35 protein-coding genes, 3 tRNA genes and 7 rRNA genes (2 of these 45 only partly in view) are annotated in these 57,671 nt (G+C 52.3%); 17 read left to right on the top strand and 28 right to left on the bottom strand.

Annotation, left to right across the window (positions count from 1 at the left end; all coding sequences use genetic code 11):
* From ACWAU4_RS02380 to ACWAU4_RS02370, 3 genes are all read right to left on the bottom strand, one after another.
* Positions 1–373, bottom strand: the 5' end (the start) of a protein-coding gene (locus ACWAU4_RS02380) for an SDR family oxidoreductase (RefSeq protein ID WP_025009247.1). It extends 431 nt beyond the left edge of the window; only the first 373 of its 804 coding nucleotides appear in the window; it begins with the start codon at positions 371–373; the stop codon falls past the left edge of the window.
* Between the two features lie 26 nt (positions 374–399).
* Positions 400–2,997 carry a putative bifunctional diguanylate cyclase/phosphodiesterase gene (locus ACWAU4_RS02375; protein ID WP_454290442.1) on the bottom strand — a complete coding sequence of 866 codons (2,598 nt, stop codon included), beginning with the start codon at positions 2,995–2,997 and terminating at the stop codon, positions 400–402.
* A gap of 97 nt (positions 2,998–3,094) precedes the next feature.
* The gene (locus tag ACWAU4_RS02370) at positions 3,095–3,322 is read right to left on the bottom strand and encodes a hypothetical protein (RefSeq protein WP_139190632.1); all 228 of its coding nucleotides are present in this window, start codon (positions 3,320–3,322) and stop codon (positions 3,095–3,097) included.
* A 31-nt stretch (positions 3,323–3,353) separates the two neighbouring features.
* Between ACWAU4_RS02370 and ACWAU4_RS02365 the strand changes: the two genes are divergently transcribed.
* The 3 genes from ACWAU4_RS02365 (at position 3,354) to ACWAU4_RS02355 (ending at position 5,613) form a co-directional block, all read left to right on the top strand.
* Positions 3,354–4,055, top strand: coding sequence for a spondin domain-containing protein (locus ACWAU4_RS02365; protein WP_045283203.1), 702 nt, complete (start codon positions 3,354–3,356; stop codon positions 4,053–4,055).
* Between the two features lie 11 nt (positions 4,056–4,066).
* Entirely contained in the window at positions 4,067–4,804 is a 738-nt protein-coding gene (locus tag ACWAU4_RS02360; protein ID WP_045283204.1) for a spondin domain-containing protein, read from the top strand.
* A 92-nt stretch (positions 4,805–4,896) separates the two neighbouring features.
* The gene (locus tag ACWAU4_RS02355; RefSeq protein WP_028779576.1) at positions 4,897–5,613 is read left to right on the top strand and encodes a response regulator transcription factor; all 717 of its coding nucleotides are present in this window, start codon (positions 4,897–4,899) and stop codon (positions 5,611–5,613) included.
* A 49-nt stretch (positions 5,614–5,662) separates the two neighbouring features.
* Here the strand turns inward: ACWAU4_RS02355 and hemE are convergent, their stop codons facing one another.
* The gene (gene hemE / locus ACWAU4_RS02350; protein WP_028779575.1) at positions 5,663–6,727 is read right to left on the bottom strand and encodes a uroporphyrinogen decarboxylase; all 1,065 of its coding nucleotides are present in this window, start codon (positions 6,725–6,727) and stop codon (positions 5,663–5,665) included.
* A 633-nt stretch (positions 6,728–7,360) separates the two neighbouring features.
* Between hemE and ACWAU4_RS02345 the strand changes: the two genes are divergently transcribed.
* Positions 7,361–7,843 carry an Rsd/AlgQ family anti-sigma factor gene (locus tag ACWAU4_RS02345; protein WP_025009241.1) on the top strand — a complete coding sequence of 161 codons (483 nt, stop codon included), beginning with the start codon at positions 7,361–7,363 and terminating at the stop codon, positions 7,841–7,843.
* Positions 7,844–7,959: 116 nt separating this feature from the next.
* On the opposite strand, the gene acnB is transcribed toward ACWAU4_RS02345, so the two are convergent.
* Positions 7,960–10,557 carry a bifunctional aconitate hydratase 2/2-methylisocitrate dehydratase gene (gene acnB / locus ACWAU4_RS02340; RefSeq protein WP_025009240.1) on the bottom strand — a complete coding sequence of 866 codons (2,598 nt, stop codon included), beginning with the start codon at positions 10,555–10,557 and terminating at the stop codon, positions 7,960–7,962.
* A gap of 392 nt (positions 10,558–10,949) precedes the next feature.
* Here acnB and hxpB point away from each other — a divergent pair, with 392 nt between their 5' ends.
* On the top strand, positions 10,950–11,612 hold the full coding sequence (hxpB, locus tag ACWAU4_RS02335; protein ID WP_144216880.1) for a hexitol phosphatase HxpB: 663 nt from the start codon (positions 10,950–10,952) through the stop codon (positions 11,610–11,612).
* Between the two features lie 55 nt (positions 11,613–11,667).
* On the opposite strand, the gene ACWAU4_RS02330 is transcribed toward hxpB, so the two are convergent.
* The 9 genes from ACWAU4_RS02330 to ampD all read right to left on the bottom strand — a co-directional run bounded on the left by ACWAU4_RS02330 (position 11,668) and on the right by ampD (position 29,617).
* Entirely contained in the window at positions 11,668–13,722 is a 2,055-nt protein-coding gene (locus ACWAU4_RS02330; RefSeq protein ID WP_101060241.1) for a M13 family metallopeptidase, read from the bottom strand.
* 151 nt (positions 13,723–13,873) lie between these two features.
* Positions 13,874–16,090, bottom strand: a complete 2,217-nt coding sequence (locus ACWAU4_RS02325; RefSeq protein WP_062793714.1) for a patatin-like phospholipase family protein — start codon at positions 16,088–16,090, stop codon at positions 13,874–13,876.
* Positions 16,091–16,178: 88 nt separating this feature from the next.
* A complete protein-coding gene (locus ACWAU4_RS02320) occupies positions 16,179–20,621 on the bottom strand; it encodes an EAL domain-containing protein (RefSeq protein ID WP_454290441.1) in 4,443 nt (1,480 codons plus the stop codon).
* A gap of 171 nt (positions 20,622–20,792) precedes the next feature.
* A complete protein-coding gene (lpdA, locus tag ACWAU4_RS02315; protein WP_025009237.1) occupies positions 20,793–22,223 on the bottom strand; it encodes a dihydrolipoyl dehydrogenase in 1,431 nt (476 codons plus the stop codon).
* Between the two features lie 157 nt (positions 22,224–22,380).
* Complete coding sequence (aceF, locus tag ACWAU4_RS02310; RefSeq protein WP_454290440.1) at positions 22,381–24,354, bottom strand: dihydrolipoyllysine-residue acetyltransferase; 1,974 nt, start codon at positions 24,352–24,354, stop codon at positions 22,381–22,383.
* A gap of 13 nt (positions 24,355–24,367) precedes the next feature.
* The gene (gene aceE / locus ACWAU4_RS02305; RefSeq protein WP_044733568.1) at positions 24,368–27,034 is read right to left on the bottom strand and encodes a pyruvate dehydrogenase (acetyl-transferring), homodimeric type; all 2,667 of its coding nucleotides are present in this window, start codon (positions 27,032–27,034) and stop codon (positions 24,368–24,370) included.
* Positions 27,035–27,106: 72 nt separating this feature from the next.
* Positions 27,107–27,859, bottom strand: a complete 753-nt coding sequence (gene pdhR, locus ACWAU4_RS02300; protein ID WP_025886793.1) for a pyruvate dehydrogenase complex transcriptional repressor PdhR — start codon at positions 27,857–27,859, stop codon at positions 27,107–27,109.
* Positions 27,860–28,133: 274 nt separating this feature from the next.
* A complete protein-coding gene (gene ampE / locus ACWAU4_RS02295; RefSeq protein WP_208128661.1) occupies positions 28,134–28,985 on the bottom strand; it encodes a beta-lactamase regulator AmpE in 852 nt (283 codons plus the stop codon).
* A 53-nt stretch (positions 28,986–29,038) separates the two neighbouring features.
* Complete coding sequence (gene ampD, locus ACWAU4_RS02290; RefSeq protein WP_454290439.1) at positions 29,039–29,617, bottom strand: 1,6-anhydro-N-acetylmuramyl-L-alanine amidase AmpD; 579 nt, start codon at positions 29,615–29,617, stop codon at positions 29,039–29,041.
* A 158-nt stretch (positions 29,618–29,775) separates the two neighbouring features.
* On the opposite strand from ampD, the gene nadC reads away from it, so the two are divergent.
* From nadC to mutT, 9 genes are all read left to right on the top strand, one after another.
* Positions 29,776–30,636 (top strand): carboxylating nicotinate-nucleotide diphosphorylase, encoded by an 861-nt coding sequence (gene nadC / locus ACWAU4_RS02285; protein WP_025012052.1) that lies wholly within the window; start codon positions 29,776–29,778, stop codon positions 30,634–30,636.
* An 868-nt stretch (positions 30,637–31,504) separates the two neighbouring features.
* Positions 31,505–31,951 carry a pilin gene (locus tag ACWAU4_RS02280; protein ID WP_190534345.1) on the top strand — a complete coding sequence of 149 codons (447 nt, stop codon included), beginning with the start codon at positions 31,505–31,507 and terminating at the stop codon, positions 31,949–31,951.
* A 69-nt stretch (positions 31,952–32,020) separates the two neighbouring features.
* Positions 32,021–33,727 (top strand): type IV-A pilus assembly ATPase PilB, encoded by a 1,707-nt coding sequence (pilB, locus tag ACWAU4_RS02275; RefSeq protein ID WP_190534342.1) that lies wholly within the window; start codon positions 32,021–32,023, stop codon positions 33,725–33,727.
* Positions 33,728–33,887: 160 nt separating this feature from the next.
* On the top strand, positions 33,888–35,156 hold the full coding sequence (locus ACWAU4_RS02270) for a type II secretion system F family protein (protein ID WP_190534339.1): 1,269 nt from the start codon (positions 33,888–33,890) through the stop codon (positions 35,154–35,156).
* Between the two features lie 69 nt (positions 35,157–35,225).
* Positions 35,226–36,140 (top strand): prepilin peptidase, encoded by a 915-nt coding sequence (locus ACWAU4_RS02265; protein ID WP_190534336.1) that lies wholly within the window; start codon positions 35,226–35,228, stop codon positions 36,138–36,140.
* Positions 36,141–36,752, top strand: coding sequence for a dephospho-CoA kinase (coaE, locus tag ACWAU4_RS02260; protein WP_025012056.1), 612 nt, complete (start codon positions 36,141–36,143; stop codon positions 36,750–36,752).
* On the top strand, positions 36,749–37,489 hold the full coding sequence (gene zapD, locus ACWAU4_RS02255; protein ID WP_028779562.1) for a cell division protein ZapD: 741 nt from the start codon (positions 36,749–36,751) through the stop codon (positions 37,487–37,489). Before coaE ends, zapD begins: the two co-directional genes overlap by 4 nt.
* A 44-nt stretch (positions 37,490–37,533) precedes the next feature.
* Positions 37,534–37,746 (top strand): DNA gyrase inhibitor YacG, encoded by a 213-nt coding sequence (yacG, locus tag ACWAU4_RS02250; protein ID WP_025886789.1) that lies wholly within the window; start codon positions 37,534–37,536, stop codon positions 37,744–37,746.
* Complete coding sequence (gene mutT / locus ACWAU4_RS02245; RefSeq protein WP_025012058.1) at positions 37,746–38,144, top strand: 8-oxo-dGTP diphosphatase MutT; 399 nt, start codon at positions 37,746–37,748, stop codon at positions 38,142–38,144. Before yacG ends, mutT begins: the two co-directional genes overlap by 1 nt.
* A gap of 371 nt (positions 38,145–38,515) precedes the next feature.
* On the opposite strand, the gene rrf (ACWAU4_RS02240) is transcribed toward mutT, so the two are convergent.
* From rrf (ACWAU4_RS02240) to ACWAU4_RS02230, 3 genes are all read right to left on the bottom strand, one after another.
* Positions 38,516–38,631 (bottom strand): 5S ribosomal RNA (rrf, locus tag ACWAU4_RS02240).
* Positions 38,632–38,732: 101 nt separating this feature from the next.
* Positions 38,733–41,625, bottom strand: a 23S ribosomal RNA gene (locus ACWAU4_RS02235).
* Positions 41,626–41,913: 288 nt separating this feature from the next.
* Positions 41,914–43,458 (bottom strand): 16S ribosomal RNA (locus ACWAU4_RS02230).
* 855 nt (positions 43,459–44,313) lie between these two features.
* On the opposite strand from ACWAU4_RS02230, the gene ACWAU4_RS02225 reads away from it, so the two are divergent.
* Both ACWAU4_RS02225 and ACWAU4_RS02220 read left to right on the top strand, forming a co-directional pair.
* The gene (locus ACWAU4_RS02225) at positions 44,314–44,532 is read left to right on the top strand and encodes a helix-turn-helix domain-containing protein (RefSeq protein ID WP_051472875.1); all 219 of its coding nucleotides are present in this window, start codon (positions 44,314–44,316) and stop codon (positions 44,530–44,532) included.
* Positions 44,533–44,633: 101 nt separating this feature from the next.
* A complete protein-coding gene (locus tag ACWAU4_RS02220; RefSeq protein WP_037437727.1) occupies positions 44,634–45,152 on the top strand; it encodes an IS630 family transposase in 519 nt (172 codons plus the stop codon).
* 159 nt (positions 45,153–45,311) lie between these two features.
* Here ACWAU4_RS02220 and rrf (ACWAU4_RS02215) read toward each other — a convergent pair.
* The 9 genes from rrf (ACWAU4_RS02215) to ACWAU4_RS02175 all read right to left on the bottom strand — a co-directional run bounded on the left by rrf (ACWAU4_RS02215) (position 45,312) and on the right by ACWAU4_RS02175 (position 55,205).
* Positions 45,312–45,427 (bottom strand): 5S ribosomal RNA (rrf, locus tag ACWAU4_RS02215).
* Between the two features lie 40 nt (positions 45,428–45,467).
* Positions 45,468–45,543 (bottom strand) — tRNA-Thr (locus ACWAU4_RS02210).
* A gap of 50 nt (positions 45,544–45,593) precedes the next feature.
* Positions 45,594–45,709 (bottom strand): 5S ribosomal RNA (gene rrf, locus ACWAU4_RS02205).
* A gap of 101 nt (positions 45,710–45,810) precedes the next feature.
* A 23S ribosomal RNA gene (locus ACWAU4_RS02200) occupies positions 45,811–48,703 on the bottom strand.
* Between the two features lie 295 nt (positions 48,704–48,998).
* A tRNA-Ala gene (locus ACWAU4_RS02195) sits at positions 48,999–49,074 on the bottom strand.
* A gap of 233 nt (positions 49,075–49,307) precedes the next feature.
* A tRNA-Ile gene (locus tag ACWAU4_RS02190) sits at positions 49,308–49,384 on the bottom strand.
* Positions 49,385–49,449: 65 nt separating this feature from the next.
* Positions 49,450–50,994: ribosomal RNA gene (locus ACWAU4_RS02185) — 16S ribosomal RNA — on the bottom strand.
* The 16S, 23S and 5S rRNA genes sit together here with 3 tRNA genes alongside, the layout of an rRNA operon.
* 529 nt (positions 50,995–51,523) lie before the next feature.
* Positions 51,524–54,247, bottom strand: coding sequence for a preprotein translocase subunit SecA (secA, locus tag ACWAU4_RS02180; protein ID WP_045283629.1), 2,724 nt, complete (start codon positions 54,245–54,247; stop codon positions 51,524–51,526).
* A 58-nt stretch (positions 54,248–54,305) separates the two neighbouring features.
* The gene (locus ACWAU4_RS02175; protein WP_028781130.1) at positions 54,306–55,205 is read right to left on the bottom strand and encodes a M23 family metallopeptidase; all 900 of its coding nucleotides are present in this window, start codon (positions 55,203–55,205) and stop codon (positions 54,306–54,308) included.
* Between the two features lie 28 nt (positions 55,206–55,233).
* Here ACWAU4_RS02175 and ACWAU4_RS02170 point away from each other — a divergent pair, with 28 nt between their 5' ends.
* The gene (locus ACWAU4_RS02170) at positions 55,234–55,686 is read left to right on the top strand and encodes a DUF721 domain-containing protein (protein WP_454290438.1); all 453 of its coding nucleotides are present in this window, start codon (positions 55,234–55,236) and stop codon (positions 55,684–55,686) included.
* 8 nt (positions 55,687–55,694) lie between these two features.
* Here the strand turns inward: ACWAU4_RS02170 and lpxC are convergent, their stop codons facing one another.
* Together lpxC and ftsZ are read right to left on the bottom strand one after the other, a co-directional pair.
* Positions 55,695–56,615 (bottom strand): UDP-3-O-acyl-N-acetylglucosamine deacetylase, encoded by a 921-nt coding sequence (lpxC, locus tag ACWAU4_RS02165; RefSeq protein WP_025010896.1) that lies wholly within the window; start codon positions 56,613–56,615, stop codon positions 55,695–55,697.
* Positions 56,616–56,793: 178 nt separating this feature from the next.
* Positions 56,794–57,671, bottom strand: the 3' portion of a protein-coding gene (ftsZ, locus tag ACWAU4_RS02160) for a cell division protein FtsZ (RefSeq protein WP_025010895.1). Its footprint extends 295 nt past the window's final position; 878 of the gene's 1,173 nt are visible here — the last part of the coding sequence; the start codon falls outside the window, past its right edge — the gene reads right to left on this strand; it ends in the stop codon at positions 56,794–56,796.

The raw sequence follows: 57,671 nt of genomic DNA, 5'->3' as shown, positions 1-57,671 counted from the left end.
CATGGGTCAGCCAGGCCGGTCCCAAATAATTGACCCGCATCAGCTGTTCAAGAATGTCCAGTTGCTTGAGTTCATCGAAGCGGCTCCACATGGTCATGCCGGCATTGTTGATCAGTATATCCAGCCGGCCGAAGCGTTCGATAACCGTGGCTATCAAGGCTTCACAGTCCTGTTGTCGCCCGACATCACTACAAACCACCAACGGCGCACCGCCAACCGACTCGACCTCCATCGCCAGGGTACGCAACCTGGATTCATTGCGGGCACTGAGTACCAGTTGTCCGCCAAGCGGCGCCAGTGCCAGAGCGAGCGCCCGCCCAATACCTTCCGAGGCGCCGGTAATCACTATGACCTTATCAGCAAGTCCTTCCATCTGCAGTCCATTGTCAGTCGAAGTTATCAGGCTAAGCTCGCATACTCCTCCTGCAAGTGCAATCCCTGCTGCCGGCGCTCATGGCGCTTCTCCCATTGTAAAAACTGCTCCAGAGGTTTGGGACGCCCTATGGCGTACCCCTGGGCATAGTCGACCCCTATCTCCAGCAGCTTATCCATGATCTCCTGGTTTTCGACAAACTCAGCCACTGTCTCTATGCCCATGACCCGGCATACATCGTGAATCGATTTGACTATTGCATAGTCCCTGGCATTGGTCGCCAGATGCCGGACAAAGCAGCCATCTATCTTCACATAATCCACCGGCAGCTCCCGCAGGTAGCCGTATGAGGCAAAGCCACTGCCAAAGTCGTCCAGAGCAAAGGCAAATCCCAAGCGGCGCAATTGGTTGAGCATCTCCATCGCCCGGGTTCGGTTCTGAATAGCACTGGTCTCTGTAATCTCAAAGCAGACACAGGAGCTGGGAATGCCATAGCGCCCCTGCATCTCGGCGATGTAATCCAGCATACCTTCACTGCCCAGGCTGTTTCCCGAAAGGTTGATGGAGATACAGATCTCCGGCCATAGCTGAGGATGCTCGGATAGCCAGAGGAATGCCTTGCGGATCACTTCCCTATCGACTTCCGGCATCAACTTGAAACGCTCCGCCGCCGCAATAAACTGTGCCGGAGGCAGAATACGACCACTGTTGTCGCGGATCCGCAGCAAGATCTCCAGCCTTTGACGGCGACAGCAGCCGTTGAGTCCTTTAATCGGCTGGAAATAGAGCAGCAGCTCTTTATCCTCTATGGCTCTGGCAATACGCACCGCCCACTTGGGGGCATTGCGTTCATTGGCCAGTTCTTTGTTGCGATCATCGAAGAAGTGAATTTGACTACTGCCCTTGCGCTTGGCCGCCAGACAAGCGATATCGGCATCCTTGAGCAGCTCGGCGGGCGCAGAGCAAGGGCCTCTATGGAAGGCCACGCCACAGCTGACCCCGACTCGGTAATGGGCGCCGCCACAGGGCAAGATCTGCAGACAAACCTGCCTCACCACCTGTTTTAAGAACCTGGCAACTTCCAGAGCACTGCGATTACGGATAGCCAAGCCAAATTCATCACCACCGAGCCTGGCCAACATCTCGTCACCCTGCAGACAGGACTCTATGGCTCTGGCAACCATGACCAGTATCTGATCGCCGGCGTCATGGCCGCAGTTGTCATTGATAAGCTTGAACTGCTCCAGATCCAGATAACAGAGTGCCAGGGTCTCGGCGCCTTCGGCGTACCCCGGCAGCCGCTCTTCAAAGGCGCTGCGGTTGTAAAGCCCGGTAATACCATCGACACTGGCCTTCAACCTCAGTTGCTGTTTGAGGGTTTCCTCCTGGGTAATGTCCCGCAGCACAGTCACCACGCCTATCACCTGGCCCTTGTGATTGCAGAGGTTGCTGACCGCCCGCTCCATGATTCTCGGCTGCTGCATCTGCAGCGTGACCTTGCTGTATTCGGGAACCCGGCTGCCGCTGGACATAAAGTTGAGCAGTTCTTCGTCCAGTTGATTATCGCTCTTGAGCAGGGTATCCAGAGTCCGCCCCAAAGCCTGTTGACTGCGCAGCCCGAGCAGGGATTCCGCCTGAGGATTGAGATAGATAACTCTGGCCTTATTGTTGGTGAGGATCACGGCTTCGGCAATGGATTCCAGGGTGATTCGGGAACGCTCTTTCTGCTGAAAAATCCGCAGCAACAGGTTATTGATCCTGTCGGCCAACACCTTGAACTCGGCGCCGCCACTGCCGCTGACATGGGTATAGCGTCTGGCGCTGGGATCTATCTCCTTCAGCTCTGTCATCAAACGGTCGAAAGGTTTCAGCAAGCCGCGTCGCAGCCAGAGATAACCGGCGGCCACCATCAGCATGCCGCCTAGCAACAGCAGCATGACAACCAACAGGCTTTGCCATTCCAGCCGCTCGAAGGCATCTCTTTGTTGTTTAACCTGCAGCGCCAGCACAGGCCCAATAAGGGTGGGCACTTGGATTTGACTGGCCAGCTTAAGATGTTGCCCCGGGCTCACCTGCTGTTGCAGCGGTGCCAGCGCCACGGAATGGATAAGGTCAGCCTGTCCCAGGCTCTGCAGGTGTGCAGGGGTCAGTAAACGAGTGACTATCAGAGCCTCGTCATCATCGAAACGATAGAACCCCAGCTGCAAAGGTTGCTCATTGACTATCACGGCGCCAAAGGCTTCCTTGTCCAGGGTGGAGAAGAGTCCGGCGGGAGGGATTATCTGCCCGGACACCCGGGTCTTGCCGTCTGCCAGCGCCGTCACCTTACCCTGATGCAGATGAAACAAACTGATATTGGAAGACTGCAACCCCTCCAGCCAACCTTTCAGCAGCGACTCGCCCGGCGTTTGAAGAATGGGAACATAGAGGCGCGCCAGTTGTAACAGGCGCCTGGACTCACGGGTAAACTGCTGCTCAATTCCGACATACTCATGCTCCAGCGTTTGCTGCCGGAACTGACCCAGACTGTATTCAAACCAAAAATTCAAACTGTAGGCGACCGCAAGCAGGGCAGGAATACAAAACCCCAGGATAAATACGCCTATTTTTTTGCCAATGTGCATCTTAAACCACGGCTGATTGTTACCGGATACCAAGAATGGCCGGACTCCGGCAGGCAACATACCTCATTTAACGTCCGGTTAAAACTCTTGACTGGCGTCATTGCCCATTTGCCGCCACTTTGCCCGCGACAAACTGCATCAGCTTGCCCTGACTGTTATCCAATTGTGTTGATTTGGCGCAGTAAAAGGCGGTTAGGTATGTGCTTTTGAGCACAATTTGCAAAATTGAAAATCCCAATCGCCGCAGATTAGCCATTCCCCGCCCCGAAAAAGTGAAGCTTTCGTGATAAACCGGCGACCTTGAGGTGAACTCCAGGGTAAACACTGGACTTATCCCCATAAGAAGGAGCAAGCCGATGAAACCCAAGTTACTACTGCCACTACTGTTGAGCACACTGCCACTGAGCCAGTTATCCCAAGCCGCCCAGTTGGAGATAAGTATCAACAACCTGACCCATGGCAACCACTTTACCCCCTTGCTTATCGCCGCCCATGACGGCAACAGTCACCTGTTTCAAGCCGGAGAGCCCGCAAGCTCTGCCCTGCAGAAGATGGCAGAAGGCGGAGATATCAGCGAACTGCAACTGGCAGTCACAGCCAACAACGGCGTGATTGTGGCCAACCCAGCCGCCGGCTTACTGGCCCCTGGCGCCAAGGTTGAAAAGGTAATGCTGGATAGCGGCGCCCTGCCCCATCTGAGTCTGGTGGCCATGCTGCTGCCCACCAATGATGCCTTTGTCGGCTTGGACGGTTGGGAAATACCCAGCACTCCGGGCAGCTATACCCTCTATCTCAATGCCTATGATGCCGGGACAGAAGCCAACGACGAGCAGATAACCGGTGGCGGCGCGCCTGGAGTTCCCGGCATTCCGGCGGCGCCCGATGGTATGGGCGGCCAGAACGGCACCGGCGTGATGGACGACTCGAGCAATGACAGGGTGCATATCCACCCGGGACTACTCGGGGATACAGATCCCAATGGCGGCATCAGCGATGTCGACAGCCGTATCCATCGCTGGCTGAACCCGGTTGCCGCCTTGATCGTTACCGTCAAATAAAGGAGCGGCAGATGAACACTACAAGCCCTAAAGAACCGACTCAGGCCCGAGTCTTTGCCCTGCCCCTGATACTGGCACTGGTAATGCTGACCGCCTGCTCGGACAATGACCATCCCGGCACGCCACCCCAGCCACCGGAACCTGAGCCTGCTACCAGCAAATTCGATATCCGGGTGACCAACCTGACCGCTAACCAACCTCTATCACCTATCGCCCTGTTGACTACCGACAAAGAGCTGCAACTCTGGCAAAACGGCTCGCCGGCAAGCCTGGCACTCGAGCGACTCGCAGAAGGTGGCGACAACAGCGAGTTGGCCAATATCAGCGGAGTCCACACACGGATGAGCGCCGAAGCTCCGCTGGCCCCCGGGATGACCCAGGACTTCAGCCTGAACCTGGACTCAGAAGAGAATATGACCTTGGCCTTGGTCACTATGCTGGTGAATACCAATGACGCTTTCAGTGGCATTCAGCAGGTAGACCTGAGTAACCTGGCAGCCAATGAGAGCTTGCAACTGCTTGCTCCCGCCTATGATGCCGGCACCGAAGCCAACTCAGAAACCAAAGGCAGTATTCCCGGCCCGGCCGATGGTGGTGAAGGCTTTAACAGTGCCAGGGATGATGTCGATAGAGTGCATCTCCATCCTGGGGTTATCTCGGCCGATGACGGCCTGGCCGACTCGGTCTTGGCGCCCTCGCACAGGTTCGATAATCCGGTGCTCAAGATAGTGATCTACCGCAAGTCCTAGTCTTCAGCGCTTTGCTCCCAAGATAAGAGCCTGAAAGAAAACCCCGCGGCGCCGGGTCAACTCCAATACCCAGAGTTGATTCGGAGCCCAAGATGATCCCTTCCAGCACACCGCAGATCCTGCTGCTTGCCCATGATCAGAGCCTGGCCGATATCCAACGCCTCAATCTCGAGACTCTGGGCTGCCAGCTATGGCAAGCGACGAGTTTTCAACAGGCCAGAAGACTGCTGGCGAGTAAACCTCTGGCCCTGTTGATCATGACACGCCAACTGCCTGACGGTGACATGCTCGGCCGTTGTCAGATGCTCAGGCAAGAGTATCCGAATCTGCCGCTATTGCTTCTGGGGGAGTCCAACAACGAGGCCGATGTGGTTCTGGCTCTTGAGGCCGGTGCTGATGACTACCTGCTTCAAAGCTGTGGCACTTTGGAGATACGTGCCCGGATCAGGGCCTGGCTCAGACGGGGCGAATACATCAAGCTGCCGGGCCAGCAACTCGAATTCAACGGCCTCAGCATCAATAGCGCTACCCGTGAGGTCAAGGCCTTTGGCCGGCCACTGCAGTTAACCGCCAGAGAGTTTGATCTCTTGCTGTTTATGGCCAAGCGGCCGAGACAGGTATTCAGCCGGATGCAACTGTTGCAAGGCGTTTGGGGGTCAAACTATGCGGGCTACGAACACACGGTCAACAGCCATATCAACCGCCTGCGCACCAAATTGGCCGCATGTCCCAAGAGTGAGCCCATAGTGACCACTGTATGGGGTGTGGGATACAAGTTTTCACCACCCGAGCAGGCCAGCCATTACTGAAAAAGCAATAAAAAAGCCCGCAGTGCGGGCTTTTTCATTGAACGAATGCTTACTTGTGGTACTGGGCAGACAGCTCGTGTACCGACTTGACGAAGGCTCCGGCGTGCTCAGGATCCACATGCTGGTGGATGCCATGGCCCAGGTTGAATACATGGCCCGTTCCTTGACCATAGCTGGCCAGGATCTGTGCCACTTCCTCACGAATACGCTCAGGAGATGCGTACAGAGTCGACGGGTCCATATTACCCTGCAGGGCCACCTTGTCACCCACACGCTTGCGGGCATCGCCAATATCTATGGTCCAGTCCAGACCCAGAGCATCACAGCCGGTTTCAGCCATGGCTTCAAGCCACAGACCACCGCCTTTGGTAAACAGGGTCACGGGTACCTGACGGCCTTCGGCATGACGGTTCAGACCATCGATTATCTTCTGCATGTAACGCAGTGAGAACTCGCGATAGGCCGCATGAGACAGCGCGCCGCCCCAAGAGTCAAAGATCATCACGGCTTGAGCGCCGTTGGCAATTTGGGCGTTCAGATACAGGGTTACGGAATCGGCCAGCTTGTCCAGCAGCATGTGCAGGGCGGCAGGCTCGGCATACATCATCCGCTTGATCTTTTCGAAGGCCTTGCTGGAACCGCCTTCAACCATATAAGTGGCCAGTGTCCATGGTGAACCGGAGAAACCGATCAATGGCACTTCACCCTTGAGTTCACGGCGAATGGTGCTGACGGCTTTCATCACATAACCGAGCTCATCTTCCGGATCCGGTATAGCCAGCTTCTTGATGGCTTCAATGGTGTCGGTTGGACGCTCAAAGCGAGGTCCTTCACCGGCTTCGAAATACAGGCCCAACCCCATGGCATCAGGCACAGTCAAAATATCGGAAAACAGGATTGCCGCATCCAGTTCAAAACGACGCAGCGGCTGCAGGGTAACTTCACAAGCCAGTTCGGCATTACGGCACAGCGCCATAAAATCACCGGCTTCGGCGCGGGTAGCGCGATATTCTGGCAGATAGCGGCCAGCCTGGCGCATCATCCAAACTGGGGTAACATCAACAGGTTGCTTGAGCAGCGCACGTAAATAACGATCGTTTTTTAATTCTGCCATTGGGCTTATTCCTACTCCGATTGAGATCTGCTGGGGCGGTAGTTTAGCATTTGCGGCTGTATTGTAACCTGTGTCTGAGTATTTATGTGACCACAGGCATGGATAAATACTATTCCAGTGAGAAGTTTGCGTACTGCCAAGCCATCCAGGCCGCTCCACAGGCAAACTGATAGGCACCAAGCCAGGGTGTGAACCAAAAGCAGTAATCAAACAGATAAACGGAATACAGGGGAACTTGATGAAGCTCAAGACTTGCCGACACAATCGGCACGGGATCACATTCTCACAACAAAAGTATAAAGATTGAGGCGTCAGACTAATGTCTTATGACAGAAAAAAGTTGCACAGGTTCCCACCCTTTGGTATAAAAAGTCTGCGCTAGCAAGAACAATCAAGAAGCTCGTCACATCGAGCCTGTTAAAACTTTCCTCGCCCAGCTGTAGTTTCTACCGCTGGGCTTTTTATTTCCCATTCCGCGCCTGGATACACAATTTAACATTTGAGTTGTTTTTGTATACAAAACAACTGGTTTGTCCATGTGTAAAAAAGTCGTCTACACACCGAAAAGAGTTGATCACTGGCTAGCTTGTCACCTAAATTAGGAACAAGTGCGGCGATAAGGATGAGAAGATCATGCTGAAACAACTTGAACAGGCCGAGCAAAAATGGGGCGGAGCCAATGCTCTGGTGGATCAATGGTTGAACAACCGCAGAAAGCTACTGGTTTATTACTGTAAGTTGGCCGGACTGGCTCCATATGAAAACCGTGACAAGTCCCTGCCCTGTGTCGATCAGGTTCGCAGCTTCTGCAATCTGCTGGTGGATTATGTCTCGGAAGGTCATTTCGAAGTCTTCAACAAGGTAGTCGACGCCTGTGACGAACAGGGACAATCGAACAAGGCACTGGCACAGCAGTTGCTGCCGAAGATTGTCGAGACCACAGATCAGGCCCTGGACTTCAGCGACAAGTATTCCGAGCTGGAAAGCGACGATCTGCTCTACCAGCTGGATAAAGATCTCGCCGAACTGGTGCACGCCCTGGAGACCCGCTTCCAGTTGGAAGACAGAATGTTGGAAGTGCTGCACAACAAGAAATTGGCACCGACCATCAACTGATCCCTTAACGAGTCTGCAGCTTATCGCCGTTCCTTGCGCCTTATTGCACTCGCTTGCAGCTCGTTTCAGACACAAAAAAGCCAGCTCTATGAGCTGGCTTTTGTTATTGCGATAACTTAAACCGCTGACTGGAAGATCACTTCACCGGCCTTCTTGGTGTAAGACTCCAGTTGGTCGAAGTTCAGGTATCTGTAGGTATCGGCCGCTGTTGCGTCCAGCTCCTTGGCATATTCCTGATACTCTTCAGGGCTTGGCAAACGTCCCAGCAGCGCTGCAACGGCAGCCAGCTCGGCAGAGGCCAGGTACACATTGGCACCTGTACCCAGACGGTTCGGGAAGTTACGGGTAGAAGTCGAAACGACAGTCGCGCCTTCGGCAACCCGTGCCTGGTTACCCATACACAGAGAACAACCCGGGATCTCGATACGGGCACCGACGCGGCCGAAGATACCGTAGTAACCTTCTTCGGTCAGCTGATCCTTATCCATTTTGGTTGGTGGAGCAATCCACAGACGAGTAGGCAGCGTCTTGGCGAACTTGTCCAGCATCTTACCCGTGGCGCGGAAGTGACCTATGTTGGTCATACAGGAACCGACAAACACTTCATCAATCTGGGTGTTGGCTACCTGAGACAGCAATACGGCGTCATCGGGATCGTTCGGAGCACACAGAATAGGCTCTTTGATCTCATTCAGATCGATCTCAATAACCGCTGAATACTCGGCATCCTTGTCGGCTTCCATCAGTTCAGGGTTCGCCAACCACTCTTCCATGCCCTTGATACGACGTTCTATGGTACGGCGGTCGCCGTAGCCTTCGGCGATCATCCACTTGAGCATGACTATGTTGGAGTTCAGGTACTCGATGATAGGATCTTTATCCAGCTTGATGGTACAACCGGCGGCAGAACGCTCGGCGGACGCATCAGACAGTTCGAATGCCTGCTCAACCTTGAGGTGCTCCAGACCTTCGATTTCGAGAATACGGCCGGAGAAGATGTTCTTCTTGCCCTTCTTCTCAACGGTCAGCAGACCCATTTCGATGGCCTTATGCGGAATCGCATGCACCAGATCACGCAGAGTGATACCAGGCTGCATCTTACCCTTGAAGCGCACCAGCACAGACTCAGGCATATCCAGTGGCATAACACCGGTAGCGGCGGCAAAAGCCACCAGGCCGGAACCAGCTGGGAAAGAGATACCGATTGGGAAACGGGTGTGCGAGTCACCACCTGTACCTACGGTATCAGGCAGCAGCATGCGGTTCAGCCAAGAGTGAATAACACCGTCACCTGGACGCAGGGAAACACCGCCGCGGTTCATGATGAAGTCAGGCAGAGTGTGGTGAGTATTTACGTCAACAGGCTTGGGATAAGCGGCAGTGTGACAGAAAGACTGCATGGTCAAATCAGCACTGAAACCGAGACAGGCCAAGTCTTTTAGCTCGTCACGTGTCATAGGGCCGGTAGTGTCCTGAGAACCGACAGAAGTCATCTTGGGTTCACAGTATTGGCCGGGACGGATACCTTCTACGCCACAGGCCTTACCTACCATCTTCTGCGCCAGGGTGTAACCCTTGCCGGTATCGGCAACGTCACCTGGACGCACGAAGACATCGGAGGCTTCCAGACCCAGAGCTTCACGGGCTTTGTCGGTCAGACCGCGGCCGATGATCAACGGAATACGGCCACCGGCACGCACTTCGTCCAGCAGCACATCAGTCTTGAGTTTGAATTCAGAGATAACTTCGTCGCTGTCGTGACGGGTCACTTTACCGGCATAAGGGTAGATGTCGATAACATCGCCCATCTCCATATTGCCCACATCCAGTTCAATCGGCAGAGCACCGGCATCTTCCATGGTGTTGAAGAAGATAGGGGCTATCTTGCCACCGAGGCAGAAACCACCGGCACGCTTGTTGGGCACGAACGGAATATCATCGCCCATGAACCACAGCACAGAGTTGGTCGCCGACTTACGGGAAGAACCTGTACCGACCACGTCGCCCACATAAACCAGTGGGAAGCCCTTGGTCTTGAGTTCTTCAATCTTCTTGATTGGGCCTACTACGCCTGGCTGATCCGGCTCAATACCGTCGCGGGCGTTTTTCAGCATCGCCAGGGCGTGCAGTGGGATATCGGGACGTGACCAGGCATCAGGAGCCGGAGACAGGTCGTCGGTGTTGGTCTCGCCTGTGACCTTGAATACGGTCAGAGAGATTTTATCGGCCAGCTTGGGACGGCTGAGGAACCACTCGGCATTGGCCCAGGACTCAACCACTTGCTTGGCATAGGCGTTACCCGCTTTCATCTTCTCAACCACATCGTGGAAGGCATCGAACATCAGCAGGGTGTGGGACAGAGCCTTGACCGCCAGCGGGGCCATCTGCTCGTTGTCCAATTGGCGGATCAGGGGTTCGATGTTGTAACCGCCCTGCATGGTACCCAAGAGTTCCAGCGCACGCTCGGCGCTCAGGATTGGGGATTTCACCTCACCCTTGGCAACGGCATCCAGGAAACCGGCCTTAACATAGGCGGCTTCGTCAACACCTGGGGGAATACGATTTTCGAGCAGGTTAAGAATAAATTCTTCTTCGCCTGCAGGTGGGTTTTTCACTAATTCAACAAGCTCAGCCACTTGATGTGCATCCAATGGCTTAGGGACTACGCCCTCAGCAGCACGCTCTTCGACGTGTTTACGATATGCTTCTAGCACGGCAACATTCCTCTTTGTTAGGCGCTCTTACGACTGCACGTCTTCATGAATGAAGCTGACAGCCCCACAGGATCGACCCGTAAATTCCGGCCTGCAGTATACTACAGCTTTGCAAAAGTATGAATGAGATCACACTAAGGCAACTGAGAAATCGTGGCAAAATCCCAAGGTCGGCGACACACTAAGCCCCTCATTAAACAAAGGAAATTAGACAATAGTTTGAAAAAATGATTTTTTCATTTAAATACAAATAATTAGATTGTAGTAATCGAATTAAATTCAAACGCCTTCAGCCAAGCGTCTCCTAATCTCCCCTGCCGGGATAATTTTGCATCCCGGGGCCGCTTTTCGTTATCCTGCGTCCAAATCCGCGCCGTTTTTGAGACTTTTACATGCAAGCACCCGCAATACAGGCCGTTATTTTTGATATGGATGGGATATTGATCGACTCAGAGCCCGTCTGGCAGCAAGCCGAGTATCAGGTTTTGCAGCAGTTGGGGATGACTGTCAGCCGTGAAGCCATACAGCAAACCACCGGCCTGCGAATCGATCAGGTGGTGGACTTCTGGTTACAGCGCTTTCCCGAGGTCAAAGTAGAACCTCAATATATCGCCGATCAAATCATAGCGGCGGTAATCGCCTATATCCGCCGCGATGGCAAGCCCATGCCTGGTGTTGTCGATGCCCTCAGCGCCTGTCGCAGCCGAGGCCTGAAAGTGGGCCTGGCCACCTCTTCCTCCTGGGATATTATCGATGCCGTGCTTGGCAAACTCGCCATCACAGAAGCCTTCGATGCGATACAATCGGCTCAGGATTTTCCACTCGGTAAACCCCACCCTGAGGTTTATCTCTCCTGCGCCGCCAAACTGGCACTGCCACCAAGCCGCTGCCTGGCGGTGGAAGACTCTTTCAACGGCCTGATAGCCGCTCGCGCCGCCAATATGCAGACCTTGATAGTCCCGGCAGCCGAGCAGCGCCAGGATCCCCGCTGGGCTGCGGCGCATCATCAGCGTGATAGCCTGGAAGCCCTGCCGGCACTGCTTGATACCCTGTAAGCCCGAATACAACAGAGCCAGGCATCTGCCTGGCTCTGTTTTCTGATAATCCGCCTTACCAGATCTTCACTCTGTCCTCTTCCGACAGATACATCTTGTCAGTCGGCTTGAGGTCAAAGGCTTTGTAGAAACCTTCCACGTTACGGGGAGTGCCCATGGCGCGGTAGTGGCTGGGTGAATGCGGGTCAGTCAGCAGACGACGTCCCAGCTCCTCGTCACGGTAGTTGCGGCGCCACACCTGTGACCAACCGACGAAGAAACGCTGATCGCCTGTCAGGCCGTCCATTACCGGCGCTTCTTTACCGTTGAGGCTCAGGTGATAAGAGCGCAGGGCAACGGTCAAGCCACCCAGATCGCCTATGTTCTCGCCCAGAGTCAGGTCACCGTTGACGAACTTGCCAGGCAGAGCTTCAAACTGGCTGTACTGGGCAGACAGCTGCGCACCGCGCTTCTGGAACTCTTCGCGGTCTTTGTCTGTCCACCAGTTGCGCAGGTTACCGTCGCCGTCATACTTGGCACCCTGATCATCGAAACCATGGCTGATTTCGTGGCCAATCACCGCGCCTATGCCACCATAGTTCACCGCGTCATCGGCTTCCATGTTGAAGAAAGGCGGCTGCAGAATGGCGGCCGGGAACACGATTTCGTTCATCACAGGGTTGTAGTAGGCGTTCACTGTTTGCGGTGTCATGTGCCACTCGCTGCGATCGATTGGCTTGCCCAGCTTAGCCAGCATGTCCTGGTATTCGAAACGGGCATAACGCTGGTAGTTACCCACCAGATCGTCGGCCTTGATCTCCAGATTGCTGTAGTCTTTCCACTTGTCCGGATAACCTATCTTGTAGGTAAACTTGGACAGTTTTTCCTGAGCCGCTTTCTTGGTCTCAGGTGTCATCCACTCCAACTCATCGATGCTGACTTCAAAGCCCTTGATCAAGTTCTTGATCATCGACTCCATCCGCGCCTTGGCTTCCGGCTGGAAGTGACGGGCAACATATTCTTTACCCACCAACTCACCAATCACTTGGTCGGCACCATCGACGGCCCGCTTCCAGCGTGGTTTTTGCTCCTGAATACCCATCAAGGTTTTGCTGTGGAAATCAAAGTGCAGATCGACAAACTGCTGGCTCAGCAAGCCGGCATAGGAGTCCACCAGATGGAATGCCAGGTAGTCTTGCCAGGCCGAAACAGGGAACTTGCCGAACTCGGCGCCCAGTTTCTCAAAGTAGGAAGGTTGACGCACTATCACGTCCTGGGTCTTACCGGTAAGACCGGCAGCCTTGGCGAAACCGTCAAAGTCAAAGCCGCCCATCAACTGCTGCAGCTCTTTCAGGCTCATCTTGTTGTAGGCCTTGTTGGCGTCACGAGACTCGACCCGACTCCACTGGCTCTGGGCAATAAAGAGTTCAATGTTGGCGACATTGGCTGCGGCAGCATCCGCGTGAGGATAACCGGCGGCGCTCATCAGATTGCGGACATATTCACGCATCGCTTCGCGGTTGGCGACAAACTTGGGATCGTCCTTGAGGTAGTAATCACGATCCGGCAGTGTCAGGCCGCTCTGGTACAGGTAAACCCCGTACTGGCTTGAATTCTTGGCATCGTTGTTAACGTAAAAACCAAAGGGAATGCCGGAGCCATCGGTCAGCAGTTTGCCCATCAGCGCGGCAATATCGGCGTGGCTGGCGGTTTTGGCGATATCTGCCAGTTGCCCCTTGAGCGGCGCAATCCCCAGTTGGTCAGTCAGAGTGCTATCCATATAGGCGGCATAGAAATCGCCTATCTTCTGCTCCACTGAACCTTCGGCCTTATTGGGCTTGGCGGCAGCTTCTTCGATAATCTGTTTCAGGGCTGCCTGGCTTTCTTCGTAAAGAACAGAGAAGGCACCATAGTTGGATTTGTCGGCCGGGATAGGCGTAGTGGCCAACCACTTACCGTTGACGCTGTAGTAGAAATCGTCCTGATGGCGAACCTGATGGTCAAAGTTTTCCAGCTCAATACCGGAGGCCTTTTTCACTTCTACTTGCGACTGCGGCGCTTGCTGGCTGGCACAGGAAGCCAAACCAAGGCTGAGGGCGATGCCCAATGCCAGGGTGCTTATTTTGCTCATTTTCTTCCCCGAATTTGTGATTGTTCAGATAGTTATATTGTTACAAAGATACCAGTTTCAAACCTTAGCACTCCCTGTGACCAGTCTGTAGTGGATTTTTGTAAATATCTATGAACACTACAGAGCGGGTCACAGACGGGCTAAGCCCGCCTTAGAAGTTTTTGCCGATAAACAGGTAGACAGCATTTTCGCCATTATCGCTGAAACCAAAGCCCAGTGCCGCTGGTCCCAGTTGGGTATCTGTGCCCAGGAACAGGCTGCTGGAATAGATGAGATCGTTAAACATCACATGTTCATCCAGCCCCCACACATTACCCGCTTCCAGACTGGCCCCCAAGTATAGAGGGAAGTCCTTCATCCCCAGCGCATCACGGCCGAGATCATACTGATAGATAAAGGCACCAAACACCTTCTGGGCGCCGGCAATAGAGTTCTTGTGGTAGCCGGAAAGATTAAGGAAACCGCCGAGGTCGGAGACATAGAGAGTAAAGTTGCCATCTTTATCCACGGTTGAATAAGAGGCCTTACCGACGAAGGAGTGATTGCCGACACTGACCACCCCTTTCCAGTCTGCTTCAATCTGCAACGAGTGCTCGGGGTCTGTCTTGAAGTCGCCCTCCTCATACTCCTCATTGCGCAGGTAGATATTCAGGGTGAAGCGATTGCCCGAGGTGGGGAAGCTGATGCTGTCCAGAGTGTCGTAGCCAAACTTGAAATAGGCGCCGTAAGTGTTGAACTTGAGATCTTCAAAGAAGGCCTCGTTGGACACCACCCCCGACTCACCTGTCAGCCCCAGCTCAATCCGGCCCTGTTTGACATAGTTGTACCCCAAACCCAGGTCGATTCTGTGGCTCTTGCGATCCAACTCGAAGTAGAGTTTGTTGGCATCAAACAGATCCCAGCTCTTGATCTCGTACTGGTAACGGGCGCGGGCATAAAACTGCTGATCCCGGTCCAGAGGTTGATAAAACTCGGTGCCGAGCAACTTCTCGAAGCCCATCTTCACTTCATTGCGCCACTCACCGCCATTTTCGGTGAGGTCTGTCATGGTCAAAGCAGCATCCAGAGTCACTGCCGAGTCCAGCGAAAAGTCGTCTTCCCAGTTAAAACCAAACTGGAAGTAGTTGGGGCCCCAGGACTTGGCCTTGGTGGTCACGGTTAACACCCGGCCTTCATCTGTGTCCTGAAACTCGGCGCTGACCCGCTCGAACTTGTTCAGCGAGTAAAGCCGGGCAATGCTTTCGTTCAACTGCTGCTTGGTGACTCTGTCACCCACCTCGATATCCAGTATGTCATCCAGCAGCGAATCACTGACTTTGGACTGATTGTTAAGGACTATGCGGGTAACGGGCCTCTCCAGATTATCGAGCCAGTCACGACTGGCGTCGCGCTTTTGCTGCACATAAGCACGGTATTCCTCGGGAGGCACCGCCAGTTGGCTCAACCTGGCCGTATGCTGCACCGCGGCCGTCACCCCGGCTTCCAGCGCCTTGGGCATATCAGCAAAGTCTGTGGTGCTGAGCTTATCTATGGCCGGACGGATCAGGATATCGTCTTTGGTCAATAAGGCCTTTTGCCGCTCTGTACTGGCATTGGTCAGCATGGTGGACAGCTGGTTCAACACCGCTATGGTGCCGTTGAGCTGATCCTTTTTCACCAATGGCGAACCTATATCGACGGCGATAATCACATCCGCGCCCATGGCCTTGACCACATCCACAGGCATATTGTTGGCAATACCACCATCCACCAGCAACTTGCCATCGATTTCAGCCGGTTGCAGCGCTCCAGGCACTGTGGCCGAAGCCTGCATCGCTTCCACCAAGCTGCCACTGCTGATCACCACAGGCAGACTGGTTTCCAAGTCGGTGGCCACTGCCCGGTAGGGAATGGACAATTCGTTGAAACTGTTGAACTCCCGCACCAGATCAGTAGTGTTGCGGTACAGTTGCGACATGGTTTGCCCGAGGAGCACGCCACTCGGCGACTGTACTTCACCGCCGCGGATCCCCAGGTTAAGCGGAATATTGTATTGATCTCTTTGCTGCTTATCACGATAGCTCATGGCCTGACGTGGAATGGTATCCGAATACCCCTTGGACCAATCTTCATTCATCATGATGGTTTCAATTTCAGTGGCACTGTAACCCAGTGCATAGAGGCCGCCGACATAGGCGCCTATGCTGGTACCGGCGACATAGTCGACCGGGATATTGTTGGCCTCGAGCATCTTGAGAACCCCGACATGCGCCGCTCCCTTGGCACCACCGCCACTGAGAACCAGGCCCACTTTGGGACGTTCGGCCGCCACGGCAGCCACACTCAACAGAGTGCCTATCAAAACCAGTAAGCGCAGAGAGGTCTTCATACCTAGCAAGAGTTCCAGAATTAGAGTCGGCATATTCTAACAAAGAATTTACAGTAAAGAGAAAGTTCCAAGTGAGTATAAGCAGCGATTATTGGTGGTGCGTCTCGTAAAACCAGGATGCCAGTTCGGCGGCCGGCACAGGTTTGGCAAAGTAGTAGCCCTGAATGATGTGGCAGCCTCTGTGAGTGACCTGTTGCAACTGCTCCCGGGTTTCCACACCTTCGGCCACGACCTTGAGCCTGAGGTTACGGGCCAACTCGACAATACTGCTGACAATCGCCTGATCGGCACTGTTGCCGGCAATATCTTTGAGGAAGGAGCGATCTATCTTCAGAGTGTTGACTTCAAAGTGGCGCAGATAAGCCAAAGAGGAGTAGCCGGTACCAAAGTCATCGATAGCGACTTCTATGCCGTGGGCTCTCAGCTGTTTCAAATGCTGACGGGCAATGTGCAGCTCTTTCATCAACACCCCTTCGGTGATCTCCAGCGCCAGATATTCGGCCGGCATCCCGGTTTCTTCGAGGATATTGAGCACGCCACTGATAAATTCCGGGTGACGGAAATGCACGGCGCTGACATTCACCGACAACTTGAATGGCTCGGCCGCACTCTGACTCCATCGGGCACCATCCTCACAGGCCTGACGCAGCACCCAACGGTCGATGGCCACAATCAAACCACAGGACTCGGCCACCTTGATGAAAATATCCGGCCGCACAAAACCTTCGCTCGGATGATGCCAGCGCAGCAAGGCCTCCATGCCGATAAACTTTTGCTGCTCCTTGACATCAAACTGGCCCTGATAATAGAGCTCAAACTCGCCCTGCTCTATGGCGTGGCGCAACATGGCCTCCAATTTCAAGTGGTACAGCGCCTCGGCATTACGCTCACTCGAGTAGTATTGGAAGTTGCCGCGCCCCTCTTCCTTGGCATGATACATGGCCTGATCGGCGTTCTTGATCAGCGCCTCCGGCTGCCTGGCATCGTCGGGCCAGATGCTGATCCCTATACTGGTGGAAATAAAAAACTCCCGCCCATAGAGTTCGAACGGCTGAGCTATTTGCGCCAACAGGCGCTCACACAGACGGTTGAGCTTATCTATCTCGGCCTCATTCACCAGGATCACAAACTCATCACCACCGAAACGACACAGCACCTGCTCCTGATCCATCACAGACTGCAGCCTGTTGGCCGCCTCCACCAACAGGGCATCCCCCATACTGTGGCCGTAAGAGTCGTTGACATGCTTGAACCTGTCCAGATCCAGAAACAGCAAGGCCAGTTTCTGCTGTTTGTCATCGGCTCTGTCTATCGCCTGCTGCAAGCGGTTGGCAAACAGCGAGCGATTCGGCAAGCCGGTCAGCACATCATAGTTAGCCAGACGGCGCAGATCGGCTTCGGTGCGTTTCCGCTCTGTGATGTCGGAGAACACCACCACATAGTGCTGCACCCGTTCCTTGAGATCCTGCATAGAGGAGATATTGAGCCACACAGGACAACGCGACCCGGCCACGCCGACAATTTCCAGCTCGCCGGTCCAGGATTCCACCCCTTGCAGCAGAGTGGCGACATTGTCTTTGTGGAAGTTTTCGCTAACCACCAACTCGCCAAAGTGTCGCCCTTGCAGGCTATGTCTATCCTGACCCACTATCGACTCAGCCGCTCTGTTGGCTACCTTGATGACCTCATCGGCATCCAGAATAAACACCCCTTCAGAGGTGTTTTCAAACGCCTGAGCCAGCAACTCGACTTCGTCTTCCAACTGGCGCTTGATGGTAATGTCAGAGTAAATCCCGGCAGCCTTGCTGACCTTGCCGGAAACCGGATCATGACTGACAGGCCTGCCGCGCACCCTGAGCCAGCCCCAACTGCCGTCACGGCGGCGATAGCGGTATTCAGACTCGAATCTGTCGCTCTCACCTTCGACCATCTTGTTCCATTCATCCAGCGCTGTGGCCTGGTCGTCCGGATGCACCGGCAGCTTGTCTATGGCGATAAGAATAAAGTCTTCGTCACTCCCCAGCACGCCACCGCGATTATCCAGATGAAACAGGCCTGTATCGCGACGCCACTCCCAAAGATCCGATTCACTGCCCCTGAGCGACTGCCTCAGCCTGTCGTCGCTCTGGCGCAGTGCCAGGTTCATGGTCATAAAACGCCGCACCTGACGCTGACGCAGCAAGACTATAGTGAACACCATAGCCAATAATGCCACCACCAACAGACCTTTGAACCAACGACTCTGCCACCAGAACAGGTCAACAGTGAAAGGGAAACGGAAGGGTTCCGACTGCCAGATACCGTTATTTTGGCTAAGCACCTCCAGTTGGTAGGCACCGGGGATCAACCCTGAAAGGTTGATCTGTGACTGATTTTCCAGCAGTAAATAGTTCCGCTCATCCTCGCCAGGACGTCGTAAACGGTACTTGAGGCTGATAGGCGCATCGTCCAGATAATCCATACTGGTCAACTGAAAGCTGAGCATTCTGGCACCCGGGGCAATGAGCTGTCCCGGCGTAGGCACCAGACTCAGCTCTGTCTTGTTGTCATAGTAGGCGGCAATGGATTCGAGAATGGCGCCGTGCCTTGGAATACGGTTTACCAAAGAATCGACATCCAGCAACATCACTCCATCCGGAGTGCCCACATAGAGCCCCTGCTGTGGTGCATAGAAATAGGCCCCTTCGTTGAGCTCCTTGCCCAGCAAGCCATCGTCGTCGTTGAATACCTTGATTTCACCGCTGTGTTTGTCCTGACGGATCAGCACATAAGTACAACCAACCATACGATAGTCGCCGGTATCCTGCAGGAAAAATACGGTATTGCAGTCCAGTTGCCACTCTTGCGTCAAACGGCGGATCTTCATGGTCTGCAAGTCCAGCTCTATCAGGCCTCCCTGACGGGTAGCCAGCCAGAAGCGGTCTGGGCTCAATTCCAGCAGTTGGCTCACTGTGGGCATATGCGGCAAGTCATCAAATACTGTCGCCAACGAGCGAAAACCGCCGCCCTGCTCCAGATAACCGAACGACTTGTTGCCACCGACCCACAAACGTTCGCTGCTGTCGCGGTAAACGCTATAAATAATCGGATTACTGCCGCTGTATTCGGCGCCGGGCAAATTCCTCTTATTGATGCTGCCCTGCTCCTTGTCCCACTCATAGAGACCATTGCTGGTTGCAAACCACCAGAGATTGCCCTCATGCAGGGTATTGAGCACTGTCTTATGACTCAGGGACTGCCCGCTGCCGCTCCACTCTCCCAAGGGTTGCCCTTCCAGAGTCTGCTTATTCATCACAAACAAACCATTGGTGGACGAAAGCAGCAGGTGTTCTGAATCCAGATTATCTATCTTGTAGATGCTGTCATTGACCTCCATCCCTCTGGGAACCGCCGTTTTGGTCTGCTGAGTCTTGCGGTTAACGGCAATCACGCCCGAGTCGGTTCCCAGCCACAACATCTCGTCGTCGGCCAATATGGTCCACACCATTTCATCGCTGAGCTTATAGGGTTCAGAGGCGCTGAAACTATCCAGTAAAAATTCGGGGGAGTCGGCCACCACGGCCAACGAGTGTCCTGTACCACCGACCCAGATCAAACCATTGCTGTCCACCTGCAGGGCGTTGATGTATTCGATACCGGCCCTGAGCTTTAACTGCTCTTTGAACTGTTTTAATTTGCGGGTGCGCGGAGACCATTTCAGCAACCCCTGCTTACTGGCAATCCACAGGTTACCCTTGAGATCTTCGGTGATCACACTGGTGAAAAAGGGAATTTCGGCCACGGCCTCTATGCGGTTACTTTCAAGGTTAACCCGATAGAAGCCTTTACTGGCCGCCATCCAAATCTGGTTGTTACTGTCGAGAAACAGGGCATTGAGGCGGCCATAACTGCCCTGCCATGACAAGCGTTGTTTGACGCTGCCATTTTGCGATCTCAGCTCCACACCATAGGCGTTACCCAACAGCAAGTCGCCGTTCTCAAGCTGCAGAATTTGACTCCATAGCAGGTCACTGTCGTAGGGTAGGTCAAACAGTTTCTGCAGCTGTTGCAGGTCATGACTCAAGCGCCAAACCTGGCCTTTTTCGGTTAACAACAGCCAGTCACCGGCCGCCGATTTCAAACTCTTCATTAGGCCGCCACCCTGATACTCGGGGAACAGCTCATCGCTGCCAAACTGACGGAAACGGTTATCGGCTATATGGTAGAGGTAGGCATGAGACAGAGTGCTCACCAACATCTGCTGTTGCCCGAGAGACTTGACCAGGGGCAGATATTCATCGGCCATCCGCGACTCCAGGCCGTCGCGGTCCAAACGGCGGATATTGGCGTTACTGAGGCGATACAACCCCTGCTCGGTGGAGAGCCAGATAAATCCCCGCTCATCCATACTGATGTCGAGAATACTGGTATTGATCAAGCCGTCTCTGGAGGAGAACACTCTTTTAACCAACTCATCGGCATATGCCGGTGCTGCCCCCAAACAAAGGCAGAGCAATAACCCAAGACCTGCTGTTATTAGTTTTCTTATCATCGGCTGATGAATAACCTTGGTGACCAATCTTGAATGTACCAGCTAGGCCGCTGAATTTCATCTTGCAAACAACAATTCATTTACATACCCGAGCCAAAGCACAAAAAAATCGGGCCCAGTCAACTGAGCCCGATTTCAATACTTCCTGGGGACAAACGCCCAATCAGAATATTACTTTTTCTTTTTTGCCTTTGGGTTAGGCAGATCTGTGATTGAACCTTCGTAGATCTCGGCTGCCAGCCCTACAGACTCGTGCAGAGTCGGGTGAGCGTGGATGGTCAGCGCCAGATCTTCGGCATCACAACCCATTTCGATGGCCAGGCCGATTTCACCCAGCAACTCACCGCCGTTGACACCCACAATGGCGCCACCGATCACTCTGTGAGTCTCTTTGTCGAAAATCAGCTTGGTCATACCTTCGCTGGCATCGGAAGCGATAGCACGGCCGCTGGCTGCCCATGGGAAGGTCGCCGTTTCGTAAGCTATGCCCTGCTCTTTGGCTTCTTTCTCAGTCAGACCAACCCAGGCCACTTCAGGATCTGTGTAAGCGATAGATGGGATGACTTTAGGATCGAAGAAGTGCTTCATACCGGCAATCACTTCTGCGGCCACGTGGCCTTCGTGGACACCTTTGTGAGCCAGCATTGGTTGACCCACGATATCGCCCACGGCGAAGATGTTGGCCACATTGGTACGCAGCTGCTTGTCGACATTGATAAAGCCACGCTCATCAATCTTGACCCCAGCCTTGTCGGCATCGATCAGCTTGCCATTGGGAGTACGGCCAATGGCCACCAGCACTGCGTCGTAACGCACTGGCTCGGCAGGCGCAGCCTTACCTTCCATAGACACATAAATACCGTCTTCTTTGGCTTCAACAGCTGTCACCTTGGTTTCCAGCATCAGGTTGAATTTCTTCTTGATCTGCTTGGTAAAGACCTTAACCACGTCTTTATCGGCCGCTGGGATCACCTGGTCGAACATTTCAACCACGTCGATTTCACTGCCCAGAGACGAGTAAACAGTACCCATTTCCAGACCTATGATACCGCCGCCCATGACCAGCATCTTGCCTGGGATCTCTTTCAGTTCCAGTGCATCGGTAGAGTCCCAGATACGTGGATCTTCATGAGGAATGAAAGGCAGCTGAATTGGGCGAGAGCCGGCAGCTATGATGGCATTGTCAAAGTTAACCACTGTGGTTTCACCGTCGGCACCTTTCACTTCGAGGCTGTTGGGGCCAGTGAACTTACCGAAACCGTTAACCACCTTCACTTTACGCATCTTGGACATACCGCCAAGACCATTGGTCAGTTGGCCGATCACTTTCTCTTTAAAGCCACGCAGCTTGTCGAGATCGATCTTTGGCTCGCCGAACACGACACCGTGATCCGATACCGCCTTGGCTTCTTCAATCACTTTGGCTACATGCAACAGGGCTTTGGAGGGAATACAACCCACATTCAGGCATACGCCACCCAGAGTGCTGAAACGCTCAACAATCACTGTCTCCAGGCCTAAATCTGCCGCGCGAAAAGCCGCAGAATAGCCAGCAGGGCCAGCACCTAATACCACTACCTGAGTTTTGATTTCGTTACTCATTTTTTCCTCTGATTTCTTTCATTCCGTTGGGGACTGCCAGCCCAACCTGCGATGCGCCAGCTCGAAAGTGCTTGTCTCGTAAGGTGGGCGCATTTTAACCCGTGTTTGACACTGATCACAATAAACAAAAGGCCGCCCCGAGGGGCAGCCTGTTGTGTTAGAGGATCATTGTACGAATATCGGACAAGATACCTGACAGAGTGACGCTGAAGCGTGCCGCCAGGGCCCCGTCGATCACCCGGTGATCATAAGACAGTGACAGTGGCAACATCAGCCTTGGCTCAAACTCTTTGCCGTTCCACTTGGGCTTGATCTCAGACTTGGACACCCCGAGAATCGCCACATCCGGATAGTTGACGATAGGCGTAAACGCGGTACCGCCGATACCACCCAGGCTGGAGATAGTGAAGCAGCTGCCTTGCATGTCGGCTGCCTTGAGCTTGCCGTCGCGGGCCTTGATCGAAATTTCGGTCAGCTCGCGGCTGAGCTCGATAATGCCTTTCTTGTCCACATCACGCACCACAGGCACTACCAAACCGTTTGGCGTATCGACCGCCACCCCGATGTGGAAGTACTTCTTGCGGATCAGCGATTCACCGTCCGGGCTCAGGCTGGAGTTGAATACCGGGAACTGCTGCAGCGTCTTGGCAACCGCCTTCATCATGAACACCAGCGGAGTGATCTTCACATTCAGCTTCTGCTTGGCAGCCAGTTCGTTCTGCTGTTTACGGAAAGCTTCCATCTCTGTGATATCAGCCTCATCGAACTGAGTCACATGGGGAATGGTCACCCAGTTGCGGTGCAGGTTAGGGCCGGAGATCTTCTGGATCCGAGTCAGTGGTACTTCTTCCACTTCACCGAACTTGCTGAAGTCCACCTTAGGTGCATCGATAACCTGCAGACCACTGCCGCCGCCGACAGAAGTCGCCGCCGTAGCCTTGGGCCGAGACAGTTCATATTTCACATAGGCCTGCACATCCTCTTTGAGGATACGACCCTTGCGACCTGTACCTTTCACCTGAGTCAGGTCAACACCGAACTCACGGGCCAGGCGACGTACCGCCGGAGAAGCGTGTACCGCACCTGTGTTAGGCTGGGCACCGGCACTCGGATGATGCGGCACAGGTGGACGGCTCTGCGCTGCAGGCGCGGCCGCCGGAGCCGGAGCTGCTACCTCTGCCTGAGCAGGGGCTTCTGCCGGTGCAGCAACAGAAGCCACCGCGGCGCCTTGGGTCTCAACCCTGGCAATCACGCTGCCATGAGACACCTTGTCACCCACTTTGACGGTCAGAGAAACCAGCTTGCCACCGAAGGGCGCTGGCACTTCCATGGTCGCCTTGTCGGTTTCCAGCGTGATCAACCCCTGATCGACACTGATCTCATCACCTACCGCCACCAGCACTTCGATAACGTCCACATCGGCAGCATCACCGATATCGGGAACCGCAATCTCTTTCACTTCAACTGTGGCAGGCGCAGCTGCCTGAGCGGCCGCCGGCTGTGCGGCTGCTTGAGCCGCTGGCGCTTGTGGCGCTTCGGCAGAGGCGCCAACTTCCAGCAGCAACACCAAAGAGCCCTGGGAAACCTTGTCGCCAACCTTCACTTTCAGTGACTTGACTGTACCCGCCTGAGGCGAAGGTACATCCATGGTCGCCTTGTCGGTTTCCAGCGTGATCAACCCGGCGTCAGCTTCGATAGCCTCACCTTCGCTCACCAGCACCTCGATAACATCAACATCTGTGGCATCGCCAATATCCGGCACTGTCACTTCGATGACCTGGCTGCCGCTGGCTGCAGGTGCGGCTGGCGCCGCCTGTGCTGGAGCGGGAGCCGCTGCCGGGGCAGGCGCGGCTTCAGCCTTGGGCGCTTCTACAACAGGTGCAGCTTCTGCGCCTTCGGCAGCCATCAAGGCTATCAATGTGCCTTCAGACACGCTGTCGCCAACGGCCACTTTCAGCTCTTTGAGCACACCGGCGAATGGCGCAGGAATATCCATGGTCGCCTTGTCGCTTTCAACGGTAATAATGGAGTCTTCAGCCGCCAGGCTGTCCCCCACATTGGCACAGATCTCAATAACCTGTACCTCGTCCCCGCCAATATCGGGAACCAGTACTTGTTTCATATCAGCCATTCTGCTTCCCCTCTTACGCGTGCTGTGGGTCGATCTTGTCGGCGTCGATGCCGTATTCGGCAATGGTCTTGGCCAGAACATCTACCGGCAGCTCGTTGCGGTCCACCAGCGACTTGAGCGCAGCAACCACGATGAACTTGGCATCCACTTCGAAGTGGTGACGCAGGTTGGCACGGCTGTCAGAGCGGCCGAAACCATCGGTACCCAGCACCTTGTAGTCACAAGGCACATAAGCGCGCAGCTGTTCGCCGTAGATCTTCATGTAATCGGTCGCGACAATGGCAGGCGCATCTTTGGCCAGCACTGTGCTCACATAAGGTACCTTGGCGGTTTCTGTTGGGTGCAGCATGTTCCAGCGCTCAACCGCCTGGCCATCACGCGCCAGTTCGTTGAAGCTGGTAACGCTGAACACATCTGTGCTGATACCAAAGTCTTTCGCCAGCGCCTGTGCCGCCTTGCGCACTTGCTCGAGAATAGTGCCGCAACCCATCAGTTGGACTTTGCCTTTGCCGGAACCGGCAACGCTTTCCAACTTGTAGATACCCTTGACTATGCCCTCTTCCACGCCTTGTGGCATTTCAGGCTGAACATAGTTCTCGTTCATTGTGGTCAGGTAGTAGAAGATATCTTCCTGATCTTCACCATACATGCGGCGAATACCATCCTGAACGATAACGGCAATTTCATAACCATAGGTTGGGTCGTAGCTGATGCAGTTAGGAATGGTGTTGGCCAGAATGTGGCTGTGACCATCCTGGTGCTGCAAGCCTTCGCCGTTCAGCGTAGTCCGGCCGGAAGTACCACCTACCAGGAAGCCACGGGCGCGCATGTCACCGGCGGCCCAGGCCAGATCGCCGATCCGCTGGAAACCGAACATGGAGTAATAGATATAGAAAGGGATCATCGGCGTATCATTGACCGAGTAGCTGGTCGCAGCCGATACCCAAGAGGACATGGCGCCCAGCTCGTTAATTCCTTCCTGCAGTACCTGACCGGACTTGTCCTCACGATAGTAAGCAACCTGATCCGCATCCTGAGGCACATATTTCTGGCCTTCGTGAGCGTAAATACCCACTTGACGGAACAGACCTTCCATACCAAAGGTACGGGCCTCATCCGGGATGATAGGTACTATCTTCTTACCTATGCCCTTGTCTTTCAGCAAGGCGGTCAATACCCGCACAAAGGCCATGGTAGAAGAGATCTCACGGCCGTTGGAGCCTTTGAGAATCGCATCGAAAATCTTCAGTGAAGGCACTTGCAGCTCTTCGCTGAACTTCTGCCGACGGGCAGGCAGATAACCCATCAGGGCCTCACGGCGCTCCTTGAGGTATTTGACCTCTTCGGAATCCGGTCCCGGATGGTAGAAGGGGATCTCTTCCAGCTTGTCATCAGGGATTGGAATGTTGAAGCGGTCACGGAAGTGACGAATGGCTTCAATATCCATCTTCTTGACGTTGTGGGCAATGTTCTTGCCTTCACCAGCATCACCCAGGCCATAGCCCTTGACTGTCTTGGCCAGGATCACGGTTGGGCGACCCTTGGTCTTCTTGGCTTTATCGAGCGCAGCGTAAATTTTCACCGGATCGTGACCACCTCGGTTCAGGCGCCAGATGTCATCGTCTGACATGTTGGCTACCATCTCGGCAGTTTCAGGATACTTACCGAAGAAGTGTTCACGGGTCCAGGCTCCGCCTTTGGCTTTACAATTCTGGTATTCACCGTCAACAGTTTCGTTCATCAATTGCAGCAGCTTGCCGCTGGTGTCACGGGCCAGCAATGGATCCCAGTAACGCCCCCAGATAACCTTAACCACTTCCCAACCGGCGCCGCGGAATTCACCTTCCAGCTCCTGGATGATTTTGCCGTTACCGCGCACAGGGCCGTCGAGACGCTGCAGGTTACAGTTAACGATAAACACCAGGTTATCCAGCTCTTCACGAGCGGCCAGGCCGATGGCACCCAGCGCTTCCGGCTCGTCACACTCGCCGTCGCCCAGGAAGCAATATACGGTTTGCTCGGAGCAATCCTTAATGCCACGGTCAGTCAGGTACTTGAGGAAGCGCGCCTGATAGATGGCCTGGATAGGGCCAAGACCCATGGAAACCGTAGGGAACTGCCAGTAGTCAGGCATCAGCTTGGGATGCGGATAGGAGGACAGGCCTTTGCCATCCACTTCCTGACGGAAGTTGGCCAGCTGTTCTTCGCTCAGGCGACCTTCGAGGAAAGAGCGGGCATAGATGCCAGGGGCAATGTGGCCCTGGAAGTAAACCAGGTCGCCGCCATCTTTCTCGTTGGGAGCACGGAAGAAGTGGTTAAAGCACACATCATAGATAGTGGCACTGGATGAGAAACTGGAAATATGACCACCAAGCTCCAGATCTTTCTTGGAACCACGCAGTACCATGGCCAACGCGTTCCAACGCACAATGGCGCGAATGCGACGTTCCATCTCCTGGTTGCCCGGCATATGGGGTTCTTGCCCGGCAGGAATGGTATTCAGGTAAGCAGTAGTGGCAGTGTAAGGCAGGTGAGTACCGTTACGGCGAGCCTTTTCGATCAGCTTTTCCAACAGGTAATGAGCACGTTCGGGACCTTCCTGCTCCAATACGGCCTGCAGGGATTCTACCCATTCCTGTGTCTCTAACGGATCCAAGTCTTGTAGCATATTTTCAGACATGACACTGTCCTTCTATACATTGTATTAATAGTGATTACGACGTCCTAAGGTGGGCACTGGGCCGCCCCTGGGCTACACGCCGCTCTTCAAACGGCGCAGGCTACGCTGCAACCGGCTATCTTCTTCCCGTACCGACAACATGACTTCCTCGATATAACTCAAGTGGTCATTGGATGCTTCACGCGCGGCTTCGGGATCGCGGCGAACAATTGCGGCCAACAGGGCCCGCCTATGTTCATTTGCCATGGAAGAAGCTTCTTCGCGACGGCTCAGAAGCTCCAGGTTTTGCGCCACATTTTGATGCAGCACAGGAGTTAAACTCAGTACCAGATGCAGCATGGCAACATTGTGTGATGCCTCTGCCACAGCCCGGTAAAAATGCACAATGGCAGCGGCTTGCGCTTCGATACCCTCGGCGTCTTCCACTTCCTGGATCATCCGCTTGATATTCTGCATATCGGCGTCTGTTCCGCGCAGGGCAGCAAAATAGGCCATCATGCCTTCGGTGGCATGACGGAACTCCAGCAAGTCGTATTGACTCTCCGGATCACCCTGCATAAGTTCGACTATGGGATCGGCAAGACTCTGCCATAACTGTTCTTTGACGTAGGTACCACCGCCCTGACGGCGCAGCAGTAATCCTTTGGCTTCCAGCTTTTGAATCGCTTCCCGCAGTGAGGGGCGGGAGACTTCAAATTGCAACGCCAACTCGCGCTCAGGAGGTAACTTCTGACCCGGCTGTAGGCTGCCTTCAAGGATCATCTGTTCCAACTGATTCATGATGACGTCAGAAATCTTTGGCTGACTGATTTTGCTATAAGCCATCTGGCCCTCAGCTCCTATTGTAAATTGGTCTTACCAATTTCTACGAGTGAGCGCACTTTATCAAATCACACTTTTAAAGTCCAGTTAGTGATCTGCATCAAGTCAACTCACGATGTGTGAGCATAGCCTATATTTTTTCTTCTGGGGTCAGACCAATTAACAAGCCTCTACCAGCCTATTCCTTCACCGCTGCTCAACCTAGGAAAGTTGCAACAAACTCACCTTCCCTGCAGCGGTTAACCCATCAAAGCGCCCAAGCCGGTTCAGCGCTTGTTTAACTGACCAGACCAAAGATGGTCAACAGCGACAAAATAGTGATCAGCAAGGTCGAGTTGCGCTTACTTAGAGCCAGCAGCGCCAAGGTAGATTGTACTGAAACCGGCACATCTTCATCTTCCGGCAGGGTTTCGGCGGCCAGGGCCACTTCTGTCACTATTTCTCTCGGCTTAGAGTCCAAGCTCAACGCCAGTTGGCACCAACGGGGAAAAGCATTGCTGAAATGGCCGCACAGCACATAGCCAAAACCTATTATCCGTGCCGGCAACCAGTCGAGCCAATAAAGCAGGGTATGTACCACGGGCCACTCTTTGCCCAGGCGCTGACGCCTTTCATCAAAAAAACGCACGCTGCAATAAAACACGGCGCCTACAGGACCAAATAAGATAAGGAACAACGCCACGGCGCCATAATAACGATAGTTGAGCCAGGCTACGCTCTGCCCCACCCGGCAGCCCAGTTCACGCTCGCTGACCGCATCCAGGCACTCACTGCAATCCAGCTCACCGGCAAAATGAAAACTGGCCTGCACATCACCACGGCAGGCAGCCTGCACATAACGCTTAAACAGGCGTCTTTGATACTGATGGGAAAAACACACTACCGCCAGCGCCACCCACAACAGCAGCGAAGGCAAACCCCAGAACCATCCATTCACTACCCATAGTGCCACTGCCACTGTCACGGCAGGCAATAGCAGCGCCAATATCATACCGCCCACAGTACCCAACTGGCTGTCGGTAAACATCTGCTTTTGATACCAGCGCAACCCGCTGTCCAACTGCCAGCGGGCAGGCAAGAGCTTCAAACGTTCAACAATAATTGCGACCAACAGGGAAAACAGTGCCATCTTTTCTTCTCCTTGCTATCTTGAGGCCTGCGGCCATAACAGAGCTACACCAGTCACAACGCCTGTAAATATCTTTGCCAATCAAATCCCGGGCCAGGGTCTGTCTTGCGCCCCGACGCGATATCGCTATGACCCACTATTCTCTCTTTGGTGATATCCGGGTAAGCCTGCTGCAAACTCTGGGTCAGGGTAATAAGTTTATGATACTGCTCTTCGGTAAAGCCGGAATCATCTGTGCCCTCCAGCTCTATACCAACGGCAAAATCATTGCAGCCGCTGCGACCTTCAAAGTTCGATACCCCGGCGTGCCAGGCGCGCTGATCCACAGAAACAAATTGGCGCAACTCGCCATCACGGCGAATCAGAAAATGTGCCGAAACTTCCAGTCCTTTCAGCCCGGCGAAACTGGCATCAGCCTCAATGTCCAGAGTGCCCAAAAATAGCTGCTCTATATAAGGCAAACCAAAGCGGCCGGCCGGCAGGCTGATATTATGGATCACCAAAAGGCTCACCTCGCCATTGGGCCTGTGATTAAAGTGAGGTGAAGGGCTAGGCTCAGCCTCTTTATACCAGCCTTCAACCCATAGCTTATGCGCCAAATGCTCACTCTCCTGACTCGAATAACCATACATACAGCAGCACCTTGGCTGCAGTCACATTGGCTCAAAATAACTTCGAGCCTAGCCACAGCCAATTGTGCCTCCAACACAATACCAGCAGCGCCCCTTATTATGCTAATCTAGCGGCATAAATTTCCCCAATAATCCCGAGTCAATCAAGGACGCGCATCATGCTCGAAAATGATATCAGGGTCAGTGTCAAAGCCGCACTGGACGAAGACCTTGGCCACCAGAAGGCCTCCGAGGGCGATATCACCGCCCTGTTGATCCCCGAAGATAAACACGCCGAAGCCACCCTTATTACCCGCGAAGAAGGTGTCTTTTGCGGTAAGGCCTGGGCCGAGCAGGTATTCAATCAGCTCGGAGGTGAAGTGGCGCTGCACTGGCATGTGGATGATGGCGACCTTGTGCTGCCCAATCAGCTGCTGTGTGAACTCTCCGGCCCGGCGCGCCTGTTGCTCACCGGCGAGCGCACCATGATGAACTTTATTCAAACCCTCTCAGGCGTGGCCAGCCTGACCAAAGTCTACTGCGACAAGCTGGTTGGCACCCAGTGCCGCTTGCTCGATACCCGCAAGACGCTTCCCGGCCTGCGCACGGCGCAGAAATATGCCGTCACCTGCGGCGGCGGCAAAAACCACCGTATCGGTTTGTTCGATGCCTTCCTGATCAAAGAAAATCATATTATGGCCTGTGGCAGTATCGCCAATGCCATCTCCGCCGCCCGTGAACTACGCCCCGAAAAACCTGTGGAAGTGGAAGTAGAGAATCTGGAAGAACTGGCTCAGGCACTGGAAGCCGGCGCCGACATAGTCATGTTGGACAACTTCGATGTGACTATGATGCTGCAGGCAGTTGAACTCAATAACGGCTTCAAGGCCAAAGGGCTTGGCGCCAAACTCGAAGTCTCCGGCGATGTCACGCTGGAAACCATAGCGGCTTTCGCCCAAACCGGAGTCGACTATATCTCGGTCGGAGCTCTGACCAAGCATGTGCGAGCCATGGATCTCTCCATGCGCCTCAAGGGCTGACAACCTCCGGGGCATACCCAGAGGTTTTATGGGTATGCCTTTCCAGTCTGGGCCCAACGGATAGCGGTTAAACCTGCAGCTGAAGCAAGCCGTGGCAAAGTACTTGGCGCCAATCGATAAGCTCCAAAAAGTCGTACCAAGGTGAACTTTGCCAGACCGGCATCGTCAACATATTGAAAGTCATTTAAAATCAGAAGTCTATAAAAACCATTTAGCAGTATTTCAGTAAGCATCAGTCAATGATGCTCTCAATCAGCTGCTTGGCCAGTCCTGATACCGGTTGCAAACAGGTAAATTCTTGCTCACAACCCACTCAGCCACAAAGAAACAAAACTGCAATAATTGTATTTAAGCAAATGATAAAATTACCTGTTTTTTTGACAACGCCACTTCCCTGACACTTATTTCAGTAACTGTCAAAATACTGTTGCCGGTAAAACTTGGTGATCAGTAACATTTTTGATTTTTTTCCGAAATTTACGCTGCTTTTTACCGATTGTGGATTCCATTTTCAGTAACTTTATACTAACTTTTATGGCAGGCGAGATGGCCGTTTTTGGCCAACCTCACCGACAAGGTAACCACCCAAACTGATATTTGTTTATGGCATAACGTAGTTACAACTGTAAAATACATGCTTTGAGTAAATACTCAGTTCCTTGAGGTGCGGTTTGCCGGAACGACATACGATAAACTTAAATGGTTTTGCTGAACTGATTGAGTCTGATCCAACACGCTCTGGGGCATAAAGCCACCCGAGCAGGAGTCGCCAGCAACACAAACTGAATAGGTTTCAGGCTGGTAAGGAATAAGAGTAACAGGGACTAAGTTACCGATTCGCTCAAGAAGGCAACGATGGAGAAAGCAAATGAAAGGTATCAAACTTAACAAACGCGCTCAGGGCTTCACCCTGATCGAACTGATGATCGTAGTAGCCATTATCGGTATTCTCGCGGCAATCGCACTGCCTGCTTATCAGGATTACACCGTTAAGTCTCAAGCAGGTTCAGCATATGCTGAAGTGTCTGGATTAAAGACCGCTTTTGAAGCTGCAGTAAACGAAGGAAAAACCCCTGTTTTAACTAGGGCTGTAGCCGATACAACAGAAGCGTTTGTTGGGCAAACAGCAGACGGTGGAACTTATTGTACGCTTGCCATTACTGGTATTACCAAAATTGAATGTACAACCAAAGGTGGTAACGCTGCCAAATTCAATGGTAAGAAAATCAACATGAATCGTGATGCAGACGGCGTATGGACATGCACTACTGACCTCGAAGATAAGTTTAAGCCAGGCAACTGTAAAGCTGCATAATAACTTCAAATATAGCAGGCAGAAGGTTATAAATTTTCCTTCTGCCTGTTATACCTAAACAAATAACTAATGCCTACAACGGGTTTACATCTCGGTCTATCAGCTCTCTTTATTCGCAAAAAACTTCTGAGCGAAGAAAGTGTTGCGCCATTAATACTTAAGTCCCGAAAAACCAATCAATCTCTCATTTCAACTATTGTTTCTGAGAAATTGTTATCGGCAAGGGAAATTGCAGAACTCTGCTACGAAGAGTACGGCACCCCACTGCTGGATCTCAATGAGTTTGATTTAAGCAGTATCCCGGAAGAGTTTCTCAATAAAAAACTGATCGACAAGCACAGATGCCTGCCGTTATTCAAGCGCGGCAACCGCCTCTATATCGCCACCTCAGACCCCACCAATATCGCTGCTCTGGAAGATTTTCAGTTCAGCGCCGGCCTACACGCAGAAGCGATACTGGTCGAAGAGGACAAACTAAGCAAGGCACTGGAAAAAGTACTCGAGGAAGACCTCAGCTCTTTAGAGCTAGATGGTCTCGATGAGAAGTCTCTAGCAGGTATCGAAGTCGCCGATACCGACAAGCGTCAACAGGAAGAGAATGAAGGCAAGGATGACGCCCCTATCGTCATCTATATCAATAAGATTTTGACTGATGCCATCCGCAAGGGCGCATCGGATCTGCATTTCGAGCCTTACGAGAAGCGCTACCGCATCCGCTTTCGTATTGATGGCATCCTCCACGAGGTTTCCGAGCCACCAATTTCCCTCTCGGGCCGCATATCAGCCCGCTTGAAAGTGATGTCCAAATTGGATATCGCCGAGCGCCGTGTTCCTCAGGATGGCCGCATCAAAATGAAGCTGTCCCGCAACAAGAGTATCGATTTCCGGGTCAGTACCCTGCCCACCCTCTGGGGTGAAAAGATAGTGATGCGGATCCTCGACTCATCTTCCGCACAATTAGGAATCGAAAAACTCGGCTATGAGGAAGACCAAAAACAAGCCTACCTGGAGATGCTGGCAAGACCCCAGGGGATGATTCTGGTGACAGGCCCTACCGGCTCGGGTAAAACCGTTTCCCTTTATACTGGCCTCAATATCCTCAATACCGAAGAGCGCAATATCAGCACCGCCGAAGACCCGGTAGAGATAAACCTGGAAGGGGTCAACCAGGTACATATCAACCCCAAGGCCGGGCTAACCTTCGCCTCGGCGCTGCGCTCCTTTTTGCGTCAAGACCCGGATGTGGTGATGGTGGGGGAAATTCGCGACCTGGAAACCGCCGAAATCGCCATTAAGGCGGCGCAAACTGGCCACTTGGTACTCTCGACCCTGCATACCAACTCATCGGCCGAAACCCTTACTCGCCTGCTTAATATGGGTGTTCCCGGCTATAATATCGCCAGCTCAGTCAACCTGATTATTGCCCAGCGCCTGGCCCGCCGCCTCTGTCCCGAATGCCGCCAACCGGAAGATATCCCCGAGCATGAACTGCTGCAGCTGGGATTTAGTCAGCAGCAGATAGACGCAGGCTTTACCCCTTATAAGCCCTGCGGTTGCGATCTCTGCTCCGGAGGCTACAAGGGCCGGGTCGGTATCTATGAGGTAATGAAGATGTCCGATGAAATCGCCAGAACCATTATGGAAGGCGGCAACTCACTGCAGATTGCCGCCACCGCCAAGCAGCAAGGGATGCGCGATCTGCGCCTTTCTGGCCTTTTAAAAGTGATTCAAGGTGTCACCAGTATTGCCGAAGTGAACCGGGTCACCAGCTATTGATTGGCTCATTAGGTTAGGACTATTGGACATCCGGCGAAGCAATACTACTCTGAGGCTAATCAAATAGATAATGCCAGATGGTTAGTGAAATAAGCATTCGCCCGTGACTCTGACTAAAATTAAGGCAAGCTAGCAAATAAGCATATTGCAAGGAACAATTATGGCCACCGCAACGGCGACAGCAAAAAACAATAAAGCCAAAAATAAAGGCACTAAGCCCCAGCCCAAGATCCATACCTTTACCTGGAAGGGACTCAATCGTGACGGTAAGCAAAGCTCAGGCGAATTACGCGGTGCAAGCATAGCCGAAATCAAGACCTTGCTTAAGAGCCAGGGCATCAATCCCAAGACAGTTCGTAAAAAGTCTGTTTCACTCTTAGGTGGTGATAAAAAAATCAAACCTATGGATATCGCGGTGATCACCCGTCAGATAGCCACTATGCTGGCTGCCGGCGTGCCACTGGTTACTTCCATCGAATTAATAGCTCGCGGCCATGAAAAAAACAAGGTGCGGGTACTACTAGGTACTGTATTGGCTGATGTCCAAGCCGGTATTCCACTCTCAGATGCCCTTCGTCCACACAGAGTCTATTTTGACGACCTCTATGTCGACTTGGTGGCCGCCGGTGAACATTCAGGCTCTCTGGATGCCGTATTCGACCGTATCGCCACCTATAGGGAAAAAGCTGAAGCCCTCAAGTCAAAAATCAAGAAAGCCATGTTCTACCCCGCTGCAGTGGTAGTAGTTGCCATAGCCGTTACTGTACTGTTGCTTTTGTTTGTAGTGCCTCAATTTGAAGAAATCTTTAGAGGGTTTGGTGCCGAATTACCCGCCTTTACCCAAATGATCGTCAATATCAGCCGCTGGCTGCAAGGCACTTGGTACCTATTTTTAGCAGGCATAGTAATTGGCATCTGGCTGTTTGTTCGCGCTCATCGAAATTCAGAAAGTTTCCGTAACCGTATCGATGAAATGGTACTTAAGATCCCTTTGATTGGTGAAATTCTTCATAAAGGTGCCATGGCCCGTTTTGCCCGCACTCTGGCCACCACTTTTGCCGCCGGGGTGCCGCTGATTGATGGCTTGGAGTCTGCCGCCGGTGCATCCGGCAACTATGTCTACCGCAAGGCGCTGTTAAATGTGCGTACCGAAGTAATGGCCGGGATGCAGATGAATGTGGCCATGCGCACTACCAAGCTATTCCCCGATATGTTGATCCAGATGGTGATGATAGGTGAAGAGTCCGGCTCATTGGATAACATGCTCAACAAGATTGCCAATATCTACGAGATGCAGGTAGACGATGCCGTAGATGGCCTCTCCAGCTTGATAGAACCTATTATGATGGTAGTTATCGGCACTCTGGTTGGTGGCCTAATCGTAGGCATGTACCTACCTATCTTCCAGATGGGTAACGTGGTAGGTTAAGGCTGGCTACTCGCCGAAATGTAATAATAAAACCAACACTTAACTGTTTTTAGGGTCGCTTAATATCACATGTCAGAATTTATTGACGTATTGAGCCACAACCAGTGGCTCTTTCTTGTTCTCTGTTTTTTGTTTGCCTCAGTAATAGGTAGCTTTCTCAATGTGGTAATTCACCGCCTGCCGGTAATGATGAAGCGCGAATGGCAGCAGGAATGCAATCAATACCTGCAGGAATATCAACCCGAATTCGCCAAACAGCTGGGTGAAGCCAAGCTTAATGCACCGATAGATAACTACCCGGCCAAATACAATCTGTTACTGCCGAAGTCTGCCTGCCCCAAGTGTGGCGCCCATATCAAACCCTGGCACAACCTCCCCATAATCGGCTATTTGTTGCTTGGCGGTAAATGCGCCTCCTGCAACACAGCTATTTCAGCGAGATACCCGATATTTGAGCTGCTGACCGCCCTGCTTATCAGTACTCTCGGTTGGTATTTTGGCCCGACACTGCAGTTTGTTTACGCCGCTATTCTCACCTTTGGATTGATAGCCCTCAGCGGGATAGATTTGGATGAAATGCTGCTGCCGGATCAGATTACCCTGCCGCTACTGTGGCTTGGTTTACTGGTTAATATCTCGGGCACCTTTACTAATCTGACCGATGCCACCATAGGGGCCGCTGCCGGCTATTTAAGCCTCTGGTCGGTCTACTGGCTATTTAAACTGCTCACCGGCAAGGAAGGCATGGGCTATGGCGATTTCAAGCTGATGGCATTGTTTGGCGCCTGGCTTGGCTGGCAGATGCTACCTCTAATTATTCTGCTCTCTTCTCTGGTCGGTGCCCTAGTAGGCATTTTACTTATTCTGTTCAAGAACCTTAATCGGGGTAACCCTATCCCCTTTGGCCCTTATATTGCTATCGCAGGTTGGGTCGCTTTGGTGTGGGGACAACAGATTGTCGACTGGTATTTGGGAACACTCTAAATGGCCGAATTTATTGTAGGGCTCACCGGCGGTATCGGCAGCGGCAAAACTACGGTCGCCAATCTGTTTGCCGAACAGGGAATCGTCTTGGTCGATGCCGATATCATTGCCAGGGAGGTGGTCGCCAAAGACTCAGATGGCCTCAGGCAAATTGGCGATAAATTTGGCCCTCAGATGCTGACACCCGAAGGCAATCTGAATAGAGCGGCGCTGAGGGAACAGATATTTCATCATCCGGAAGACAGGGAATGGCTCAATGCCCTGTTGCATCCCATGATACGTTCTCGCATGTTGGCACAGGTTAAGGCGGCAAACTCCCCTTATGTCATCATGGTGGTGCCTCTGCTTTTTGAGAATGGCCTGGATAAACTGGTGAATCGCACTCTGGTGGTAGATATTTCACCAAAATTACAGTTACAGCGAACTATTGAACGGGACAAGGTGTCTAAGGAACAGGTTCAAAACATTATCAATAGCCAGAGCGACCGCAATAGCCGACTCAACAAGGCTGATGATGTGATTGACAATCAGGGAGAAATCACCGCGCTACAAGCTCAAGTACTGGCGCTGCATAATAAATACTTACAGCTGGCAGATCCTATACACCCATGAACACGACAGAACTGATATTCGAACAGCCGTTAAATGAAAAGATCCGCAGCTATTTGCGTCTGGAATATCTCGCCCGTCAATTGGACAATAACCTCCAGCAAGATCATCAACATAGATGCTTCTACCCACTATTCTCCCTCTGTGAACTCACCGAACGCTGTGATTACCGCAGCGAAGTCATCAAAGATATCGACCGCCAATTAATCCAACTGCAAAGCTGGCAACAGCAGGACGATGTAGACCAGCAGCAACTCCAGTACTATCTCGAGCAATTCTCCCATGCCAGAGAAGAACTGCAACGTCCACAGCGCCCCGGCAGTCAGCTTAAGCAAGACAGATTCATATCGGCGCTCAGACAAAGATTCAGCATGCCTGGTGCTTGCTGTAACTTCGATCTGCCACAACTGCACTTTTGGCTGGCCAAGCCTTGGGAAGAACGCTGTCAGGAGTACCTCCAATGGACCAGTCACTTCAGCAGCCTACTACAGCCCATCAGTCTGCTGTTGCAGCTTACCCGTATGAGCTGTGAATATCGTGATGCTGTAGCCCATGCCGGCTTTTACCAAGGCGACAGCCAACAAAGCTTGTCGCTGGTCAGAGTCAAGCTGGATGCAGAGCAAGGCTGCTACCCTACCATTAGTGGTCACAGAAACCGCTTTGCCATTCATTTTGTGCAGTTCGAACAACAAAAGCATTCCGACAAAACCGTCAAATTCCTACTGGCGACCTGCGGCTAAACTCTTTACCATGGGCGCCATCAGTTAGCCCAAGAGACACAAAAATGCCTATCACTGTTAAGTGCCCCACCTGTCAAAAAGAGGTGGAATGGGCCCCCGAATCCAAATTCAAGCCCTTCTGTAGCGAGCGCTGTAAACTCATCGATCTCGGTGATTGGGCCTCGGAAAAACATGCCATCCCGGTCAAGCCAGAGTTTGATGAACAACTGCTGGATGAACTGGGCTACGATGAAGGTAATTTCTTCAAGGATCAGTAATGACAAAAAGAGTACATGTAGCGGTCGGTATCATTAAATCCGGCGAGCAGATCCTATTGGCCAAGCGTCATGGGCATCTGCACCAGGGAGGAAAATGGGAATTTCCAGGAGGTAAAGTCGAAACCGGCGAAACCGTCACCCAAGCCTTAGCCAGAGAACTGGCAGAAGAAGTCGGGCTTAACATAGCCGCCTCTACCCCTTTTATGCTGTTGTCTTATGACTATCCAGATAAGCAAGTGTTACTGGATATTCACCTGGTCACTGAATTCAGTGGCAATGCCTATGGCGTAGAAGGACAGGAAGTCGAATGGGTGCACTTGGATAAACTCCAGGAATATACTTTCCCGGATGCCAACCAACCGATTCTTGATAAAATCCTTACAGAGTTTTCAAACTAACCCCTAAGCCAGCCGCCTAAGCTGGCTTTCTTGTTATCCCTATCTTTCAGATTCAGATGTCCCAAATCCCCTCATCGTTGATGGCACAGGTTGGCATACTATGGATACGATAATACCTTTCTCAAATCTCACTTTGATTAAGCTACCCGCCTATTCTCAATATCTCCACAGCACCATCTCACATGGGGGCGAAAGACATCTGCTCATCAAGCACAGCTTGATAGATGGCTGTAGCGCGAAGCAGCTTGGCTGCGAGCTGAGGGGCACACACTGCGCCAGCAGCTTTGGGCTGCATGTTAAGTCGTGCTCGCTGGAAGCGAGACAAACAAAAAAGCCCTAGCTAAATGCTAGGGCTTTTTTGTTTGTTAGGCGTCTGGCGATGACCTACTCTCACATGGGGAGACCCCACACTACCATCGGCGCGATTGCGTTTCACTTCTGAGTTCGGGATGGGATCAGGTGGGACCACAATGCTATTGTCACCAGACATATTTGGTAATCTGGAAAGCTGTGCTCTTTTCAGAGCTTGAGTTCAAACTTCAATCAAGTATCTAACTTCTTCAAGTCCGTAAAACCCATCTGGGTTGTATGGTTAAGCCTCTCGAGTCATTAGTACAGGTTAGCTCAACGCCTCGCAACGCTTACACACCCTGCCTATCAACGTCCTGGTCTCGAACGGCTCTTCAGAGGGCTCCAGGCCCTAGGGATGACTCATCTTGGGGCTCGCTTCCCGCTTAGATGCTTTCAGCGGTTATCGATTCCGAACGTAGCTACCGGGCAATGCCATTGGCATGACAACCCGAACACCAGCGGTTCGTCCACTCCGGTCCTCTCGTACTAGGAGCAGCTCCCCTCAATCATCCAACGCCCACGGCAGATAGGGACCGAACTGTCTCACGACGTTCTGAACCCAGCTCGCGTACCACTTTAAATGGCGAACAGCCATACCCTTGGGACCGACTTCAGCCCCAGGATGTGATGAGCCGACATCGAGGTGCCAAACACCGCCGTCGATATGAACTCTTGGGCGGTATCAGCCTGTTATCCCCGGAGTACCTTTTATCCGTTGAGCGATGGCCCTTCCATTCAGAACCACCGGATCACTATGACCTGCTTTCGCACCTGCTCGACGTGTCTGTCTCGCAGTTAAGCTGGCTTATGCCATTACACTAACCGTACGATGTCCGACCGTACTTAGCCAACCTTCGTGCTCCTCCGTTACTCTTTGGGAGGAGACCGCCCCAGTCAAACTACCCACCAGGCACTGTCCCTAACCCCGATTAGGGGCCCAGGTTAGAACATCAACACTACAAGGGTGGTATTTCAAGGTTGACTCCAACAAGACTGGCGTCTCATCTTCATAGTCTCCCACCTATCCTACACATGTAGGGTCAATGTTCAGTGCCAAGCTATAGTAAAGGTTCACGGGGTCTTTCCGTCTAGCCGCGGGTATACGGCATCTTCACCGCAATTTCAACTTCACTGAGTCTCGGCTGGAGACAGCGTGGCCATCATTACGCCATTCGTGCAGGTCGGAACTTACCCGACAAGGAATTTCGCTACCTTAGGACCGTTATAGTTACGGCCGCCGTTTACCGGGGCTTCGATCATGAGCTTCTCCGAAGATAACCCAATCAATTAACCTTCCGGCACCGGGCAGGCGTCACACCGTATACGTCATCTTGCGATTTTGCACAGTGCTGTGTTTTTGATAAACAGTTGCAGCCACCTGGTATCTGCGACTCCCGTCAGCTCAGAGAGCAAGTCTCATCACCAACAGGAGCGTACCTTCTCCCGAAGTTACGGTACCATTTTGCCTAGTTCCTTCAGCCGAGTTCTCTCAAGCGCCTTGGTATTCTCTACCCGACCACCTGTGTCGGTTTGGGGTACGATTCCTGCTAACCTGAAGCTTAGAAGATTTTCCTGGAAGCATGGCATCAACCACTTCATCCCCGTAGGGACTCGTCGTCAGCTCTCAGTGTATGTGTGCCCGGATTTGCCTAAGCACACCACCTACTACCTTAAACGCGGACAACCAACGCCGCGCCGGCCTAGCCTTCTCCGTCTCTCCATCGCAGTTAGCAGAAGTACGGGAATATTAACCCGTTTCCCATCGACTACGCCTTTCAGCCTCGCCTTAGGGGTCGACTCACCCTGCCCCGATTAACGTTGGACAGGAACCCTTGGTCTTTCGGCGAGGGGGTTTTTCACCCCCTTTATCGTTACTCATGTCAGCATTCGCACTTCTGATACCTCCAGCGTGGGTTACCCCTTCGCCTTCAACGGCTTACAGAACGCTCCTCTACCGCACTGATGCAAGCATCAGTACCCGTAGCTTCGGTGAATTGCTTAGCCCCGTTACATCTTCCGCGCAGGCCGACTCGACTAGTGAGCTATTACGCTTTCTTTAAATGATGGCTGCTTCTAAGCCAACATCCTAGCTGTCTAAGCCTTCCCACATCGTTTCCCACTTAGCAATTACTTTGGGACCTTAGCTGACGGTCTGGGTTGTTTCCCTTTTGACGACGGACGTTAGCACCCGCCGTCTGTCTCCCGGATAGCACTCTTTGGTATTCGGAGTTTGCAAAGGGTTGGTAAGTCGGGATGACCCCCTAGCCTTAACAGTGCTCTACCCCCAAAGGTGTTCGTCCGAGGCGCTACCTAAATAGCTTTCGAGGAGAACCAGATATCTCCCGGTTTGATTGGCCTTTCACCCCCAGCCACAAGTCATCCGCTAATTTTTCAACATTAGTCGGTTCGGTCCTCCAGTTGATGTTACTCAACCTTCAACCTGCCCATGGCTAGATCACCGGGTTTCGGGTCTACACCTAGCAACTATACGCGCAGTTAACACTCGGTTTCCCTACGGCTCCGCTATTCGCTTAACCTCGCTACTAAATGTAAGTCGCTGACCCATTATACAAAAGGTACGCAGTCACGGTCTCAAGAACCGCTTCCACTGCTTGTACGTATACGGTTTCAGGTTCTATTTCACTCCCCTCACAGGGGTTCTTTTCGCCTTTCCCTCACGGTACTGGTTCACTATCGGTCAGTCAGGAGTATTTAGCCTTGGAGGATGGTCCCCCCATATTCAGACAACATATCACGTGTGCCGCCTTACTCGATTTCATCTCTGGTTAGTTTACATGTACGGGGCTATCACCCTGTGCCGCTGTGCTTTCCAACACATTCCACTAACACCCCAAAGACTTAAGGGCTAATCCCCGTTCGCTCGCCGCTACTTGGGGAATCTCGGTTGATTTCTTTTCCTAAGGGTACTTAGATGTTTCAGTTCCCCTCGTTCGCCTCACTAAGCTATGTATTCACTTAGTGATGACACCTTATGGTGCCGGGTTTCCCCATTCGGACATCGCTGGCTCAAATGCTTGTTACTGGCTCACCAACGCTTTTCGCAAGTTACTACGTCCTTCATCGCCTCTGACTGCCAAGGCATCCACCGTATACGCTTGGTCGCTTAACCATACAACCCGGATGAGTTTTCATCGGACTGTATTGCAACCAGCTTAGGTTTACTTGTCTCACCTCCGGGTTAAGGAAGTGGACTCGCCTTGAAGAATTTCCAAAACACTTGATTGAAGTGTTTGAGAACTCAATTTGTATGCATCAATTCCACTCCGAAGAGAGGTTTTGATGTCTACTATCAGCTTTCCAAATTGTTAAAGAACTCATTGACCTACCAGGGTCAACGGCCTGCTCTATGAACAAGCAATCTGTGTGAACACTCAACAAACACCAATTATCGCTTAGGTAAGGAGGTGATCCAGCCCCAGGTTCCCCTAGGGCTACCTTGTTACGACTTCACCCCAGTCATGAACCACACCGTGGTAAACGCCCTCCCGAAGGTTAAGCTATCTACTTCTGGTGCAGCCCACTCCCATGGTGTGACGGGCGGTGTGTACAAGGCCCGGGAACGTATTCACCGTGGCATTCTGATCCACGATTACTAGCGATTCCGACTTCATGGAGTCGAGTTGCAGACTCCAATCCGGACTACGACCAGCTTTATGGGATTAGCTCCACCTCGCGGCTTCGCAACCCTCTGTACTGACCATTGTAGCACGTGTGTAGCCCTACTCGTAAGGGCCATGATGACTTGACGTCGTCCCCACCTTCCTCCGGTTTATCACCGGCAGTCTCCCTAAAGTTCCCGGCATGACCCGCTGGCAAGTAAGGATAGGGGTTGCGCTCGTTGCGGGACTTAACCCAACATTTCACAACACGAGCTGACGACAGCCATGCAGCACCTGTCTCACAGTTCCCGAAGGCACTGAGGTATCTCTACCAGATTCTGTGGATGTCAAGAGTAGGTAAGGTTCTTCGCGTTGCATCGAATTAAACCACATGCTCCACCGCTTGTGCGGGCCCCCGTCAATTCATTTGAGTTTTAACCTTGCGGCCGTACTCCCCAGGCGGTCTACTTAATGCGTTAGCTTGAGAGCCCAGTGTTCAAGACACCAAACTCCGAGTAGACATCGTTTACGGCGTGGACTACCAGGGTATCTAATCCTGTTTGCTCCCCACGCTTTCGTGCCTGAGCGTCAGTCTTTGTCCAGGGGGCCGCCTTCGCCACCGGTATTCCTCCAGATCTCTACGCATTTCACCGCTACACCTGGAATTCTACCCCCCTCTACAAGACTCTAGTTTGCCAGTTCGAAATGCGGTTCCCAGGTTGAGCCCGGGGCTTTCACATCTCGCTTAACAAACCGCCTGCGCACGCTTTACGCCCAGTAATTCCGATTAACGCTCGCACCCTCCGTATTACCGCGGCTGCTGGCACGGAGTTAGCCGGTGCTTCTTCTGCGAGTAACGTCACAGATGTAAGGTATTAACTTACACCCTTTCCTCCTCGCTGAAAGTGCTTTACAACCCGAAGGCCTTCTTCACACACGCGGCATGGCTGCATCAGGGTTTCCCCCATTGTGCAATATTCCCCACTGCTGCCTCCCGTAGGAGTCTGGGCCGTGTCTCAGTCCCAGTGTGGCTGATCATCCTCTCAGACCAGCTAGGGATCGTCGCCTAGGTGAGCCTTTACCTCACCTACTAGCTAATCCCACCTGGGCTTATCCATCAGCGCAAGGCCCGAAGGTCCCCTGCTTTCCCCCGTAGGGCGTATGCGGTATTAGCAGTCGTTTCCAACTGTTATCCCCCACAAATGGGCAAATTCCCAGGCATTACTCACCCGTCCGCCGCTCGTCATCTTCAAAAGCAAGCTTTTGAAATGTTACCGCTCGACTTGCATGTGTTAGGCCTGCCGCCAGCGTTCAATCTGAGCCATGATCAAACTCTTCAATTAAAGTTTTGGTTGATTCCGAAGAATCGACTCAATGAATTCTGTTCGTATGAACACTCTTCATCGAGTTAAATCGTTTTGTCGATTTCTCAATGCCTGTGAGTGTCCACACAGATTTGCTTGTTTATCTTGTTAAAGAGCAACCCCTTAGGCGCTGTGGCCATCGGGTCAGGGCTGCGTATTCTACGCTTTCCTGCTGCGGCGTCAAGAGGTAATTACCATCTTTTTTCGCCTGTCGTTGAAAGGACTCGAGAGCCGTTTTTCTTCGACCCTGTCACGTCGTTCGCGTTGCCGCTGTGCCGTGTCAGTGGGAGCGCATTATAGGGAGCCAAAACTTTTGTGCAAGGGCTTTTTAAAAGAAAAACTCAATTTATTGGTCGACTGTAGAAACCCCGTTCAACTACACAGCTTACCTACCAATTAACCACAGACTTATCCACAAACCTATTTGTATAAACAATTCTGGTAGTCGTACTTAGGGGAAAGATTCAACTCATGCATTACACCTTATTAGTCATGAAACCAGTCAGAAATAATCGAGATTCTGCATAATTACTAAAATGTTTTCTCATCCAGTACAGGGTTGTGCCCAAGTTCATAGCCTCGAAGCCAGAATCCCAAACTTTAGCTGCGCGGCTCATCGACTCTGAATACCCGACATGTTCATACAGCCGATGATAAATAACTACGCCTACTGACAAACCACATTGCTCTGCTTGCAGCCTGGGGAAACTTAGAGCATTGGTGAATAGCTAGAGATAAACGATTAATGCCTACCACTCTGCAAAGGCAAACTAAAAGGATATTCATTAGCTCAGTTGCGGCGACTGCATTTATCAAGAATACGCACGGACAACTATGTCATTAACAGCCCTGCTCGGTGTGAGTCGCACCAGTGTTAATGCTTGGGTCGCAAATTACCTGGCTGATGGACGCGATGGTTTGCTTGATAAACCTAAATCCGGACGACCCAATCAACTCTCTCCTCATCAATTAGAGCAACTTAAAAAGTTTATCGAGAAGAATGCTATCAAGCAGGACGGTGGACGCTTAATAGCTGAAGATATCAGAGTTTAAATCTGTAACGACCTGCATGTGAGCTATAGCTTGGCCAATGTGTACCGCTTACTCCATGCGCTTGATTTCAGTCTCATCCCGGGTCATCTTCCACTGAGCGTGTGGATGTGTGGTTCCAAGACGAAGCCAGATTTGGTCAACAAAACCAAACGACAAGACTTTGGGCAAAACGGGGTAGCCGTCCCCGTGTCGTCGAACAGCAGCAATTTGATTATGGGTATCTGTTTGGGGCAGTGTGCCCAAGTAGCGGTAAAACGGAAGCATTGATTACGCCCTTGGTCAACAAAGATGCCATGATGCTTCACCTTGAATTGATATCGTTGGCAACCGAGAGCGACCGGCATGCAGTGGTCATCGTTGATGGCGCAGGCTGGCATACTATGGATACGGCAATGCCTTTCTCAAATCTCACTTTGATTAAGTTACCCGCCTATTCTCCAGAGCTGAACCCGATGGAGCAAGTTTGGCAATGGCTCAGACAACACTGTCTTTCCAACCGAGTATTCGATTGCTACGAGCAAATTGTTGACCAAGTATCCCGAGCCTGGAATACCTTCATTGAGGATACCGGTCGGGTTAAATCTTTGTGCTTCAGAGACTGGATGAATCTAACAAGATAATTAATCAAATTGGCATTAGCCGTCTGGCGATGGCCAGCTTCGAGCAAGCTCACTGCGTTCGGACTCTTTATCTTCCCCATGTGAGAGTGGACATTTCAAAATGCAATTAAAACGAAAAATCCCCAACACAAAGTGCTGGGGATCCATCGTTTATTGGGCGTCTGGCGATGACCTACTCTCACATGGGGAGACCCCACACTACCATCGGCGCGATTGCGTTTCACTTCTGAGTTCGGGATGGGATCAGGTGGGACCACAATGCTATTGTCACCAGACAAATTTTGTTGCTGCTATTTAGTGCCTAGCAGCTGAATATGGTGCTGATACCCAGAATCGAACTGGGGACCTCATCCTTACCAAGGATGCGCTCTACCGACTGAGCCATATCAGCGAATTCAACTTTGATTTCACTTTATCTAAAGTAAAAATCAGAAATTGGGCGTCTGGCGATGACCTACTCTCACATGGGGAGACCCCACACTACCATCGGCGCGATTGCGTTTCACTTCTGAGTTCGGGATGGGATCAGGTGGGACCACAATGCTATTGTCACCAGACATATTTGGTAATCTGGAAAGCTGTGCTCTTTTCAGAGCTTGAGTTCAAACTTCAATCAAGTATCTAACTTCTTCAAGTCCGTAAAACCCATCTGGGTTGTATGGTTAAGCCTCTCGAGTCATTAGTACAGGTTAGCTCAACGCCTCGCAACGCTTACACACCCTGCCTATCAACGTCCTGGTCTCGAACGGCTCTTCAGAGGGCTCTAGGCCCTAGGGATGACTCATCTTGGGGCTCGCTTCCCGCTTAGATGCTTTCAGCGGTTATCGATTCCGAACGTAGCTACCGGGCAATGCCATTGGCATGACAACCCGAACACCAGCGGTTCGTCCACTCCGGTCCTCTCGTACTAGGAGCAGCTCCCCTCAATCATCCAACGCCCACGGCAGATAGGGACCGAACTGTCTCACGACGTTCTGAACCCAGCTCGCGTACCACTTTAAATGGCGAACAGCCATACCCTTGGGACCGACTTCAGCCCCAGGATGTGATGAGCCGACATCGAGGTGCCAAACACCGCCGTCGATATGAACTCTTGGGCGGTATCAGCCTGTTATCCCCGGAGTACCTTTTATCCGTTGAGCGATGGCCCTTCCATTCAGAACCACCGGATCACTATGACCTGCTTTCGCACCTGCTCGACGTGTCTGTCTCGCAGTTAAGCTGGCTTATGCCATTACACTAACCGTACGATGTCCGACCGTACTTAGCCAACCTTCGTGCTCCTCCGTTACTCTTTGGGAGGAGACCGCCCCAGTCAAACTACCCACCAGGCACTGTCCCTAACCCCGATTAGGGGCCCAGGTTAGAACATCAACACTACAAGGGTGGTATTTCAAGGTTGACTCCAACAAGACTGGCGTCTCATCTTCATAGTCTCCCACCTATCCTACACATGTAGGGTCAATGTTCAGTGCCAAGCTATAGTAAAGGTTCACGGGGTCTTTCCGTCTAGCCGCGGGTATACGGCATCTTCACCGCAATTTCAACTTCACTGAGTCTCGGCTGGAGACAGCGTGGCCATCATTACGCCATTCGTGCAGGTCGGAACTTACCCGACAAGGAATTTCGCTACCTTAGGACCGTTATAGTTACGGCCGCCGTTTACCGGGGCTTCGATCATGAGCTTCTCCGAAGATAACCCAATCAATTAACCTTCCGGCACCGGGCAGGCGTCACACCGTATACGTCATCTTGCGATTTTGCACAGTGCTGTGTTTTTGATAAACAGTTGCAGCCACCTGGTATCTGCGACTCCCGTCAGCTCAGAGAGCAAGTCTCATCACCAACAGGAGCGTACCTTCTCCCGAAGTTACGGTACCATTTTGCCTAGTTCCTTCAGCCGAGTTCTCTCAAGCGCCTTGGTATTCTCTACCCGACCACCTGTGTCGGTTTGGGGTACGATTCCTGCTAACCTGAAGCTTAGAAGATTTTCCTGGAAGCATGGCATCAACCACTTCATCCCCGTAGGGACTCGTCGTCAGCTCTCAGTGTATGTGTGCCCGGATTTGCCTAAGCACACCACCTACTACCTTAAACGCGGACAACCAACGCCGCGCCGGCCTAGCCTTCTCCGTCTCTCCATCGCAGTTAGCAGAAGTACGGGAATATTAACCCGTTTCCCATCGACTACGCCTTTCAGCCTCGCCTTAGGGGTCGACTCACCCTGCCCCGATTAACGTTGGACAGGAACCCTTGGTCTTTCGGCGAGGGGGTTTTTCACCCCCTTTATCGTTACTCATGTCAGCATTCGCACTTCTGATACCTCCAGCGTGGGTTACCCCTTCGCCTTCAACGGCTTACAGAACGCTCCTCTACCGCACTGATGCAAGCATCAGTACCCGTAGCTTCGGTGAATTGCTTAGCCCCGTTACATCTTCCGCGCAGGCCGACTCGACTAGTGAGCTATTACGCTTTCTTTAAATGATGGCTGCTTCTAAGCCAACATCCTAGCTGTCTAAGCCTTCCCACATCGTTTCCCACTTAGCAATTACTTTGGGACCTTAGCTGACGGTCTGGGTTGTTTCCCTTTTGACGACGGACGTTAGCACCCGCCGTCTGTCTCCCGGATAGCACTCTTTGGTATTCGGAGTTTGCAAAGGGTTGGTAAGTCGGGATGACCCCCTAGCCTTAACAGTGCTCTACCCCCAAAGGTGTTCGTCCGAGGCGCTACCTAAATAGCTTTCGAGGAGAACCAGATATCTCCCGGTTTGATTGGCCTTTCACCCCCAGCCACAAGTCATCCGCTAATTTTTCAACATTAGTCGGTTCGGTCCTCCAGTTGATGTTACTCAACCTTCAACCTGCCCATGGCTAGATCACCGGGTTTCGGGTCTACACCTAGCAACTATACGCGCAGTTAACACTCGGTTTCCCTACGGCTCCGCTATTCGCTTAACCTCGCTACTAAATGTAAGTCGCTGACCCATTATACAAAAGGTACGCAGTCACGGTCTCAAGAACCGCTTCCACTGCTTGTACGTATACGGTTTCAGGTTCTATTTCACTCCCCTCACAGGGGTTCTTTTCGCCTTTCCCTCACGGTACTGGTTCACTATCGGTCAGTCAGGAGTATTTAGCCTTGGAGGATGGTCCCCCCATATTCAGACAACATATCACGTGTGCCGCCTTACTCGATTTCATCTCTGGTTAGTTTACATGTACGGGGCTATCACCCTGTGCCGCTGTGCTTTCCAACACATTCCACTAACACCCCAAAGACTTAAGGGCTAATCCCCGTTCGCTCGCCGCTACTTGGGGAATCTCGGTTGATTTCTTTTCCTAAGGGTACTTAGATGTTTCAGTTCCCCTCGTTCGCCTCACTAAGCTATGTATTCACTTAGTGATGACAGCTTATGCTGCCGGGTTTCCCCATTCGGACATCGCTGGCTCAAATGCTTGTTACTAGCTCACCAACGCTTTTCGCAAGTTACTACGTCCTTCATCGCCTCTGACTGCCAAGGCATCCACCGTATACGCTTGGTCGCTTAACCATACAACCCGGATGAGTTTTCATCGGACTGTATTGCAACCAGCTTAGGTTTACTTGTCTCACCTCCGGGTTAAGGAAGTGGACTCGCCTTGAAGAATTTCCAAAACACTTGATTGAAGTGTTTGAGAACTCAATTTGTATGCATCAATTCCTACTCCTAAGAGTGGTCTTGATGTCTACTATCAGCTTTCCAAATTGTTAAAGAGCGGGCTTAAAAAAGCCAAAGATAAATACTGACTTATCTTTGGCGTCTCTCGTCCTTTGTAGAGTGACGGTTCCAGCACTTCCAAGGGAAGTGGTGGAGCTATGCGGGATCGAACCGCAGACCTCCTGCGTGCAAGGCAGGCGCTCTCCCAGCTGAGCTATAGCCCCGTTTCTTTGCGGTTCTTTTTACCGATTTCGTTGTTAGCCTTCGCCTCTTCGCTCAGTCATTTAGTTAACTAAACTCCTTCACTCATCGCTCGGCTGCCTCGAACTCAATAAAAATCTCTCGCAAACAGTCTTGAACATTGACCTGTTCACTTCTTCGACACCAGTCAAGGCAAACAGGGAGGAAGTTTACTGGAGTAAACGACGACCTGTTTAACGCAGAATAGCGGAAGAATTGGTGGGTCTGAGTAGACTCGAACTACCGACCTCTCGCTTATCAGGCGAACGCTCTAACCACCTGAGCTACAGACCCCCATGCTCTACTTCTTTTATCAAGCAATCTGTGTGAACACTCAAAAGCACCAATTATCGCTTAGGTAAGGAGGTGATCCAGCCCCAGGTTCCCCTAGGGCTACCTTGTTACGACTTCACCCCAGTCATGAACCACACCGTGGTAAACGCCCTCCCGAAGGTTAAGCTATCTACTTCTGGTGCAGCCCACTCCCATGGTGTGACGGGCGGTGTGTACAAGGCCCGGGAACGTATTCACCGTGGCATTCTGATCCACGATTACTAGCGATTCCGACTTCATGGAGTCGAGTTGCAGACTCCAATCCGGACTACGACCAGCTTTATGGGATTAGCTCCACCTCGCGGCTTCGCAACCCTCTGTACTGACCATTGTAGCACGTGTGTAGCCCTACTCGTAAGGGCCATGATGACTTGACGTCGTCCCCACCTTCCTCCGGTTTATCACCGGCAGTCTCCCTAAAGTTCCCGGCATGACCCGCTGGCAAGTAAGGATAGGGGTTGCGCTCGTTGCGGGACTTAACCCAACATTTCACAACACGAGCTGACGACAGCCATGCAGCACCTGTCTCACAGTTCCCGAAGGCACTGAGGTATCTCTACCAGATTCTGTGGATGTCAAGAGTAGGTAAGGTTCTTCGCGTTGCATCGAATTAAACCACATGCTCCACCGCTTGTGCGGGCCCCCGTCAATTCATTTGAGTTTTAACCTTGCGGCCGTACTCCCCAGGCGGTCTACTTAATGCGTTAGCTTGAGAGCCCAGTGTTCAAGACACCAAACTCCGAGTAGACATCGTTTACGGCGTGGACTACCAGGGTATCTAATCCTGTTTGCTCCCCACGCTTTCGTGCCTGAGCGTCAGTCTTTGTCCAGGGGGCCGCCTTCGCCACCGGTATTCCTCCAGATCTCTACGCATTTCACCGCTACACCTGGAATTCTACCCCCCTCTACAAGACTCTAGTTTGCCAGTTCGAAATGCGGTTCCCAGGTTGAGCCCGGGGCTTTCACATCTCGCTTAACAAACCGCCTGCGCACGCTTTACGCCCAGTAATTCCGATTAACGCTCGCACCCTCCGTATTACCGCGGCTGCTGGCACGGAGTTAGCCGGTGCTTCTTCTGCGAGTAACGTCACAGATGTAAGGTATTAACTTACACCCTTTCCTCCTCGCTGAAAGTGCTTTACAACCCGAAGGCCTTCTTCACACACGCGGCATGGCTGCATCAGGGTTTCCCCCATTGTGCAATATTCCCCACTGCTGCCTCCCGTAGGAGTCTGGGCCGTGTCTCAGTCCCAGTGTGGCTGATCATCCTCTCAGACCAGCTAGGGATCGTCGCCTAGGTGAGCCTTTACCTCACCTACTAGCTAATCCCACCTGGGCTTATCCATCAGCGCAAGGCCCGAAGGTCCCCTGCTTTCCCCCGTAGGGCGTATGCGGTATTAGCAGTCGTTTCCAACTGTTATCCCCCACAAATGGGCAAATTCCCAGGCATTACTCACCCGTCCGCCGCTCGTCATCTTCAAAAGCAAGCTTTTGAAATGTTACCGCTCGACTTGCATGTGTTAGGCCTGCCGCCAGCGTTCAATCTGAGCCATGATCAAACTCTTCAATTAAAGTTTTGGTTGATTCCGAAGAATCGACTCAATGAATTCTGTTCGTATGAACACTCTTCATCGAGTTAAATCGTTTTGTCGATTTCTCAATGCCTGTGAGTGTCCACACAGATTGCTTGATAGATTGTTAAAGAGCAGGACCGCGATGATTCTCATCGGGTCAGGGCTGCGTATTCTACACATCCCTTTTTCAGCGTCAAGCCCTTTTTCATCTGGTTTCGAGCGAGTGATGTTTTTAACTTCACACCTTTGAAACCCAGGCTTGCTACCGCGTTACCGACTTTGAATTTGAACAGATATTTGTTCTCGTTCGCCGTGTCAGTGGGTGCGCATTATAGGGAGCCAAAACTTTTGCGCAAGGGCTTTTTTCAGTATTTTGCGATCTTTTTTGAGGCCATAGGGTTAGTCACACGTTAAGCACTTTTTACCCCCAGAGTTATCCACATTTGTGAGTTTGTGGAGCAAAAAACGCATTTTAAAAGCAACAAAAAAGGCAATCCGGAGATTGCCTTTAATGACTTACAGTGTGTTAGCTCAGTTTGCCATGACACTGTTTGTATTTTTTACCTGAGCCGCAAGGACAAGGATCGTTGCGTCCAACTTTCTCACCATCACGCACAACTGGAGTATGTGCAGCAACTTCAGCATCGTGTTCGGCTTCATTCAAAGCTTCAGACGTGGCGTGCTGATATTGATGTTGGATCCGCGCTTCTTCTTCACGGCGACGGGCTTCCATTTCATCTACATCCGATTGAGCCTGTACCTGAACCTTGGACAGAATACTGATCACATCGTGCTTGAGTGACTCCAACATTTGCTGGAATAGCTCAAAGGACTCACGCTTATATTCCTGTTTGGGGTTCTTCTGAGCATAACCTCGCAGGTGGATCCCCTGACGCAGGTGGTCCATGGCAGCCAGGTGCTCTTTCCACAAACCATCCAGGGTCTGCAGCATCACGGCCTTTTCGAACTGGCGCAGCACCTCAGGGCCCACCATCTGCTCTTTGGCTTCATAGGCCTTGAGCCAGGATTCGATGATCCGCTCACGCAGGGTTTCTTCGTGCAGGTCTTCTTCTTTATCCAGCCACTCTTGCAGCGGCAAGTCCAGAACAAATTCCTGCTTGAGTCGCTGCTCGAGGCCGGGAACGTCCCAGAGCTCTTCAACTGACTGTGGTGGAATGTATTGATCGATAACGCCTGTGATCACGTCTTCCTGAATAGTCTTGATGGTATCTTCAATGCTTTCGGCATCCATCAGTTCGTTACGCTGAGCGTAAACCACCTGACGCTGGTCGTTGGCGACATCATCAAATTCCAGCAACTGCTTACGAATATCGAAGTTACGGGCTTCCACTTTGCGCTGGGCATTCTCAATCGCACGAGATACCCAAGGATGTTCGATGGCTTCGCCTTCTTCCATGCCCAACTTCTTCATCATGTTGGCAACGCGATCTGAAGCGAAGATCCGCATCAGGCTGTCTTCCATCGACAGATAGAAACGTGATGAACCCGCATCGCCCTGACGGCCGGAACGACCACGCAGCTGGTTGTCGATACGGCGAGACTCATGACGTTCTGTACCCAAAATGTGCAAACCACCGGCAGCAACCACGGCATCGTGACGTTCTTGCCAGTCGGCACGGATCTTGGCAATCTGCTCCTCGGTTGGGTTTTCCAGTTCCTCAATTTCCGCTTTCCAGCTGCCACCCAAGACGATATCCGTACCACGACCGGCCATGTTGGTGGCCACGGTTACCGCTCCACTACGTCCAGCCTGAGCAACAATTTCAGCTTCTTTTTCGTGGAACTTGGCGTTCAGTACCTTGTGAGGGATCTTTTCCCGATCCAACAGGTTGGACAGCAGCTCAGACTGTTCGATGGAAACTGTACCTACCAATACTGGCTGACCACGTTCACGGCACCCTTTGATGTCCTGAATAATGGCGGCGTACTTTTCTTTGGCAGTGAGGTACACCAAGTCAGCCATATCGTTACGGATCATCGGCCGGTTGGTGGGGATTACTACGGTATCCAAACCATAGATATGCTGGAATTCGAAGGCTTCGGTATCGGCAGTACCTGTCATACCGGCCAGTTTTTCATACTGACGGAAGTAGTTTTGGAAGGTGATAGAAGCCAGGGTCTGGTTTTCATTCTGGATCTTCACGCCTTCTTTGGCTTCCACCGCCTGATGCAAACCTTCAGACCAACGGCGCCCCTGCATGGTACGGCCAGTGTGCTCATCGACGATGATCACTTCGCCGTCCTGCACAACATAGTCGACATCACGTTCAAACAGGGTGTGAGCGCGCAGCGCGGCGTTAACATGGTGCAACAGTGAGATATTGGCGGCCGAGTAAAGCGAATCCCCTTCGGCCAGAAGTCCGGCCTGGATCAACAGGAGTTCAATTTTTTCCTGGCCGCGCTCAGTCATGTGAACTTGCTTGGCCTTTTCATCAACACTGAAGTCACCCTCACCGACATAGTCGTCCGAGTCTTCTTTATCCTGGCGGATCAGATTAGGGATCAGTGTGTTGACCTTGATGTAGAGCTCAGAGCTGTCTTCCGCGGCGCCGGAGATGATCAGCGGTGTACGGGCTTCATCAATAAGAATGGAGTCGACTTCGTCTATCAGAGCATAATGCAATGGACGCTGTACCCGCTCCTGTGGTGAAAACGCCATGTTGTCGCGCAGATAGTCGAAACCAAATTCGTTGTTGGTGCCGTAAGTGATATCTGAGTTATAGGCAGCTTTCTTTTCCAGCTGACCAAGACCGGCGACGTTAACCCCAACCGTCATTCCAAGGAATTCAAACAGTGGACGGTTAGTGTCGGCGTCACGGCGAGCCAGATAGTCGTTCACTGTAATAACGTGAACGCCCTTACCGGTCAGTGCATTGAGATAGGCCGGCAGCGTGGCGGTCAGAGTCTTACCTTCACCGGTGCGCATCTCGGCAATACGGTTGCTGTCCAGCACCATACCACCTATCAACTGCACGTCGAAGTGGCGCATCTCGAACACCCGCTTGGAAGCCTCTCGCACAGTGGCAAAGGCTTCGGCCATGATGTCGTCAAGGGTTTCCCCTTTTTCGAGCCGATCACGGAACTCCTGGGTTTTGGCCTTGAGCTGCTCATTGCTGAGTTGCTCATATTCACCTTCGAGCGCGTTGATCTTGTTGACTATCTTGCCCAGGGCTTTAAGGGTGCGGTCGTTACGACTACCAAATACTTTTGTCAGTAATTTACCTAACATCTGAATCACTTATTCTGTTGTAGGCCAAGCCTCTTGCGAGTCTGGCGGCCAGTTCCAATTAACCTGCTTTGCGGTAGACGTACTTCTTGGGATCTATCTGCTGTCCACCCCGCAACACTTCGTAATGCACATGGGGTCCTGTCGAACGCCCAGTGCTTCCCATGGTGGCAATTTTCTCGCCCTTGGCGACCACATCACCTACAGTTACTGACAAAGCTTTATTATGGCCATAGCGGGTGCGCAATCCGTTACCGTGATCTATCTCCACCAACTCACCATAGCCAAACATATTCCCGGCCCATGTCACCACACCACCACCGGTGGCGATCACATCGGCTCCTTCTGTACCCGCAAAGTCTATGCCTTTATGCACAGTTCTGCGGCCATTGAAAGGATCATTACGTAAACCGTAGGGCGAAGATAACCAACCTTTATTGATTGGCCGCCCTGATATATAACGCTCTTCATCTATATGGAGATTGGAAGCCACTGTTTCAAGCAGTGACAACTGAGCATTATTGCTATCAATTCCTGATGCCAGCCGATCCATATCAGAGATCAGCTGCTCCAGCTCTATGCTGGTACCCAGCTCGCTCAAACCACCCAGACCTACCTCGGCGCCGAAATCGAACTGTTCTTCAAGTTGGTAATTCTGGGCAAGAGTTTGCCCGAGAGCCTCAAGCCGGGTCAGTTTGGCCTGCATTCTGGCGACATGCGCCACCAGAGTTGCCAACTGAGTCTCTGTTGCTTGCTTGAGTTCTTTGACTTGTTTCTGTTGCTGCTCACGAGCCTGACGCTCGTTGTCGACGTTAGCCTGTTGCGACTCAAATCGCTCGGCGTTGTAATGATAGAGCCCAGTGCCCGCAGCGAGGAGCAAAATAGGCAACAGCAACCAGCGTTTGCCCGGTTGCCAGCGCGTCACGCCATTCCGACCTTGAATAAAAACTGTTACACTCATAGCCTAATTCAGCCATCTTATTATCGTAATGAAGAAGCTCCCTCAGCACCTCAGCCAATTACTGCATCAGTCGGGACGTTTGCCCGATCTGGCCGAGAAAGCGGAGCTTTTGTTGTATCTGAACCAGCATGTCAAACAACTGCTGTCAAGCCCTGTCAGCGAACAGCTGAAAGTTGCCAATCTGCGCCAAAGTGTGTTGGTTATTGAGACCCCTTCCGCCGCTTGGGCCGCCAGGATTAACTTTCAAAAAACCAAACTTCTTGCCCAACTTCAGGCAGAAACGCTCCCAATGCTTACCGCTATTGAGGTTAAAGTCAACCCGGCACTGGCAACATCGGGGGCAAAACCCCAAGTGGTTCACAGACAGCTGAGTGAAACTGCAGCTTCACATATTAATGCACTGGCCGAACACACCGAGGGCGAGCTGGGCCAGAAACTAAAACGGCTGGCTGCATTAGCCAGCCGTAAAAGGCAGTCCTAGTTTTACGATTAAGCCATCACGACATTGGATGGCATCATAAAGCTGACAGGCACATCCGCTTCTTTTTCGAAGCTGACCAACTCCCAGGCATCCTGCTGGGCAAGCAATGCCCGCACCAGCTGGTTGTTCAGGGCATGCCCCGTCTTGTAGGCACAGAATTCTCCGACTATGGCGTGACCCGCCACATACAGGTCACCAAACGCATCCAGAATCTTGTGCTTAACAAATTCATCCTCATAACGCAGGCCATCGGGGTTGAGGACACGATATTCATCAAGCACAACCGCGTTTTCCATACTGCCGCCCAATGCCAGGTTGTTGGCACGCAGATACTCGATATCACGCATAAAACCAAAGGTTCTGGCACGACTGATATCTTTCACAAAGGCAGAAGAGGAAAAATCCATCACCATATGCTGTTGACTACGGGCGATTTCAGGGTGATTGAAATCGATGGCAAAATCGACTCTGAAACCTTTGAAAGGTCGCAGTTCAGCCCACTTATCACCGTCTTCAACACGCACTGTGCGCTTGATTTTCAGATATTTCTTGGCCGCTGACTGATCTTTGATCCCCGCGCTTTGCAGCAGGAATACAAAAGGGCTGGCACTGCCATCCATGATAGGGATCTCGGGAGCATCCACTTCAATAACGGCATTGTCGATTCCCAAACCCGCAAGTGCAGCAAACAGATGCTCAATCGTTGAGATGCGAACACCTTCATCATTGACCAGAGCCGTACACATAGTCGTTTCACGCACCTGCTCTGCCTTGGCAGCAATCTCCACTGCCGGCTGCATATCGGTGCGCACGAGTACGATCCCTGTATTGACTGGTGCGGGCTTGATAGTCAAAGTCACCTTATTGCCGGAGTGCAAACCGACACCGGTGGTCTTTACCATTTTTTCAACAGTTCTTTGAAAAATCATTTAGTTACCCGTATTCATCTCAACAAAAAGCCCTGCCTTTGACGATAAAATCGACACTCGTCAGGCGCGGCTGGTCGGATATCCTAGCATAAATTGGTAATTTCACAAAAATTTACCTGCCTTTGCTTAACAGAAACAAAGGAGATCACCCAATTTACACCAGCGATAACCGCCAGTATCAGTCGGCTTGCTTACGCAAAAACGCCGGAATATCCAAATAATCAAGCTCGTTTTTGTGCGGGTTGGGCGCAGGCTGTGACGCAGGAACCGCATTGCTCTTGTGAGATACAGGCGCAACAGCTTCTTCCTGAGGCACGTAAGCTTCGACCTTAGGCTCTGGTACAGGTTCCTGACGTGGAGCAGGTTTGGATACCAGCTGAATGTCAGGTTTTCTTTCCGAACCTATGCCGGTAGCAACTACAGTGACTCGCAGCTCATCGCTCATTTCCGGATCGATAACAGCACCAACTACCACTGTCGCGTTGTCAGAAGCGTAAGCCTTGACGTGGTTACCCACAGTCTCGAACTCTTCGATGCTCATATCCATGCCGGCAGTGATGTTGACCAATACGCCGCGGGCGCCTGCCAAGTCGATATCTTCCAGCAGCGGACTGGCTACGGCCGCTTCGGCAGCTTCTTCGGCGCGGTCTTCACCACGAGCCACCCCTGTGCCCATCATGGCGTTACCCATTTCGGACATAACGGTTTTCACGTCGGCGAAGTCGACGTTAATCAGACCGGGACGGGTGATCAGCTCAGCGATACCCTGCACCGCGCCCAAGAGTACGTTGTTGGCGGCAGCGAAGGCATCCAGCAGTGATGTACCACGGCCCAATACCTTGAGCAGCTTCTCGTTGGGGATAGTGATCAGCGAGTCAACATGTTTGGCCAGCTCTCCAATACCCTGATCGGCATAGGCCATACGCTTCTTGCCTTCGAATGGGAAAGGCTTGGTGACCACGGCCACTGTCAATATCCCTTCTTCGCGGGCAATCTGCGCCACCACAGGAGCAGCACCTGTACCCGTACCACCGCCCATACCGGCAGCGATGAAGA

The sequence above is a fragment of the Shewanella sp. FeAMO genome (assembly GCF_053653955.1).
This window is presented reverse-complemented; position numbering and strand designations above follow the sequence as displayed.

What these genes read in the sequence shown, in the direction of transcription:
- ACWAU4_RS02280 (WP_190534345.1), top strand. Translation starts at nt 31,505, where the DNA reads ATGAAAGGTATCAAACTTAACAAACGCGCTCAGGGCTTCACCCTGATC.
- ACWAU4_RS02345 (WP_025009241.1), top strand. Translation starts at nt 7,361, where the DNA reads ATGCTGAAACAACTTGAACAGGCCGAGCAAAAATGGGGCGGAGCCAAT.
- lpxC (WP_025010896.1), bottom strand. Translation starts at nt 56,615, where the DNA reads ATGATTTTTCAAAGAACTGTTGAAAAAATGGTAAAGACCACCGGTGTC.
- ACWAU4_RS02375 (WP_454290442.1), bottom strand. Translation starts at nt 2,997, where the DNA reads ATGCACATTGGCAAAAAAATAGGCGTATTTATCCTGGGGTTTTGTATT.
- ACWAU4_RS02265 (WP_190534336.1), top strand. Translation starts at nt 35,226, where the DNA reads ATGTCAGAATTTATTGACGTATTGAGCCACAACCAGTGGCTCTTTCTT.
- ACWAU4_RS02170 (WP_454290438.1), top strand. Translation starts at nt 55,234, where the DNA reads ATGAAGAAGCTCCCTCAGCACCTCAGCCAATTACTGCATCAGTCGGGA.
- coaE (WP_025012056.1), top strand. Translation starts at nt 36,141, where the DNA reads ATGGCCGAATTTATTGTAGGGCTCACCGGCGGTATCGGCAGCGGCAAA.
- yacG (WP_025886789.1), top strand. Translation starts at nt 37,534, where the DNA reads ATGCCTATCACTGTTAAGTGCCCCACCTGTCAAAAAGAGGTGGAATGG.
- mutT (WP_025012058.1), top strand. Translation starts at nt 37,746, where the DNA reads ATGACAAAAAGAGTACATGTAGCGGTCGGTATCATTAAATCCGGCGAG.
- ACWAU4_RS02270 (WP_190534339.1), top strand. Translation starts at nt 33,888, where the DNA reads ATGGCCACCGCAACGGCGACAGCAAAAAACAATAAAGCCAAAAATAAA.
- nadC (WP_025012052.1), top strand. Translation starts at nt 29,776, where the DNA reads ATGCTCGAAAATGATATCAGGGTCAGTGTCAAAGCCGCACTGGACGAA.
- hemE (WP_028779575.1), bottom strand. Translation starts at nt 6,727, where the DNA reads ATGGCAGAATTAAAAAACGATCGTTATTTACGTGCGCTGCTCAAGCAA.
- aceE (WP_044733568.1), bottom strand. Translation starts at nt 27,034, where the DNA reads ATGTCTGAAAATATGCTACAAGACTTGGATCCGTTAGAGACACAGGAA.
- secA (WP_045283629.1), bottom strand. Translation starts at nt 54,247, where the DNA reads ATGTTAGGTAAATTACTGACAAAAGTATTTGGTAGTCGTAACGACCGC.
- ACWAU4_RS02355 (WP_028779576.1), top strand. Translation starts at nt 4,897, where the DNA reads ATGATCCCTTCCAGCACACCGCAGATCCTGCTGCTTGCCCATGATCAG.
- ACWAU4_RS02175 (WP_028781130.1), bottom strand. Translation starts at nt 55,205, where the DNA reads ATGAGTGTAACAGTTTTTATTCAAGGTCGGAATGGCGTGACGCGCTGG.
- pilB (WP_190534342.1), top strand. Translation starts at nt 32,021, where the DNA reads ATGCCTACAACGGGTTTACATCTCGGTCTATCAGCTCTCTTTATTCGC.
- ACWAU4_RS02360 (WP_045283204.1), top strand. Translation starts at nt 4,067, where the DNA reads ATGAACACTACAAGCCCTAAAGAACCGACTCAGGCCCGAGTCTTTGCC.
- ACWAU4_RS02225 (WP_051472875.1), top strand. Translation starts at nt 44,314, where the DNA reads ATGTCATTAACAGCCCTGCTCGGTGTGAGTCGCACCAGTGTTAATGCT.
- ACWAU4_RS02325 (WP_062793714.1), bottom strand. Translation starts at nt 16,090, where the DNA reads ATGAAGACCTCTCTGCGCTTACTGGTTTTGATAGGCACTCTGTTGAGT.
- ACWAU4_RS02365 (WP_045283203.1), top strand. Translation starts at nt 3,354, where the DNA reads ATGAAACCCAAGTTACTACTGCCACTACTGTTGAGCACACTGCCACTG.
- ampE (WP_208128661.1), bottom strand. Translation starts at nt 28,985, where the DNA reads ATGGCACTGTTTTCCCTGTTGGTCGCAATTATTGTTGAACGTTTGAAG.
- hxpB (WP_144216880.1), top strand. Translation starts at nt 10,950, where the DNA reads ATGCAAGCACCCGCAATACAGGCCGTTATTTTTGATATGGATGGGATA.
- lpdA (WP_025009237.1), bottom strand. Translation starts at nt 22,223, where the DNA reads ATGAGTAACGAAATCAAAACTCAGGTAGTGGTATTAGGTGCTGGCCCT.
- ACWAU4_RS02330 (WP_101060241.1), bottom strand. Translation starts at nt 13,722, where the DNA reads ATGAGCAAAATAAGCACCCTGGCATTGGGCATCGCCCTCAGCCTTGGT.
- zapD (WP_028779562.1), top strand. Translation starts at nt 36,749, where the DNA reads ATGAACACGACAGAACTGATATTCGAACAGCCGTTAAATGAAAAGATC.
- pdhR (WP_025886793.1), bottom strand. Translation starts at nt 27,859, where the DNA reads ATGGCTTATAGCAAAATCAGTCAGCCAAAGATTTCTGACGTCATCATG.
- aceF (WP_454290440.1), bottom strand. Translation starts at nt 24,354, where the DNA reads ATGGCTGATATGAAACAAGTACTGGTTCCCGATATTGGCGGGGACGAG.
- ACWAU4_RS02320 (WP_454290441.1), bottom strand. Translation starts at nt 20,621, where the DNA reads ATGATAAGAAAACTAATAACAGCAGGTCTTGGGTTATTGCTCTGCCTT.
- ampD (WP_454290439.1), bottom strand. Translation starts at nt 29,617, where the DNA reads ATGTATGGTTATTCGAGTCAGGAGAGTGAGCATTTGGCGCATAAGCTA.